This window comes from Fontibacillus phaseoli, assembly GCF_003337355.1.
In the GTDB taxonomy this organism is placed as follows: Bacteria; Bacillota; Bacilli; order Paenibacillales; family Paenibacillaceae; genus Fontibacillus; species Fontibacillus phaseoli.
The window spans coordinates 1-51,008 of sequence record NZ_QPJW01000020.1; the positions used below are offsets into that span (position 1 = coordinate 1).

Below are 51,008 nucleotides of genomic sequence, written 5' to 3' on the forward strand. Positions count from 1 at the left end.
CAGATTTGTGGTCAGGCTAGCGTCTTTAGGCGCAGTTTGGCAACAGGGGGTTATACCCCAAGAGCAAACCACCCGTTGGACGGGTGGTCATGATTTTCGAGGAGGTGTAGATAGGTGCAACGTTATATATGGGCTGGAATCAAAGAGTTAGTTAAACTCTTCTTACATTTTAACTGAATCTTTTCCAGGCCTGTTGATTAACCAGTATTGATACAGTAACAGAACCCACCCAGCAGGCAAATGGTGCAAACCTAGAAGGCGAGTAAAATCGGCAAACGTGAGATCGCTAAAGGCAGGGACTCGGATATATCTCATCGTAAACGCTTTTAGCAGCAGATAGACTAATAAAGCGATAAATAGTTGGCTGTATACGGCATTGGGCGTTGTACCAAATAAAGCAGGAAATTTCAAATGCTGTTTAATCCACCGGAAAAACACTTCAATATGCCAGCGGAGCTTGTAGATTTCGGCGATTTTCTCAGCAGAAATCCGCTTCAAACTTGTCGCTAAAGTAATCGGATTTCCTGCCGAATCCCGAAATTTTACAACCCGATTCCGAAGCCTAGAACGATTGACTCCCGTGCCTAGTTGGCAAATGACGCCCTGCTCAATAAAAGAGTCCTCTGGTCTTTGGCGGCGGGAAGGGAGTGGTTCATGAAGAACCACTTCATCCTTTAACCGAATTACAAAATCTCTCTTTTGTTCTACGTAGTTGTCGAATCGAGTGCACTTTGCATAAGCTCGGTCAGCGGCATTAATATAAGCAGCGTCGAAAAGCTCATTACTGCTGCCAATATCGTGGTGATTTCATACCGGCTCAACTACACGGTTAGGCTGTCCCCCTTATATACTAATAAGAGCGCATTGTAACCTTTAAAATACAACATACTGAATGACTGTAAATAGTTAGGATTAGGAGGATTAGGTACGCTAATTTAAGAATTGGGGTTCTCTTAACATACTATGTTTAGATTCGATGTGAAAAACGGCATTCTGGATTTGATTAGTATTAATAATTTGCAATGGGGGGACGTTCATGAGCCAAGAAAAAACAGACAAATGCATTTCTAGAAGCACGGCCGCCTTAAGGCAAGCCTTGTTGGATCTGATGTCGATTAAAGCCTTTCATGCCATTTCGGTCAAGGAAATCGTCGAGATGGCGGGATATAACCGGGGAACGTTTTACGCCCACTATGAAAGTAAAGAAATGCTGTTGGACGACGTTTTTTCGAAATTGATCGATGAATTGAAGCAGTCCTTCCGCGCGCCGTACGAGGAAGCGGAAATATTCCGGATCGACGAATTGCCTGCAAACTCGGTGAAAATATTTGAACATTTCTTTCGGAATTCTTCCGTGTATACGATCCTGTTTAAAAGCGAGGTATTGCCTCCGTTTAAGGAGAAGATATTCGCCTCGCTAATGCAGATCGCCGCGGAGGACTTGGACTATACCCATGATTCGATTAACAGGGAATTCCTTTTGATTTATTCGATGAATGCCCTGCTAGGCCTTGTCTTCCACTGGATCGAGAGTGGATTTCATTATTCGCCGGATTATATGCAGGATCAGTTGGTCCGAATGATTAATTGGAAGCCGACTTCAACCAAAATCAATAGAAGATAACGAAGAGTCGGCCGCATTTTGTACGTTAATGAACATTTATTGAACGATTAATGATTGTAGTGCAGTTGGAGTTTATCTATACTGATGGTGCATAGCGCAATAATATTATTCACAGTCTAACCTATGGATTGTGAATATTTTGGGAGGCATTTGAAAATGAAACTTCAAAACCAAGTAGCGGTAGTAACCGGTGCTGCATCAGGAATGGGTAAACAAATTGCTCTGCTTTTTGCAAAAGAAGGAGCGAAAGTGGCGGTTTCGGATTTGAATCTGGAAGGAGCCCAGGCTACGGTAGAAGAAATCAAATCCCAGGGCGGTACGGCGTTTGCCATTAAGACAAACGTTGCCGTTGAAGAAGACATTCAAAATTTGATCGATACGACAGTACAAAATTATGGTACGGTGGACATTCTCGTCAACAACGCAGGAATTATGGACGGTATGGAGCCGGCCGGTGAAATTAACGATGATAAATGGGAAAGAGTTTTTGCCATTAACACAACTAGTGTGATGCGTTCTACCCGTAAAGTGCTGCCGATCTTCCTTGAGAAGAAAAAAGGGGTCATCGTCAACGTGGCTTCGGCGGGCGGACTTAATGGCGCTCGTGCAGGCGCAACTTATACGGCATCAAAACATGCCGTTGTCGGTTTCACCAAAAACACAGGTTATATGTATGCTACCGAAGGCATTCGTTGCAATGCGATCGCTCCGGGCGGCGTAGAAACGAACATCGGGGCTTCCATGAACGGGATCAGCCAGTTCGGCTTTGGTAAACAGCAGCTCGGTATGGCGATTAACCCGCGTGTGGGCAAGCCCGAAGAGATTGCCAAAGTGGCCTTGTTCCTTGCGTCGGACGACTCAAGTTTCGTGAACGGAACCGTGATTACGGCCGATGCCGGTTGGACAGCGTATTAATAAACGATTAGCAACGATAAACTAAACATGTTTAAGCGCGCCTCACTGTACAAGGGGACGCGCTTTTTTAAAATAAAGACCGCGAACTCCCATAACGGGCGTTCGCGGTCTTTATTTATGAGAGAAGAATTAACTGATGTTCGGCGTGGATTCCCTGATGACCGGTTTGGTATAAATATGGGAAACCTGATAAGGCTGAGCCGGATCGCCGATGCGGGAGAGAAGCATTTCCGCGGCTTTGACTCCCATTTCATTGCTGTAGATATGAACCGTCGTCAAATGAGGTTCCACGATGACGGATTCCGGACTATTGTCAAACCCGCAAATCACGAGATCCTGCGGAATCGATAGGTTACGGCTCTTCAGCGATTTCATTACGCTCACGGCAATGTAATCGTTCGCGCAGACAAAAACGGAAGGAAGGTCGCGTATCCCGTTCAACCGTTCATCTATCCATCCCGGCTCGGAGGAGAACAGACGGTCGTCGTCCACGATGCAGCGGGAGAGGTCGAGTTCGATTCCGGCTTCGGTCAGCGCCCGGTTGAAGCCCACCCATCTCTCGTTAAAGCTCCGGCAGTGGTTGTAATCGCCTATAAATCCGAAACTGCTGTAACCGCCATCAATTAATTTCTTGGTGAGGTGGTAGATGCTGTGTTCATTCTCCATCAGCAAGATGTCGGCTTGGAACTCCGGATAACAGATGTAAGCGGAGCAATCGATGAATATGGTCGGTATGCCGAGGCTCGTGATGAGCTTACTGTATCCCAGATCAAAAAGCTCGATGCAAATAATGCCGTCCACATTGGATTCGTCGAAGTTGTTCGGCAATAACAAGCTTTTCTGCTCGATGTCCCTCACGATGTGAATGGATAAATTGTAGCCTTCCGCACTGATCCTTTTCTCCAAGCCGCTGATCAGCAAGGATCCGAAATGGGAAGTGTTGGGCAAATTCTCCGTCAGCAGGGCGATGTTTCCCGAGCTTCTGGACAAAATGCTATCGTTCTCCATAAATGCGAATTGCTTATATTTTAACTCGATCGCTTTCTTAATCACCTTATTCCGTGTCTCATCGGGAATGCTTTCGCTTCCGTTGAGCGCTTTGGAGGCAGTGTTTCGGGAGATACCCAATGCATCGGCGATGTCCTGGATCGTTACTTTTTCCTTCGCCATAATTTCACCTCAACTATCCTGTTCTTTATCTGTCTCCACGCAGGTGGGTAATTGTCTAATTTTGTCTCTCTCAAATGTATAATAGTTTACGCAAGATAGCAACAAAAATTTTACAAATGCACAATTTAGTTTGCATTCTTAGTTTGAGAGGTTTACAAAGATAAACTATTTGCTTAAGAGAATAGCCCAAAATTTATTTTAAAATCAAATAAAATAACCTGTTTATCAGCTGATTAAACTTTATAAAGGGATCTAACATTGATTTTGTAAATATTTTCACCTTATTTTGCGCTAAAAATATTGTCAAATGCACATTATAATTTTTACATATTGTATTGACGTATGAGAAGCAGTTTGATAAATTGTAAATGCAACAGGGAGGCTCTATCCATGAAAACTGAATATTGAAAGCCTTTGCTATTGTCAAATGTAAACTTTCAGGAAGAATGGAGGCAAAGAAATTGCAAAATTCAATGAAGGCAGATCACGGAAGCGCGGCGATGGGAAGCTCGGGCAGACCAGGACCCTTTGAATATTTGAAGAAACATTACTTTCTTTATCTAATGCTGGCTCCGGCCCTGATCCTGACCCTGATCTTCAAATACGGTCCCATGTATGGAGCCGTGATCGCGTTCAAGGATTTCAGTCCCATTAAGGGCATCCTCGGAAGCGAGTGGGTAGGATTCAAGCATTTCTACAAGTTTCTGTCGTCCCCCAATTTTGAAGTGATTTTTATGAATACGCTTAAATTAAGCCTGTATGGGCTGCTTCTCAGCTTTCCCATTCCGATTCTGCTGGCGCTGATGCTGAATCAGGTACGCAGGGCGGGCGTGAAGAAGAACATTCAATTATTTTTGTACGCCCCTAACTTTATTTCCGTCGTTGTTGTTGTAGGCATGTTGTTTATCTTCTTGTCGCCGACGGGACCGATCAATCAGTTGGTCGTATGGATGACGGGCGAGCCGCTCATGTTCATGTCAAGGCCGGAATATTTCCGCTGGATCTATATTCTATCCGATATTTGGACGGGAGCGGGTTGGTCCTCCATTATTTATGTTGCTGCGCTGGCGAACGTGGATCCGGAACTTCATAACGCGGCGAGCCTCGACGGGGCTAACTTGTTCCAGCGGATTCGTAACATCGATCTTCCGACCATCCGGCCGATTATGGCGATCGTGTTTATTCTCGCGGCCGGCGGGATTATGTCAATCGGCTTCGAGAAGGCGTACCTGATGCAAACGGCCATGAACCTGCCTACCTCGGAAATCATTCCGACTTATGTTTATAAAATCGGTCTGCAGTCAGGCGATTACGCATACTCCGCCGCCGTCGGGTTATTCAACGCGGTGATCAACGTCATCCTGCTGGTTACGGTGAATTTTATCGTCAAAAAACTGAACGAGGGCGAAGGTCTCTACTGAAGAAAGGAGCAAACTGTAATGCCCATCAAACATTCCGGCCTGGATCGTTTCCTGCTTGCCTTAAACGCCATCCTGCTAACCTTGGCCTTACTTCTTGTGGTCTTGCCGCTGCTTTACGTTGTCGTTGCCTCATTTATGGATCCTTCCGTCCTGCTCAGCCGGGGTTTGTCGTTTCGCATCTCCGACTGGACTTTGGGCGGTTACCAAAAGATTCTTTCCAATCCGGCCATGGTTCGAGGCTTTGGCAATGCGGTGCTGTATTCCGTCTCCTTTGCCTTGATTACGGTAACAGTATCCGTTTTTGCGGGGTATGCCTTGTCGGATGCCCGGTTAAAAGGCCGCGGATTATTCATGACTTTGTTTCTGATCACCTTGTTCTTTGGTGGGGGACTCGTCCCTACGTATCTCCTGGTCAAGAACCTCGGCCTGATCGATACGATCTGGGCGGTAATCCTTCCCGGCGCGGTGAATGTATGGAACATCATTTTGTCACGCACCTTTTTCAAAGGGGTGCCCCATGAACTGAAAGAAGCAGCCAATGTGGATGGGGCTTCCGAGATGAAGACTTTCTTCCAGATCGTACTGCCGCTTTCCAAACCGATTATTTTCGTCCTTGCGCTTTACGCTTTTGTCGGGCAGTGGAACTCTTACTTCGATGCCATGATTTATCTGGACAATCCGAATCTGCACCCGCTGCAGCTCGTTCTTCGCTCCATTCTGATTCAGAACCAGGTGGACCCGGGCATGATCAGCGATCAGCTGGCGATGGCGGAGATGAAGCGCTTGTCCGAGATTATTAAATACGCGGCCATCGTCATATCGAGCCTTCCGCTCGTCGTGATGTATCCGTTCTTCCAGAAGTATTTCGAGAAAGGTGTCATGGTCGGCTCCTTGAAATAGAAGTCGGCTGCACATAGATAATTTGATGAAGCACATGAATGGGAGGTCACTAAAAATGATGAAAAAGAACAAACAACAACCGGGATTCGCATTCAAGGCCGTATCCGCTTCCGTAATTGCATCCATGCTGCTGCTTTCCGCTTGCGGTAACGGGGGCGGCGGCGGGGCCGCCAGCAAGGAACAAGACCCGAACGGGAAGGTTACGCTGAACTTTATGACGCAAAGCTCCCCGCTTGCACCGGCAGACCCTAACGAGAAGCTGATCAATAAACGGCTGGAGGAAAAAACAAACGTTCATATTAATTGGAAAAATTTCACCAAGGATGTGTTCGTGGAAAAAAGAAACCTCGCGATGGCGAGCGGCGACCTGCCCGATGCTATTTTTGATGCCGGATACAGTGATTATGAACTGTTGAAGCTGGCCAAGGACGGATCGATCATTCCGCTGAACGACCTGATCGACCAGTATATGCCGAATTTGAATAAGGTGCTGGAAGAAGCGCCGGAATACAAAGCTATGATAACGGCGCCGGACGGCAACATTTACGCGTTTCCTTGGATCGAGGAACTCGGAAGCGGCAAAGAGCGCATCCAGGCCGTGGACGCCGTACCTTGGATCAATGTGGAGTGGCTAAAGAACCTCGGACTCGAAATGCCGAAAACGACGGAAGAACTGAAAAAAGTGCTGATCGCTTTTAAAACCCAGGATCCGAACGGAAACGGGCAGGCGGACGAAATCCCGCTGTCCTTTATCAATAAGCCGGGCGCCGAGGATCTCGTCTTCCTTTTCGCCTCGTTCGGCCTTGGGGAAAACCCGGATCACGCGGTAGTCACGAATGACGGGAAAGTTGTATTTACCCCTGCAGAAGAAGGATATAAGAATGCGGTGAAATACATTAACGAGCTTTATAAGGAAGGACTTATCGATATTGAAGCTTATACGCAGGACTGGAGCACCTACCTGGCTAAAGGGAAGGACCACAAATACGGCCTTTACTTCTCCTGGGATAAGGGCAATATCTCCGGTGCCGATGACAGCTACGATGTCATGCCTCCTGTAGCCGGTCCCGATGGCGAAATCAATGTTACCCGGACGAACGCCCTCGGTTTCTATCGCGGGAAAATGGTAGTTACCAGCTCCAATAAAAACTTGGAAACTACGGCAAAATGGGTCGATCAAATGTATTTCCCGATCCAATCGGTTCAAAACAACTGGGGAACCTACGGGGACGAGACGCAGCAAAATATCTTCGAGTACGACGAGGCGAATAATGCGCTGAAGCATTTGCCGCTGAACGGAACCGCGCCCGTGGAATTAAGGGACAAGACGAGCGTGGGCGGTCCGCTCGCGATTCTAGACAGCTATTACGGCAAATACACCACATTGCCGGATGATGCCAAAGAAAAAATGCGGATCGTTAAGGAAATTATGGCTCCAAAAATGAAAGCCGAAAATGTGATGCCAAGCGTGTTTAATTCCATCGAAGATTTGGATCGCTTGACGACCATCGAAACGGATCTGTTCGCTTATGTGTTGAGAATGCGTACCGAATGGTACCAAAACGGCAAGATCGATCAACAGTGGGATGCATATCTGAAAGAATTGGACCGGTTAGGCCTGCAGGAATGGCTTCAAATTAAACAATCCGGTTACGACAGAGCCGCAAAATAATACCTTACTATTTATGAGGGAGGCCGCGTAGCTGACAGCGAAGAGATGTTTATACGCGGGCCTCTTTCTAAATAGATATAGAAAAGAAGAGAAGGAGAGGGACATTATTTCTACTATGACCAAGCAAAATTACAGAGGACTCTATCATTTTTCGCCAAAAGAGAAATGGATGAACGATCCCAACGGGATGGTCTATTTCAAGGGAGAGTACCATCTTTTTTTTCAGCATCATCCTAAAGGCTTGACCTGGGGAACGATGCACTGGGGGCATGCCGTCACTAAAGACCTGGTCACCTGGGAGGAGCTGGAGATTGCACTCGCGCCGGATGAGTTCGGCACGATCTTCTCGGGCAGCGCGGTAGTGGATTGGCACAACACAACCGGATTTTTTGAGGAGGAGCCAGGGCTTGTGGCTATCTTTACGCATCATCTTGAAGTGCCGGGCAGTCCCCTGGTTGAGACTCAAAGCCTTGCGTACAGCAAGGATCGGGGAAGAACCTGGACGAAGCACGAAGGGAATCCGGTGCTCAAGCACGATTCCTATCTCGATTTTCGCGATCCTAAAGTGTTCTGGCATTACGAGACCGAACGTTGGATCATGATACTGGCTTGCGGCCAGACGGTATGCCTGTATCATTCTCCCGATTTGAAATCCTGGACGTTCGGAAGCGAATTCGGAGCCGGAATCGGTTTCCATGGCGGAGTGTGGGAGTGTCCGGATTTATTCCCGCTGAATGTGGATGGGGACGCCTCCCGGCAAAAATGGATCCTGCTGGTCAGCATTGGCGATGACCCGGCTTATGCAGAAGGTTCGCGTACGCAGTATTTTACCGGGAATTTCGACGGCCTTACATTTACTCCCGATCAAGAATCAAATACGGTACGCTGGCTGGATCATGGCCGGGATAACTATGCGGGCGTAAGCTGGTCCGACATTCCGCGCGAAGACGGCAGACGCCTCTTCATCGGTTGGATGAGCAACTGGAAGTATGCCAACCTGACTCCGGCGGAGGGCTTTCGCGGGGCGATGACCCTGCCGAGGGAATTGAAGCTTCAAACGGGAAAAGATGGCGGCATTACTTTGGTGCAAAAGCCTGTTCAGGAATTGGAAAGCGCCCGCGTGCCGGTATTGGCGCTCGCGAATGTGACTGGAGCTGAAGCGGTACAAGCGCTGGGCTCTTTGCAACTGGATAGCTACGAATTGAATGTTGTGATTCCGTCCGGCTCATCCCTTGCATTTAAAGTGAGAACAGCGGGACTTGAAGAGACCGTGGTCGGCGTGAACGGAGTTCGGGGAGAATTGTATGTGGACCGGACGAAATCGGGGCTTCACGATTTTCATGAGCAGTTTCGGGGCGTGCATACGGCCAAGCTGCAATCCCCGGGCGAGAGTATCGATCTTCATATTTATGTGGACCGTTCGTCCGTCGAAGTGTTTGCGAACGGGGGCCAGGCGGTCATTACCGATCTGATTTATCCGGATGCCGAGTCCAAAGGGATTTCTTTGGCCGCCGATGATGATGGGCTCGTACTGGCTTCGCTAACGGTGTATGCATTATCGCCATCTGCCAAGGCTTTGGACTGAGTAATCGGGGAGGGATACGAATCATGCGTATTGGCGCTATCGAAGCGGGCGGAACCAAATTTGTATGCGGCATCGGGAATGAACGCGGGGAAATAGAGGATGTCATCAGCTTTCCGACGGATCGCCCCGAGGTCACGCTCGGCAAAGTCATTTCTTATTTTAAAGACAAGCAAGTGGAGGCGATCGGAATCGGCTCTTTCGGTCCTATCGATCTCACTCCGGAGAGTCCCACCTACGGTTACGTAACGACGACGCCGAAGCCGGGCTGGGGAAATTATGATTTCCTGGGTACGTTGCGGCGGGAGTTCCCGGTTCCCTATGGCTGGGACACCGATGTGAACGCGGCAGCCTTTGGAGAGGCAACCTGGGGTGCAGCCAAAGGACTCGATAGCTGCCTGTATTACACCGTGGGAACCGGGGTCGGAATTGGCGTCTATTCGGAAGGCCGGCTCGTCCATGGACTGGTTCACCCGGAAGGCGGCCATGTACTGACAAGGCGGCATCCGGACGACGATTTTGCAGGCATATGCCCTTATCATGGCGACTGCCTTGAAGGGATGGCTGCAGGGCCGGCGATCGAAGCCCGGTGGAAAATGAAGGGCCATGAACTTCCGCCTCACCATCCCGCATGGGAGATCGAAGCTTTTTATATTGCCCAGTCGATTACCGGAGCGATTCTCCTGAATTCGCCGAAAAGGGTCATTCTCGGCGGAGGGGTCATGCAGCAGTCCCAGTTGTTCCCGCTGATCAGGAATTCGGTGAAGACCAATTTAAACGGATATGTGAGCGCCGGCGAAATTTTGGACCATATGGACGAATACATTGTCCCGCCGGGACTTGGACAGCAAGCGGGGCTATGCGGCGCTTTGGCGTTGGGGCTCTCGGCCTTAAAGGATCAGGCTTTATAAAAAGGTTAACATGTATTACTGAAAAAGGAACGAGGGGCAATCGTGCATGCATTGCCCCTCGTTTCCTACTTGAAGTTAGTGAACGGATTATCTCATTTCGGACCGGAAAGGAAAGGGCGCATAATGAAACATTCCAAATCTATGAGGTCTATTCTTTTAAGCTCCGCACTTCTATTTTCCTCATTAACGCTATTGGCCGGATATCCGGGCGTTGGACGTGTTGCGGCTGCGGACCAAGCGGTAAGCGAATCGGCAAAGGAGGACCCCGCCATTTTTGAAAGCGCAACCAATTTTGATTCCAATTTATCGGGCTGGCATTTGAAAGGGAAAGGCAAGCTTGAGGAGACGGAACTCGGCCTTCTTTTGTCCTCTGAGCCTAGGGAGAACGTCATGGCCATCTCCGAGACGAAAGCGGACAATTTTATCTATGAAGCGGATGTTATGGTGAAGGACTCGGAAGCGGACGCTACGCTGATTTTCCGTTCCAACGAAGACGGCTGGTCATCTTATATGCTGCAAATTGTACCGAATGCGGGGCTTATACGGTTAAGGGATGCAAACGGCGCCGGCAAGTTGAAGGAAGAACGTCAGGTGACTCTTGCGGAAGGGGAAATTTATCATCTGAAAGTAAAAGCTGAAGGGACCCATATTAAAGTGTATTGGGGAGATCGCTACCAACCGATCATGGATGTCCATGACGGTGCCTATTCTTCCGGGTTTCTCGGGCTGAACGTGTGGGACGGCTCCGCGCTGTTTCAAAATGTGAAGGTCAGCGAACTGAAAGGCAACTTGGGAGCGGCGGTTTACAGCAGGGGAGCTTGGCAGCCCGACCTCCTGGGAGAACGAGGGACCGGAACGGGAGCGGTGCAAACCCGGGCGCTTCGCATCTATCGGGAGCAGCAGCAGGATTTAGTACTGGAAGGAAACCTTTCTTTTGGTACGGAGCAGGCAGAAGGGGCTTTGCTATTCAGAGCGAATGAAAGCGGAACGGAAGGATATGAGGTAGCTCTACAGAAAGACGGCAGTGAGGTCAGGGCACAGTTGAGAAAAGCGGACGGCACCGTCATCAAGACTTCGGGACGGACTTATCTCTCGCAACCTTCTTCCAGACACCATCTTGAAATCCGCGCCGTAGGCAGCGGGATCCAAGTCTATGTGGACGGTTACGCCGAGGCAGCCATTGAAGCATCCGATAACAGCTATGCTGGCGGCCACGCCGGGTTTTCCGCATCCGCGGGAACGTCGTACTTTCAAGATGTGTATTTAACCGCAGCATCTGATTATTATTCGGAAAAATATCGTCCCGCTTACCATTACTCGCCTGCGCGCGGGTCCGCGAGCGATCCGAACGGACTGGTATTTTATGAAGGCGAATACCACCTGTTCCATCAGGACGGAGGAACCTGGGCTCATGCGGTAAGCAGTGATCTTGTGCATTGGAAACCGCTCCCGATTGCCCTTCCATGGAACGATCATGGACATGTATGGTCGGGCTCGGCCGTCGCCGATCTCAATAATGACTCCGGGTTGTTCACGAACTCCGGGGGTAAGGGATTGGTCGCCTACTATACATCCTTTAATCCGGACGGTCCCAACGGCAACCAGCGGATTGGCCTTGCCTACAGTACGGATAATGGCCGTACCTGGGAGTATTCCAAGGAACATCCGATTGTGATTGAGAACCCGGGCAAACAAGGAGAAGATCCCGGCGGCTGGGATTTCCGCGACCCGAAGGTCGTAAGAGACGAAGAACGCAACTGCTGGGTAATGGTCGTATCCGGAGGGGATCATATCCGGTTCTTTACCTCCAGCAACCTGATCGACTGGACACTGACGGATAATTTCGGGTATGGAGACTATGTTCGCGGCGGGGTATGGGAATGCCCGGATTTATTCCAACTGAAGGTGGACGGCAAGGGAGAAACGAAATGGGTGCTGATGATCAGTACCGGGGCAAATCCTAACACGCAAGGCTCGGCAGCGGAGTATTTTCTCGGCGAGCTTACCCCGGAAGGTAAATTTATCAATGATAACCCGGCCGGCAAGGTGTTGACCACCGATTACGGAAAAGAATTTTATGCTTCCATGTCGTTTTCGAATTTGCCTGATCATCGCAGGGTGATGCTGGCCTGGATGACGAACTGGGATTATCCTTTTGCTTTCCCGACTCAAGGCTGGAAGGGCGAATTGACCGTTCCGAGGGAAGTGACGCTGAAACGAAGTGATGAGGGAATCGTTTTGGCGCAGGCGCCGGTTGAAGAACTGAAATCGTTACGGAGCGAACTTTACTCGGTTGCCAATAAAGTAGTGAATCCCAACGGAACAAACTTGTTGAAAGGCTTGTCTTCCGGCGCTTATGAAATCGAAGCGGAAATCGAAGTTCCTGGAAGCAGCAAAGCCACGGAATTCGGGTTCCATGTCCGCGAGGGAGCCGGAAAGAAAACGGTAGTGGGATACAAAGTGGCGGAAGAGAAAATATACGTGGATCGTTCGGCTTCCGGGGTCACCGATTTCTCCGGTCTGTTCTCCACGCTTCATGAAGCGCCAATGCAGCCTCGGAACGGGACTGTGAAACTGCATATTTTTGTAGACGAATCCTCGGTTGAAGTGTTCGGCAATGACGGCAGCGTGGTATTCTCGGAAGTGATTTTTCCGGATCACGCCGGTCGGGAGATGAGCTTCTACGTAAACGGAGGTAAGGTAAATGTAGCCTCGATGAAGGTACATGCCCTCGATAATATCTGGAACGAAGCAGCAGATTCATCAGCCAAAATCATGATGGATACCGGTGATCGCGAAATGGGCCGGGGCGATGAGTTGACGCTTTATGCTTCGGTGGCGAACGGGAAAGGGAACGGAGCGGAGCCGCTCAAATGGAAAACCAGCGATTCGTCAGTCGTTAAGATCCTATCTTCGGATAAAACAAAGACTGTCATTCAAGCGGCCGACAAGGGCGAAGCGGTCATCACCGCGTCAAGTCCCAACGGGAAGACGTCGGCCAACGTCCTGGTCAAAGTGTTTGACGGTAAGTTTCATACTAATCTGACGGGCTGGTCGCCGGACGTATCCTCCTCCAAATGGGTTTCGGCGGAGCAGGGAATCCGCGGGGGTTATGAGAGCGATGCAGCCTATATGGCCCGGGAAACGGCGGGCGACTTCATTTATGAAGCGGATATGACGCTGGCCGAAACCGGCGGGGCGGGCTCCATTTTGTTCCGGGCCAGCCCGGATGGCCGCAACGGGTATTATTTTAACATCGATCCGAATATGAAGGCATTCCGGTTGTTCTATAAAGCCGATGGAGGGGTTGCGGAAAGACAGGTGCTTGCGAAAGTGCCTACCTTCGTGCAGCCCGGGAAAACTTACAGGGTCAAAATTGAAGCGGAAGGACCGAAAATCCGGGTCACCGTGGATGGCGAGGAAATCATGGATTTGACGGACGGTACATTTGCGGAGGGACATTTTGGTATTCATGTATTTGGCGGTCAGGCCTATTTCCAGAATGTAAACGCAAGCCGGATGCAGGCAGCAAAGCTGCAAAAGGCAAGTTTCGTTAATGTGGGGACGGGGAAATCGTTGTATGCTTCCAAATCGCAAAACGGCGAGCCGGTCACCGTCATGGATGCCGGGGTGGGTGAAACGGATCATCGGACTTGGATTTTGATGCCGACGGGGGATGAACAAGGCTCCTATTCGATTCGCACCCCAGGGGGCAAGGCGCTTGATTTGGATTCCGGCCAGAACAAAATCCAGCTATACAATTACCTCGGGTTTAACAATCAACGCTGGTTAATAAACAAGAACGCAGACGGCACGGTAAACATCACCTCGGTTCATCATCACAAAGCACTGGAGGTTTCGGAGGACGGGGCCCGGTTACTCTTGAATGACCCGGAACCCGATTTTGACCGGCAAAAGTGGAGAATGGAAGAAATAAAATAAAAGTTAAGCGAGGCCTCCGGTTTTCACGGAGGCCTCGCTTTTGTTCATATTCTGCAAGCTATTTCAGATACGGACCGTTTTCGCCGATCTTACCCGGAGCCGGGTTGCCCGGCAGATCCAGCACGTAGACACGAAGGTTGCCTATACCGGACAAGGAAACGGATAAGTTGCCGTTCGTCACGGTTTTCACGTCGCCTGTAATGGCGTCTTTATAGGTGCCGTTCGGAATGCCCGTGAAAGTCGCGGATTCGCTGATCGCTACAAGCGCGAAGCTGTCGACGCCTTCGGCGGCATTCGTGTATCTGCGTTTGAAGGCCATTTTTCCCGTAATGCCTTCGGTTGAATACTGGCCTTTCTGCAATGCAGGAATCTGCCTGCGGATTTGGTTTAACCGCTGCAAATGCTTGACCAGCGGTTTTTGCAGTGTATCGGCGACCTTGCCGGAAGCGGAAGCCACCTTGCCGAAGTCGCTAGCAACCACGGTTCCTTCGATTTCGTCGCCGAAATAGGCACGGCGCGTTTCTTCGAGCGGGCAGGTCGGCCCGCAGTCGATTCGTTCACCGGCCTGGAATTCGATTTCATCGCCGTACATGATGGTCGGAATGCCCCGGAACGTCCACATCAAGCTCATGTTTTCCGCCCAGGCGCCGGTTCCGCCATTGTATGCCGTGGTTGATTTGTTCGGGCCGAAGTCGTGACTGCTGACATATGTCACGTTATAGGTGGCGTCATTGGTGGAATCGTCCGAATCTTTGCCGTTATGGAAGGCATTGACCGCTTCGCTGAAATTCATGTGCATCCGCATGTCGATGATGTTCATGCCCGAGAATTTGCTATGATCGGGAGTGTGATATGCGTTTCCGCGAAGGAAAGCATTGTCCGAGGTAGGCTGATTGCCCGTCCCAAGCTGATTTTCGTAATTGTATTGCTCTAAAGCCGCTACTTCGTCGTCGGCGCTATATTCTTTGCGCTCCTTCCAGGTGAAGAACTGGGCGGAATGGTTGACCGAGCCGCGATTCCACTTGTCGTTAACAAACGCCCCGACCTCGCCGAACATAAAGAAGTCTTCTCCCTTCTCGCCGAATTTCGCCACGGAGTGTTCCTCGGCGGCTGGAAGGAAGTGGCGGTTCCACGTTATTCGGGGTATGTGAACCGCAGTATCGATCCGGAAACCGTCCACGCCCATATCGATAAAGTTATTATAAGCTTCAATCAAATAATCTTGTACAGGCTTGCTTTCCGTGTTGAAATCGGCCAGATCCTCGTGGAGCCAGCAACTGCGGGAATCTTCGCCTTCCCAGTTGCCAATCCAGCATGGATGGTAGTATTCGGTAGGGAACATGCCGGAAGTCGGATTAGGCCATTGGCAATTGTAAATACGATAACCTTCCTTGCTATAGTACTGTGTCGGTACTCCCCAGTTCCGGCAGGTGTTGCCGGCAGGCTCCGTCGTAGACCACATATCGCCGTTATAGGCCTTGGCGGAAACATCATTCGGATAAAGCCCGTCATATTCCAGCCCGGGGATATTCTCGTCGTAGTACCAGCTCCACTGTGCATCGCGGATGCCGAAAACCGTTGGTGTGAACAATCCTTTCGCTCCCCAGCGGCTGGAGTGATTGTAAACGACGTCCTGAATAATTTTGATCCCTTTGTTATGGGCTTCGTTGATCAACTCCTGATAACTCGCACCGCTCGACTCCAGACGGGGATCCACGCGGTAGAAGTCGTATCCGTGATAACCATGGAAATCATAATCCGAACGGTTTAGCACGACCGGCGTAATCCAGATCGCCGAGAATCCAAGGGCCTTGATATAATCGAGCTTCTCCATCAATCCCTTGAAATCGCCGCGGAACATAGGGTCATTGTTGGCCGCATTTCCCGAATCCACATTATATTGCCCGCCGCGGTTATTCGAGGAGTCTCCGTCGTAAAAACGTGCTGTCATGACGAAGTAAATGGAATCTTCGCGGACATCGCCACCAAGCGGCTTTCCGCCGACCGGAGGAAGAGGAGCATCGCCCGTCTTGGCCGTGACCGGTTCGCTGGCAGCCGACATGTTGGAGGGAACCGCCTTGTCAAAAGCTTTTACCGTATAAGTGTACGTCGTTTGCGCTTCAAGTTTCGTTTCCTTGAAATCGGTCCGGGTAGTCGTGTATATCTTTTGACCTTGGGTTCCGCCTGTGCGCGTGATTTCATATCCGGCTACGCCTCTTCCGTTCTCATTGTCGGTTGAAGCGCTCCAGGTCAAGGTAATGCCAAGGTCTTTGGCAACTGCACTTAAATTTTCCGGCACCGAAGGAGGCAACTTGTCTTCGGGCAAAGGGGTGCACGGGCTGATCGCATTGGAGGTGACCACGCCGTCCTTGACAGTTGTAATTCCCGTGCCGATAACATAATTCTGGCCGTTGTTATTGTCCCAAAGTGAGCCGTTGTTAAATGTGGCTTTCATGCTGGTTGCTTCCCCAAGGTCGATCGTGATTTTGGTCCAATCGCTGCAGGCTTCTTCCGCCATTTTTACTCCGGGAGGAGTCGTCCATGCGGCTCCGGCGGGGGAGTAATGAATGTTGACTTGCGACCAGGCGCGCGTCTTGGTGTAGTAATAGACGATAGCCTGGTTCCCGGCGCCCGGTGCTGAAGTCGTCACGATAAGAGGTGCGGATGGAGAGGATTTATTCCCCGCTTTGTCCTTGGCCAGTACCGTAAAAGAATAAGCGGTAGACGCCGCCAAACCTTCAAATGTATAGGATGCCGCTGTTACATTGGCATCCACCAGGGTACCGTCCCGGTAGACCTCGTATCCCTGAAGTCCGCTTCCGCCTTCATTATCCAGACTTTCGGTCCACGTTATCGTTACTGTCGTGGAGGTTTTGCCCGTTACGGCCAAATTAGCCGGCACGGCGGGAGGGGTGATGTCCGTTGAACCGTCGGAAGGAGCACCCGGGGTGATTACTCCCGCGGAGTAAGTCCAGGTTCCGGGAGGGAAAAAGTAATTTTTGCCGTTATTGCTGTCCCATTGGCCGCTTCCGTTGTTGAAGCAGGCCTCAAGCTGGGCCGCCGTTCCGAGATCGATGATCGATTTGGCGTATCCCGACATTTCGGCATTCTGCATTTTGATGCCGGGGAGGGCCGTCCAATTGCCGCCTGCAGGCCGGTAATGGATGTAGGGTGTGGTATAGCCCATCTTGTAGTAAATGGTTGCTTTGTTTGTGCTCCCCGCCGAATTGGTAGTCACCGATAAAGCGTTGCTGGCGTCGGACACGTTCCCCGCTTTGTCTTTCGCTTTAACCGTATAGACATATTCCGTCTCGGGGCTGAGCGCGGTGTCCGTAAAGGTGGCAGCAGCCGTCTCTGAGCCGACTTGCGACCCGTTCCGGTAGACCAGGTATCCGGACAAGCCGCTTCCGCCGGCATTATCCGAGCCGGGCGCCCAAGATAGCGTCACGGCGGTGTCCGTCTTGGTTGTGCTTATCAAGCCGGATGGTGCATCCGGGGAGATCGTATCTGCGGCATTGGGATCGCTATCGCTCCAATTACTCCCGTCATACCATCCCTCCTTGTCCCTAAGCATACCGGGCTGGCCGCCCGCCGGTGTCTGATTGCCGTTGCCGTCTTTGAAAATCACTCTCGCACCGGCGGCTCCCTCGATGGCGTAAACATACCAGTCGCCTTGCTCCGCGTCCATGGACGGAGATGATTGCCAGGTGGGCTCGGCAACGCTTGGACTGGTCTGATAATAATAAAGTTGGGGAGTCCCCCAGCCTCCTGGTTTTTTGAAATGTATTTTTAAGCTTGCCGGCGCCGACGCTTCATCCGATACGGTAGCCGATGGATCGGCTGGATCGGCGAAGGAGGGGGTGAATGTCGATAAAACAAGAATGAATGCCATGAATACTCCGAACCATGCATTTTTCAGTTTCATTGCACGTCATCACTCCTCTTATTGGGTTTAATTACATATAATGCGCTTTCAAAAATAGTTTTGTTTGAATCCTTGGCCCTCCTTTCAGAATATGGGTGTTTTGCGGGGGAGATCCTTGTTTGTTCTCGCCAAGGCCTGACTGCTTGTTTGGATATTTGAGCGATTACGGCTCGTCTGTCTGCGGGTTGTTTTTTCGGGAAGGTAGGCGCATTAGGTGTTGAACACCCGTTTAAGGATCCATCGTTGTAAGGCAGCCAATAACCGTAGCGATTCATAAATTGCAGTTCAAACCATAAAGCAAACGTTTGCGCAAAAGGGAGGACGAGACTCATGTTGGAGTAGATTTAGATTAGAGGAAATGTAGTTAAGCTTATGTGTATGTTATACTGCAAATTTTAATTAGTCAACCCGCAAATTGGAGAATAATCCCAAAACGTGGTTTGGAAAAGTCTTGCCCATTTTTGCGGGGAACTGACATAATAGGGGGTAACAGAAGCAACTCAAACTGCATGAGGAGGCGCAAAAATGATTATTAGTCAGCTCCTGCCCGGCGGGAAAGAAGGTACGTTACAATGGCACGGACTGCCCGGATGAAAGTATCGCGAAATGGGTTGCCGGGAAAAAGGCGATTACCGTCTGCCCGGAACTTTTAGGAGGTCTTGCTACGCCGCGGGAACCGGCCGAGATTGTCGGCGGAACCGGGGAGGATGTGCTCCCGGGAAAAGCGAAAATCGTGAATCGATCAGGCCAGGATGTCAGTCATCAGTTCATCAAAGGGGCTTATGAGGCCCTGAAAATCCGGACTAAAGCTATCGATATGCGTATCAACGAAAATAGAATCTGAAAATGGAGCGTGCTTTTTTGCGGACTTTATTCATCTCGGTTTTAGTTACATTCACTTTAATAGTCACTTCTTGTTCCGGGGCTCCGGGCAAAGAGGAGGGTCTTCAAAGTGAAGACTTGTCGGCGATTTCGACTGGAATTACCGCGGCCGATTGGGAGGAACAGGTCGGTTATGACCGCTTGCGGGTTTTTGTGGGCAGTATTCTAAAAGACTGGCGCGGCCAAGGGATTGAAGTTGAAACTTTTTTTGAAAACGATGAGGTGGAGGCCGAGTTTTGGACCGAAATGGTTCTGATTTATTTCTCGGAGGAAGAGGGTAGAGATTCCACGCTTCTGGATGCCATGAAGTGGATTAGGGACAATCAAGATTTAATCAAGGAGCAGGGCGTTGCCGCTTCTGCGGAATTCTCAGCGAGCTTGGACCCCGCTCAATCTTTGCCTAGTGACAAACAACCGCAAAACAATGGAAACACCCAACTCGTCGAGGCTATAAATAATGGAGATACGATGGCTGTCGAACAGTTGCTTTCGCAAGGAGCCGATCCGAATACGGTGGATGAATACGGAAATTCCTTACTGACGCTGGCGGTCAATCGCGGCGATTATGCATCCGACGTGCCGGACCCCGAACTGATGAAGGCTGGCCGAAAAAAAGCGCTTGAGCTAGTTAAATTGCTTCTTGTCGGGGGAGCCGATCCGAATGCGCAGACATCCGGCCAGCCGGTCCTTATCTCTGCGGGAATATTCCTGCCGGAAGCCTGTGTACCACTTCTCGAAGCGGGAGCAGAAGCTAATGCAAAGGACGGGCTGGGAAACACCGTTCTTTATTTCCTTCTTGATGATGAAGAGGTATTTGCGGCATTGCTGAAATACGGAGCAAATCCCGACCTGGAAAATAACGATGGCAAAACGGTTTACGATGAGGTCCGGAAGCAAAACGCCACTGCGATTGCAAAATTGCTAAATATGCCCCTTAAAGAACAAACGGTCACTCCTGCGAGTCCGCATGTCGCCTCGATTTTTGAAAAAGTGCATGAGGGGATAAATCAAAATGAGGCGATCACCTTATTCGGCCCGAACCCCGTCAAGGGCGAGGATGAGATGGACGGCTCTGAAATTTGGGAATACATAGACGCGATAATAAGGATACAAACGTCCTGCCGGGGAGTTTGGGACCATCGATGTGGAAGGGATACAATCGGGAAACGTGAACATGCAGTTGTTCATTCATTGGAATGAGAATCAAACCGCCTGGTATTGTACCGTCTATGCTCTAGGTTCGGATAAAAAAGTGTATGTTTACTATATCAATCCGGGTGATCCAAAGACGGTAGGACAACCTTTGTAAGATCTGTCATACCCGACACGGGCGCGGCGGATTTTCTATCTTCGGTGACTAACGGATCAGTAGTAAAGCTATGATCACGGTTGCAAAAACCGTAATACCCGTTCCCGGGATCGGCATGCCTTTAGCAGACCATGCGGCGATCTCCTTTTTTTAATTGCAAAAAACCCGGGAATCTTCCTTCCCGGGTTATCTTCCAACATGGCTAGCGGTGCTCGATCAGATCGATGGCGCCGAGCACGATATGGGCCAGGCCAAATCCTAGAGCCCCGGTTGCAGCAAGTTTGTACTTGCTTCCAAGCAGTGATGCGGCAGAAGCGGACACTACGGCTCCAAGAACGGTAGGAATCAAACCTTCACGCATGCGAAACACCCCTTTGGACTGGTATGGAAAGACATCATTATTCTGGGAAAAAGGAACGCGAATTATTCATCCCTGATATAAACCTTATGCCATAAAAACAGCTCCCGCCAAACCGATTAAAGCGAAGGACTTCATAACTCCATTTGAGGCCAGCCCCGCTGTTAATCCAAGCGCAATAATAATAAACAACAAAACGCCAACAATCCCGTTCCGGTAATAACCAGATTCAATCCTTTGGCTTCAAGGGTAAAAAGAGGTCAAAACAGTTAGCCAAGGAGTGAGACCTAGATGACACGGAGAAAGACGTCCCAGCAGATACAGCAGTTGGTGTTTGTGGGGCCTTCGACGATATTTTTCGTATTGATCGTAGCGGTCCCGTTTTTTCTGGGCTTATATTATGCATTTACGGACTGGAACGGGATATCCAGGCAAGCGGATGGAGTCGGTTTACGGAACTTTATTCATGTGTTTACCAAAGACCCTGCCTTTTTGAATTCGTTCTGGTTCACGGCAAAATTTACGGTACTGGGCGTGTTGCTCACGAATATGGTGGGCTTTGCGCTGGCCTATTTTTTAACAAAGCGTTTGTATACGCGTAACGTGATGAGAACGGTCTATTTTATGCCGCATGTAATCGGGGGATTGTTGCTCGGTTTCATCTGGCAGTTTATTTTTGTTCGCGGCTTCGCGTCGATTGGCGGAGCAACCGGGCTGCCCTTTTTTAAATTGCCTTGGCTTGGTACCGAAGCGACCTCCTTCTGGGCGATCGTTATTGTCTTTGTATGGCAAAACGCGGGATATCTCATGGTTATTTATATTTCTGCAATCAATAATGTACCCAAAAATTTGATTGAAGCCGCCAAAGTCGACGGCGCCGGACGCCGGCAGGTGTTAAGAAACGTCATCTTCCCGCTGGTCATGCCCGCGGTAACGGTTTGCTTGTTCCTGGCCATATCCTGGTCATTCAAACTGTTTGATTTGAACCTGTCCCTGACCAAGGGAGGACCGTTCAAATCGACGGAATCGGTGGCGCTGAACATTTACAATGAAGCCTTCAACATCAGCCGGTTCGGTATGGGCTCGGCAAAGGCGATCATTTTCTTCATTATCGTCGCGCTGATTTCGATCCTTCAGGTTCGGGCGACCAAGAGCAGGGAGGTTGAATTGTGATGGAGACAGCCAAACGTTATCGCGGCGGATTGATCTTAATCGAGGCGGTATTGATCCTCGGCGGATTAGTGTTCCTGGTTCCTTTTTATTTCCTGATCGTCAACTCCCTGAAAAGCTTTGGCGAAATCCTGACCGATTCGGCCGGATGGCCAAGCATTTTCCAATGGGGAAACTATGTGGAAGCCTGGGAGAAGACTTCATTTCCGAAAGCGTTCGGCAATTCGCTGCTCGTCACCGTGGCCAGTAACTTGCTGCTGGTGTTGATGTGCTCGATGGCCGCGTACCGGATGGCCCGCAAGCCGACTCGGTATAACCGGTTCTTGTACGCGGCGTTTGTCGCCGCGATGGTCATTCCTTTTCAGGCGATCATGATTCCGTTGGTGAAAGTATCCAGTCTGTTGGGCATCATGAATTCGACCTGGGGCCTGGTGATCTGTTATCTGGGCTTTGGTGCTCCACTAACGGTGTTCATGCTGCATGGATTCGTCAAATCGGTTCCCGTGGATATTGAGGAAGCGGGCCGGGTCGACGGCTGCTCACCATACGGCATCTTTTTCCGGATCATTCTGCCGCTGATGCAGCCGATCGCAGTAACCGTTATTATTTTGAATACGCTATGGATTTGGAATGATTACCTGATGCCGTCGCTGATTTTGCAAAAGCCGGAGCTGTATACGATTCCGATTGAAACGTTTGCTTTTTTCGGTCAGTATACGAAGCAATGGAACCTGGCGCTGCCGGCCCTGGTGCTTGGCATTACGCCGGTCTTGATCTTTTTCCTGGCCATGCAAAAATACATTATCGAAGGCATCGCGCAGGGCTCGGTGAAGGGATAAGGATACTGCACATTAGAGCGCCTACAGCTTGATAGATAAGCAAGAAAGGCAAAGGAGGGTGACGAGAAATGAAACTGGGCAAACAGGCATTGCTCCTGCTGGTGATGGCGCTGCTGGTTGCCGGTTGCGGCAAAAGCGGGCCGGAGATGGACGGGAAGCGCAAAGTGCTGCACATTTTTCAATTCAAGGTGGAGATTGCCGAAGCGATGGAAGGTCTGAAAGCGGAGTTTGAAAAAGAACACCCGAACATCAAGCTGGATATCCAGACCGTGGGCGGGGGCAGCGATTACGGCGCTTCCTTGCGATCAAAATTCGCTTCCGGCGAAGAACCGGATATTTTCAATATCGGCGGGTATACGGAGATGGAGATGTGGCAGGAGTATCTGGAGGATCTGTCGGATGAGCCTTGGGTAAAGGATGTCAAGGAAATCGCCAAGGAACCGATGATGAAAGACGGCAAGCTTTACGGCCAGCCCATGAATCTTGAAGGGTATGGTTTTATATATAATAAGGATTTATTTTCCAAAGCGGGGATCAAAGAAAAGCCGGTAACCCTCAGCGGATTGAGAGAAGCTGCGGAGAAGCTGAAGGAGGCGGGCATTACGCCGTTCTCCAATGGGTACCAGGAGTGGTTTGTGCTCGGCAACCATAACGTGAATGCGGCCTTTGCGAATCAGGAGGATCCGGCAGGTTTCATACGGGGATTGAGCGATGGCAAATACAAGTTTGGAGAGGATCCGGTGTTCAAGGTGTGGACGGAATTGCTTGACCTGACGCTGGAATACGGCAATGACAATCCGTTAACCACCGACTACAATACCCAGGTGACGATGTTTGCGGAAGGAAAAACGGCCATGCTGCAGCAAGGGAACTGGACCCAGGTACAATTGGACGGGATCAACCCCGATCTCAACCTGGGCATCCTGCCGATGCCGGTCGACGATTCGGCGGAGGATAACGACAAACTGTTTGTCGGCGTGCCGAACAACTGGGTCATTTACAAAGACTCTCCGGTCAAAGAAGAGGCAAAGGAGTTCCTCAATTGGCTGGTCACTTCCGATACGGGCAAAAAATATATCACCAAGGAATTCAAATTCATTCCCGCGTTCGATAGCATACAGGGGAGCGAAGAAGATCTGGGGGCGCTTGGGATGGAAGTACTGAACTATACGGACGCCGGCAAAGCGCTGACTTGGAACTGGTTCCGGTTTCCAAACGGGATGGCGCCGGAAATCGCCAGCAGCATTCAGGCTTATATCGGCGGGAAAATCGATAAGCAGAAAATGCTGGAGCAATTTCAGCTTAACTGGGATAACCTTAGCGTAGAGTAAGCGTAAAAGGCCGGAAAATGGACGCAAGCGTCAAACGGGTGGTTTCATCCGCGTGACGCTTGCTTTTTGTTTCTTTGTATATTCCCTTGAGGGATTAATATTGCAACCCGTCCTTCATGTACACGTTGAAGGTGCAACGATATGGTTCCTGCCTAGACTACAACCGCAACTATTTAACGGTTTCCAAAACAACAAAAGCCCTACCTCTCATTTGTCCTTGCGGCTCCGATGACCGCGCCAGTGTGAATCAGACCTACACGAAATTTCTTACTCTTTGGGTCAATCAAATAAGGAATTTTATACCGATTAGGTATTAGGAGAGTTATAATCTTTTGAGGAACTGCTATAGGGGTTTAACAATCTAATGTGTAATTTTACTGCAAATTTCATGAAAAGTCAAATAAATGTTTCTCCTGAAGGATGCAACGCGAAAAAACCTCCACTTCCTTAGAAGCGGAGGTGCGTAAGCGAATTAAGATAATAGCCGATGATCAGTTAGCAAACGTATAGTCGTCGTTTGTTTTTTTCAGCAATTCCTTGAATCCGGAAGTGGCATACAGCTTCTTGTCCTTGGTAATGAACAGGACTTCCGTATTTGGGGTGTTCTCGGCAAACTTCAATCCTTCTTCGATACCCATGATCAGCAGGGAAGTATCCATGGTGTCCGCATCGGTGGAGCGATCCGTAACAATCGTTACGCTGCTGATGTTATTATCGACCGGGTATCCGGACCGCGGGTCGATGATATGCTGGTACAGCTTCCCGTCTTCAATAAAAAAACGTTCGTAAATGCCGGCCGTGACCACGGTTTTGTCTTTCACGCGTACCCATCCGATCGGATTGCCGCGTTCCTGGTCGGGATCCTGAATGCCGACATTCCAAGTCTTGCCGCCCGGCTTGCTGCCCATGGCGAAAATATTGCCCCCGAGGTCGATAATGGCGCTGTGAAAGTCCTGCTCGGCTAAATAATCATAGATGGCGTCGGCGGCATAGCCTTTACCGTAAGAGCCAAGATCGATTTCCATACCCTTGACTTGCAGATAAATTTCGTGTTTCTCCGGGTTCAATTCAATTTTGCGGTAGTCCGTCAATTGCTGTGCGGCAGCAATTTCCTTGGCCGGCGGCACGTGCGCACCCTCATGGCCAATGTTCCAAAGGCTGACGAGCGGTCCGATGGACGGATCAAGCAGACCGTTAGTTTCCTTGGCGTAATCGACGGCCAGTGAGACGAGCTCAAACGTGTCCGGAGACACCTTAACAGGGGCGATGCCGGCCTGTGCGTTTACTTTGTGGATTTCGCTGTCCGGGTTCGTGCGGCTGATCTTGTTATCGATATTTTTCATCAGCGCTTCCACTTCTTCGAAGTTTTTGGTAGTAGCCCGGTTATCGTAGATTTTGACATTCACGACGGTATCGAATATAAAAAATGTCTGGGACAAGGGTTCCACAGCTTGATTTTGGGACGACTGGACATTAGCGTCTTGCGCGTCCGCAGAGTTGTCGCCTACTTCGGTGCCCCTGTCGGAATCGGAACGCTGATTAGCGCTCTGCGCGTCCGCAAAGTTGTCGCTGCCGGAGCAACCGCCTAGAAGTGCCGCGAGTATGGAACATGTCACCAGCAGCATTGCCGATTTGTTTTTTCTCATATGCGTAGCCTCATTTCTCCCTGTCATTTCGTCCTTGATTTTAGCAGAAATAATTCGGCTCTAAAAGTACTTTTATTCACAAAGTAATAATTATTCCATTTAACCTTCTCTTAAGTGAGGATTTTGTGAAATGGCTCTGCGAATGAGATAAATGTCACACGGGAGTGAGGAATGTTACAGGTATAATGAGTTCATCTAAGATTTATATAATTAAAAAATAAGGGAGTTAACCATGAAACGCGGAGATATTCTACTGATCGGGTTAATTGTAGTCATTGCTGCAGTATTTTTGGTCCCCAGGTGGCTTGATGGGGAATCAAGTGAAAAATATCACAACGGGCCTAGAATAGCCAAAATCACGGTGGATGGCAAACCATTCCGTACGGTGGAGTTGACAGGCGAAGAGCAGACCATTGAAATCAAAACGGAGTTTGGATATAACCTGCTAAAGGTTCACGATTACGGCATCGAAATGATCGACGCCGATTGCCCCGACAAAGTGTGTCTAACGTTCGGATTCATAGAGCGGAACGGCGGGACGATCGTGTGCTTGCCGCATAAGCTGCTCGTAGAAATAGAAGGAGCATCCGGAGAAGGAGATGATCTCGATGCCGTCGTTAAATGAACAATCCAACCTGGCCTTAAAAAGAACGGTTATCGTAGCTATATTCGCCGCGGTTGCGGTGGTACTCAGCCTAGTTGAGTCCGCGATTCCCTTGAATATGAGCGTACCGGGCGCCAAGCTGGGCCTGGCTAATATTATGGTACTGACCTGCTTGTATTTTCTCCGGGCGAGAGATGCCTTCATGATGGTACTTCTCAAAACCTTGCTTTCCGCATTCATATTCGGTACTTTTTCAAGTTTTCTGTTCAGCATTATGGGGGCGTTGTTCAGTTTTGCTGCGATGTGGTTCTTGCTGGTTGTCGGCCGGAAGCGGCTAAGCGTCATCGGTATCAGCATTATCGGGGGGATCGCCCATAATATTGGGCAGCTTACAGCCGCTTCCCTGTATTTCAACACCACTAAAATCTTCTACTACTTGCCTATGCTGCTCATTATGGGGGTACTGACCGGGATTGCTGTCGGGATTGCCGTCAAGTATCTGATTCCTTCGCTATCCAAGCTGTCGTTGTTCGAGGGATTCCTGGCAGAAACGGCCTAGACTTATCGAAGTAGCGGCTGTGAAGAAAGGGGAAAAAGAGTATGGAAGGGACCGGGCTCGCTTTCGAATTGCAGCATGTGTCTTTTGCTTACGGGCCGGAACATCCGGTACTCAATGATGTAACGTTCAGCATCCGGCAGGGAAGCTGGGTGTCGTTGGTGGGGCCCAACGGTTGCGGAAAATCGACGCTCGCCAAACTTCTCGGCGGACTCCTCGCCGTAAACGGCGGAACTATTATAGTAGAAGGAACTCCGCTGCTGAAGGAAACCGTTCAGCAAATCCGGCCCCGGATCGGGATGGTATTTCAAAACCCGGATAACCAGTTTATCGGGGCAACCGTGGAGGAAGATATCGCCTTCGGCCTGGAGGGCCGCTGTTTACCGCGCGAAGAAATGGTGGACCGGGTTAAGCGTTATGCGGAAAAGCTGGAAATCGGCCACCTGCTGTCCAAACATCCCGCGGAATTGTCGGGAGGTCAGAAGCAGCGGGTTGCGGTAGCGGCTATTTTGGCGATGGAACCCGGGATCGTCATCTTTGACGAATCATCATCCATGCTGGACGAGAAAGCCCGTGGAGAACTGCTCGATATCGTGAGCGAGATGAAGCAAAGCGGAAAATACACGATTATCTCCATTACGCATGATGCGGAGGAGATTATGGCTTCGGACCGGGCGATCGTGCTCCGGGATGGGGGAATAGCGGCTGACTTGAAGCCGTGGGATTTATTTCAAAACGGGGAGCTGCTGGACTCCTGCCGCCTGATTGCTCCTTACCGGGTCCGGTTAGCCTTGGAACTCGGCAAGCAAGGCATTCAAGTGCCGCTTGACCGCTCCGGAGAGGAGGTGGCGGATGCGTTATGGCAATATGTTTCGAGCAAGTAAGCTACGCTTATGACGAGCGCAGTCTTTGGCGCCACAGTGCGCTGGAGGAGGTCAACTTGGAGCTGGGCAAGGGCGCATTTGCGGCAATTGCCGGATCGACAGGTTCCGGGAAGTCCACTTTGCTGCAGCATTTTAACGGCATTTTGAAGCCGACCAGCGGAAAAGTAAGGGTGCTTGATTTCACGTTGGAAGCCGGCGCAAAACAGCCGCCGTTACGTGAACTTCGGCGGCGCGTGGGCCTGGTATTCCAGTTTCCCGAGCAGCAGCTATTTGAAGATACGGTGGAGAAGGATTTATGTTTCGGGCCGCTAAATTTCGGGATGACCCCGGCGGAAGCAAAGGATCGGGCCAGCAAGGCGCTTGAGATGGTCGGGCTGGACGATTCGTTTTTGCCGCGCAATCCGTTTCATTTAAGCGGAGGTCAAATGCGCAAAGTAGCCATAGCCTCGGTTTTGGCGATGAACCCGGACGTGATCGCGCTCGATGAGCCGACCGCGACGCTGGATCCGCAAAGCCGGGCCGAATTGGCCGTGCTGTTATCCCGGCTGCAGCGGGAACAAGGCAAGACGGTAATCGTCGTCACCCACCGCATGGAAGAGATGCTTCCCTATGTAAATACTTGGATTCTAATGAAGGACGGAGCCAAAGTATTCCAGGGTCCTGCTGCCGGGCTGGTACGTGAGGCGGGCAGGCTTGAAAAGGAATTCGGGCTTGCGGTTCCGGCCTGTATTACGACCTGGAACGAAATCGCGGCACGGTTTGGCCTGGAAGCTGAGGAACCGTGCCTGACGCCCGAGACTTTGGCCGGGCGGGTAGCAGGGCTGCTGGATGAACGTAAGCAAGGCATCAAGAGGGATGGGAGCGGATAACGATGCGGAACAAATTGCTGTTCGGACGGAGCATCGATACCGGTTCATGGGTCCACAGCGTGGACCCGCGTGCCAAGCTGACCGGCATGGTCCTCTATCTGGTTGCCATTGTAATCGTTGGCTCCTGGCTGGCGTTGAGCATCGCCGCCGCTTTCTCGCTGGCGTATATGGCTGCGACCAAAATTCCTCTCAAGTATTATGCCAAGGCGGCCAAGCCGCTTTGGGTGCTGATGGTGTTTATTTTTGTGGTCCAATGCCTGACGGTGAAACAGGGGAACGTGCTCTGGCATGTGGGCTCCTGGGGTCTCTATACCGGAGGTTTAAGCAGCGGGTTGATTGCCGCCTCGAGGATGGCGCTGCTGGTTTCTTTTACAGCGATCCTGACGTTTACTACGACACCGGGATTGCTTAACCAGGGCCTCGCCGGAGTGCTAGCGCCGCTTCGAAAGATCGGAATTTCAGCGCAGCGCCTGACGCTCATGATGAGCATCGCGCTGCGGTTTATCCCGACGATTTTGGATGAAACCCACAAAATATTAAAAGCCCAGGCCGCGCGTGGAGCGGATCTCAAAGAGATGCCTTGGAAGGAAAAGGGGAAAATGCTCGTTTCGTTGCTGGTTCCGGTTACGGTCAGTGCCTTCCGCCGCGCGGAAGAACTCGTTCTGTCCATGGAGTCCCGCGGCTATATCATAGGCGCCCCGCGTTCGGAGTATCACTTGCTGGGCTGGAGGCTTCGGGATACCTGGTTTGTATTGTCCTATGTCGTACTTGTTGCGGTTGTGCTGATGCTTAGATTGAACTGGAGTTAAAGATGCGAGGCGACTTTTTTACACAGGTATATTTCACTGCCAACGCAGTTTCATCGTAATCCAAGTTCAATCATTTTAAGCAAATTTATATAGACCGCTTATAAAGCGGGAAAATGGAGGAGGGGAACACTGTGGCACGCTATTTTAACGGAAAAGAAGTCGAGCTGCTTGCACCGGTGGGAACGTTTGAGATTTTTAAAGAGGTAATCAAGGCGAACTGTGATGCCGTTTATTTCGGCGGACCTAGCCTGAATATGCGGCTTATGCGCAAGGGGTACAATTTTACGCTGGAAGAGATTACTGAGGCGGTAAAAATTGCTCATTCCCTGGGAAAAAAAGCTTACGTAACGGTTAACAACCTGTTAAATGAAGGAGAAATCGAGGAGGCGGCAACTTATCTCCGGTTTCTCGAAGAGGCGGCACCCGACGCGATCATCGTGCAGGATTTTGCTGTGCTCGCTTTGATCAAACAGCTGGATTTGAAGATTCCGGTGCACTCCTCGGTCATGATGAATGTACATAACGTGGAGATGGTCAAGGCGCTTCAAGAGATGGGGGTAACCCGCGTCGTGACATCCCGGGAAATGGATTTGCACACAACCCGCTATTTGCAGGCCGCTACCGGAATGGAACTGGAGTATTTTATCCATGGCGATATGTGCTCGGTTCACGGGGCGAACTGCTACTTCAGTTCCCTTGTGTTCGGGATGAGCAGCAACCGTGGGAAATGCCTGAAACCGTGCCGCTGGGATTACCGCATCAAGAAAGACGGCAATGTCTATCCTTCCGAATACCCGCTGGCCGTAAAAGATATGTTCATGTACGAGCATATCCCGGAATTGATTCATGGTGGGATCACGTCCTTTAAAATTGAAGGGCGCATGCGGGACAAGGAATTCGTCGTCATGCTGGTGAATGCTTACGGCGATGCGATCGACCGCTATATCAACGATCCTGCCGGTTTTGAACGCAGCAAGGACACGGAATTGCTTTATCAGAACCGCAAGCGCGATTTTTCAACGGCATATGCTTTTGGGCGTCCGGGTCTGTCGAACATCAACAAACGGTACGAGGGAACCGGCAAATTTTACAGCACGGGCAAAGTGTTCAGCACTCCGACCGAAGAGCGGGAACTGGGCGTGAAACGGCTTGATGAAATCCAGGGGGAATTGTCCGGCGCCGGGAACAAGAATGCGGTGGCCGTACCCGAAATCTCGGTACATGTGAATAACTTGAAGCAAGCCAAGGCCGCGCTGGAAGCTGGTGCCGACCATATCTATTTGTCGGGCGATGTCTTTGAGCCGGATCGTCCTTTTACCAAGGCTGAGATTTTGGAACTCGCGGCGGTCAAAGGCACGGCAAAGCTCTACGTGTGCGTGCCGCGGATGATGACGGAGCTGCAATTCGATATCTATGATGCGCTGTTGTCCGGGGAACGTCTGCCAATCGACGGTGTGATGGTGACCGATTTGGGCGCCGTACGCAAATTCGCGGGTAAAGGCTATCCGCTGGTGGGCGATTTCAATCTGAACGTTTATAATCGGCTGTCCGCCGGTTTCTATAAGGAGCTTGGCTTGGAGCGTATGACGGCATCGCTGGAGCTGCCGCTGCTGGACTTTACGGCATTGCTTGCGAATTCGCCAAGTCCGCTGGAAGCGATTGTCCACGGGTCACCGGCGCTGATGTACATGGAGCACGACCTGCATGAAAATGCGGAGGTCTTTGAGCCGATTGGTGAAGAGGACAATCATTTCGTAGACAACAGCGTGCTTGTGCTGATGACGGATAAAGGCGAAAATCCGGTTTACCGGGACGCCTACGGACGCAACCATTTAACTTTGGCTAAAGAGCTTTGCCTTCTGCCGCTCGTGAAAGAGTTGAAGGAAGCCGGATTGTCCGTCTTCCGGATTGAAGGGGCGACCTACAAGCCGGAACAACTCCGTCAGATCGTCGCCACCTATAAAACCGCGCTAAACGAGCCGGAGACAGCGGTTGAGCTGTTCGCAGGCCTGGCGCCGGTATATGCCGGTTACACGCTGGGTGCGCTGCAGTTTGACGGCGGCGCAGCGGCGGGTGTCGGCGGTGCCGGTGCCGGTAGCGCAGAGGAGGACGCCGCTACAGGCGAGCCCGCCGACAAGGACTCAAGCCTGCAAGCGCCCGTGAGCACGGGCGTGTAGGCCGGGTTAAGACGTTGGAGAAGTCTAAGGGGCTTCGGAAAACGAGGCTGAGGCGCTGGGGAAGCAGATGAGCTTTAGCAAACGAGGCTGGAGTCGCATTGGAAGAGTCGGTTTGAGGCCTTTGATTGGCTTGATAGCCTATGTGGGGCGACGAGGCGAGATAGCCTTGCCGCCTGACGCAAAAATAACTGGAAAATCTCCAGTTATTTTTGCAATAATTTATCGTTTTGTATATTTAACCGTAAAACATCCAGTTAATTTGTGCAGTTACAGCAGGATTCGCAGAATTAGGGATAGTTAGCTGGAGGTATTCCAGTTAATGTGAAAATCAGGTCCTACCGAAGAGAATTAACTGTAGGAAATCCAGTTATTTTTAATATGTTGAAGAGGACAATTGAACAAAGCCATGAGAGGGGCGGTAAAAATGGAAAACTATATCGGACCGGAGGGCGTGCTGGCCAAGCGTCGGCAATACTTCTACCCGTGTACCAGTCATTTCTACCGGAATCCGCCGCAGTTGGTCAAAGGCGAGATGCAATATTTGTACGGGCATGACGGTACTTGTTACACGGACTTTTTCGCCGGGGTTTCCGTGGTTGCCAGCGGGCACTGCAATCCGGAAATCGTGGAGCGGACGGTTGAGCAACTAAAAACGCTGCAACATACTTGCACGATTTATTTGACCCAGCCGAATGTCGATCTGGCGGAACGGCTGGCGGGGGTCATGCCCGGCGGCCTTAGCCGGACATTCTTTGTAAACAGCGGCTCGGAGGCCAACGAAGGCGCGCTGCTGCTCGCCCGGCTTCATACCGGGCGGAAGGGCTTCCTCGCGCTGGAGCAGGGCCTGCACGGCCGCACGTACTTGACGATGAGCGTCACGGGCCTGCGGATGTGGCGCTCCGATCCGCAGCTTGCGGAGCCGGGCAAGGATGCGGAGGACGTGACGTTCATTCCGCAGCCTTATGAACGCGGAATGAGCGGGGATGAAGCGGCACGCCGCTCCATCGATGCCCTGAAGGCGGTGCTGGCGGAGAAGGGCGGCGAGATCGCTGCCATGATCGCGGAGCCGATCCAGGGCAACGGGGGCATGATCGTGCCGCCGGATTGGTATTTCCCTGAAGTGAAGGCGCTGCTGGAGCAGTACGGAGTGCTGCTCATCGCCGATGAAATTCAGACCGGCTTCGGCCGCACCGGCCGCATGTTCGCCATGGACCGTTGGGGCGTCACGCCCGACATCCTGACCATGGCGAAAGCCCTCGGGAGCGGCGTGCCCGTGGCCGCGTTCGCCTCGACGGACGATATTGCCGCCAGCTTCACGAGGCCTTCGGCCTCCACGTTCGGCGGCAATCCGGTCTCGTCCGTCACCGCGCTTGCGGTGCTCGATTACATCGAAGCCCACCGCCTGCCCGAGCGTGCTGAGCACCTTGGCGGCCTGCTGCTCGCCGGGCTTCAAGCCCTCGCCGCCCGCTATCCGCAGCTTGTCTCTGACGTGCGCGGCGCCGGCCTGATGATCGGCGCGGAGCTATACGCGGACGATAGCGAACGCGGGGCCCGTCTGGTCGACGACGTGCTCGAGGAGATGAAGGACCGCGGATTCATCATCGGTAAAAACGGCGTGGGCCGCAACGTATTGGCTTTTCAACCTCCGCTTGTCATTACGGAGGAGGATATTGCCGAAATGCTTGCCGCCCTCGATCAGGCGTTGAATTCCGTGCATGAAGCCATAGGGGGGAACGAACATGGAGTACGCGCGTAAGGTCGGTGCCAAGATCAGGATGTACAGCGAACTGGTGATGTTCTCGCATACGTTATTTTCGCTGCCCTTTGCGGTAATCTCGATGATCTGGGCCGCAGAGGGGTTCCCGTCCTGGCGGGTGATGCTGTGGGGGCTGATCGCGCTTATCGGCGCACGCAACGGGGCAAACGCATTTAACCGCGTGGTGGACCGCACTTTTGATGCACAAAACCCGCGAACGGCACATCGTCATCTTCCGCGGATGCTGCTCGGCGAGAAAGAAGTGCTCCTGTTCGTAGTCGTTAACTATGCGATTTTCATCTTTGCGGCAGCGATGCTGAATCCGCTGTGCTTTATTTTATCGCCGGTGGCTATCTTCCTGATCTCATCTTACTCCTATACGAAGCGATTCACTTATATGAGCCATTTATATCTGGGATTCACTATAGCATCGGCGCCGATAGGAGCCTGGTTCGCCGTTACCGGCCAGTTTGCCTTCACGCCTTTCATTCTCGGCACGATCGTGATGCTGTGGATTGCGGGTTTCGATATCATTTACGGGTCCCAGGACATTGAGTTCGACAAGAATCATGGACTATGGTCCGTTCCCAGCATTTTCGGCTTAAAAAACGGTCTTCGGATCGCCGCAGGTCTTCATTTGATTATGGTGCTGCTGCTGATCACGCTGATCCCGATCCGTCACCTGGGCTGGTTATACATTGCCGGGATCGCCATTTCCATTTTGCTGCTGATGATGGAGCACAAAATGATCAAGCCGTCGAATCGAAAAGTAATGAGCGTGGCTTCCTACAATTTAAATCAGGTAATCAGCATGGTGATCTTGTTTTTCACCCTTGGCGATTTCTTTCTGACCTAAAAGTTACCGATCAAAAGCGCGGCAGTCCGGAGACGAAACCTGTTCTCTGTCGACAGCCGTGCTTTTTTAGTTTCATCCGAATCTAACGGACATAGGGGACGTTAACTCTGACAATTTACCGGTTTTTTGAATTTAACGGACACCATAGACCTTAATAGGTCAGGTTCGCTTCGATTCGCGTCATATTTAGAAAAATAAGGTCCACCATGTCCGTTAGGATCGCGAAACTACCGATTCTTTGCAAATAACGTCTCCAGTGTCCGTTAGAAGTAATCGGATGCCTGTTGGGAATTGGCGGTTCGCTCGAAATATTCCCGTGAGGAAACTTTGCGGTGTTTTGCTGGACTGAGCCAGGGCTTGAGGGCACGATATTTTAGGCGGAATGAAAGTTGGGGTTGCTGTAGGTAAATCTATACCAAGAATGTCTAGGGAACGAAGGAAGGTTGGTGGAATGTAGGGAGTTTGTATATTCGGTGTACGGAGGGTAGACGCAGTAAAAAGCAGAAGACAAATAATCGCCCCACCCGTTCAAGGAGCGGGGAGGGCGATTCGGTTCAGGCTGCGGAACAGCAAGGCAACGATCGGCAGGCTTCGCCAGGCCGCTTAGTTGTCGCGGCCGCCGAAATAGTTCAGCAGCGCCTGCAGATCGCGGTGCGCGGGATAGCGGCTTAACCGGGAAATGATGTCCTGGGCTTCGTCCAGATAACGGGCGCTCAGATTTTCGCTTTCTTTGAGTGCGCCGGATTGCTGGATGGCCGCGATGACTTCATCCGTAATCGCGGGAGGCGTATCAGCCGTAATGGCCCGGATGGAAGGGGCCAGTCTTTCGTTCCGTAAAGCATAAAGGACAGGGAGGGTGACCTGCCCCTTACGCAGGTCGCTGCCGGCGGGTTTGCCGAGCTTCTCCGCGGACTGGGTGAAGTCAAGGATGTCGTCGCGGATTTGGAACGCAATGCCAAGCTTTTCTCCAAAGGAGTAAAGCAGATCCGCCACGCTCTCATCCGCTCCTGCGGATTGGGCGCCGATCTTTAAGCAGGTGGCCATCAACTGGGCTGTTTTATTTTTGGACTTCTCCAGGTATCCCTCCAGGGTGACCTCATAATCGAAGAGATGGGACAACTGTTGGTATTCCCCTAAACAAAGCTGCGTAGTTGCGAGGGAAGAAAGATCGTATACGTATCGCTCTCTGTCTGCGGAATAAGCTGAGATCAGTTCGATAACCCTGGCGGACATATAATTGCCGACATGTAAGGCACCATTCACGCCAAGCTTGATGTGGAGGGCTTTCTGCCCGCGGCGGACCGGAGAGTCGTCGATAATGTCATCATGAATCAGGGAGGCGGCATGGATGAATTCCGCAGCGGCAGCGAGTCGCCATGTTTTGCGTTCATCGGGAGACGGGCCGAAGCGGCTGCCGACGATGACCATAAGGGGCCGGACTCTCTTGCCTCCGGAACGGACCAGGTCGAGTATGCTCTTGACGAGCTCGGAAGAACGGGGAACATCCTTGTCATACTTAACCATGTTTTCGATTTCCCGGTCGACGGACCGGAGCGAGATACCTAGTGCATCGTCCAGCTTGATCTTCATGGAAATACCCTCCTTGTTCATGTTGATGGCTTGCAGCAGGCAGGGGCGGTTTCCGTTTCATGGCGGGTTTGATAAGTGCAGCTATCATTTATGAAAAAGTGAAAAGATCACAAATGACAACGAATGGATTTACGCGAATTTACAAGGTCTGACGCCATGTGAACGAATGTAGTTTTATATAGCCCGGCTCTGCCGGGAAGGATTGTTTTCAAGCTGCAAAAACAATTCCCAGCCTTTGAGCAAGCGTTCGTCTTCCGATTTACCGCTGGCCCGTTTGATTTGAATCTGCTTGATGACGGGAGCCAAATGGATGAGAAGATCGATCTCTTGCCATCCCAGACAAAGTTGGAGATAAAAGCTGTATAAATAGTCGCCGTCCAGCACCTTGCGGGTAAGAACTTCTCCGCTGTCGGATGATTCACAGTCACCGTGGCGCTGAAGGGCGAGCTTGATTGCGATGTAAATGGACAAGAGGCGCAGCCGGCGGATCGCTGGCATGTCGTATTGCTCCAATAGAAAGATAAAAGGCCGTACATCCTGATCGGAAATCGTTACCCGAATGCCGGTTTCGGGGGATAGCTCGCTTTGCAACAAGTGACAGGCGTCTTGGATGAGCTCATAGTTCATAAGGGCACACTCCTCGGCTGAAATGCCGCGATAGTTAAAATCTTAGGTAATATAGTAAAAATTAGAGTAATGCGCGGCTACGCACATTACTCTGTTTGCAATCAGTTACAATACTTAATGTTTCGTCTATAACGCTATTCGGTGTATAAATACCATCTTCGCACAAGCGGGATTCTCTTCCATTGTTTCTTGAGCCAAGGCAGAACATAATAGTCGAGGCCGAACGCGCTGCCCGAACCGCCAATTAATGCGACGCCTGCGGTCATGTACCAGATCATTTCCGTCGAAGCCATGCTGGACGACCAGATCATGATGCCTAGCGCCACGGTGGCTGCGGAAGCTACGGCTGTGAACAGTCCGACGATAATCATGATGCCGAGGGCGATTTCCATGAAGACCATGAAGAACTGGAACACGGTGGCCAAAGCTGTAAATCCGCCGTCCGAGGAATAGAAGAAGATATCCATAAACCAGTTGACGATGCTCTTAACGAATCCTGGCACCGGTAAAGCAGTAACCGCTGTAGAAGCACTTTCTACGGCCGAAGCTGCGGTTTGCGCATCTACGGCTTGCGTTACGTTCGTAGCTGCTTCACTGGCTGCGGAGACAGCGTCACCCGCATTCGGATTAGCCGGAATCAGGAAGATATTCGATGGATCCTTGAAGATCTTCGGCAGTTTATCCAGACCTTCTTCCAGCCATTTGTATCCGACGAAGACGCGGAGCGGAAGGAGCCAGAAGTTAGGAGAACGTTTGGCGAAATGTCCGCCGACAAAGCTTCTCCGGTTGTTTACATGGAAGAATTCGTGCATCATGTAAGTCCAGACTTTGGCGAAGCCTGCTACCGTAAACAGGTAGTACATATTAATCAAGTGCTTGGAGAACATCGCCATAAAACCGGTGAGCATGAACATCTTGTTCGGCAGACCCACGTTGGCGACGCCGTACCGGCTGCCGATACATACCATCGTACCGTGGAAGCCCGGTTTGTAGGATTTCTTAGGTTTGTTATGAATATCGGCATGAATGTTATGAGCAATCAATGGGCCGGCTTGTTCGGCGTTTTCTACCATTTGCGGTACAGGACGAGTTTCGCCCTCCGGAATGAAGAAAATGTTGTCGCCTACGATGTAAACATTTTCGTGATCGACGCTTTGCAGCTTGTCGTTCGTAACGATCCGTTTACGGCCTTCTTGTTTCACATCCAGCTTGCCTACCAGTTCGGAACCTTCAACGCCTGCGGTCCATACTACGGTATCCGCTTCGAGTTCTTTGTCCCCGAGTACGACGCCGGTAGGGGTTACGCCGGTAATTTTGGCGCTGGTGATGATTTCGACATTCATTTTGTGAAGACGTTTTGCTGCTTTTTCAATCAGTTTGTCAGGCAAGATCGGCAAAATTTTCGGTGCCATATCTGCCACGACGAGACGAACCTCACTAGGATCAATGAAGAATTCCTTGCAGAGTTCGTCGCGGAACTCCGCCATTTCGCCGACCAGTTCGACACCGGTAAAACCGGCCCCTACGACGACGAAGGACAACATCTTCCGGCGTTTGGCCGGATTGGTCTCTTTCGCTGCCAGCCCGAACTTGTTACGGATCTGTTCTTTCAGGCGAACGGCATCTTCATAGGACCAAAGGGTCAGGGAATGCTCCTCGGCGCCCGGAATGCCAAAGAAGGTTGGCTTACAACCGGTACCGATGACCAGGTAATCGTACTTATAAGTGTTTTTCTCGGAACGAAGTTGTTTGGAAGCGAAATCGATTTGATCGATCGAGTCCAATACGACATCTACTTTTTGACCGGCGAATATCTTCTTTAATTCGATCTTGATGGAATCTTCCGGTGCGCGGTTGGCTGCGACTTCGTGAAGCTCAGTCAAAAGAGTGTGGTAAGGATTGCGGTCAATCAGCGTGATTTCTACGTCTTTATCTTTTTTGAACAGTTTGGCCAGGTGCTTGGAAGTAACGACACCGCCATAACCGCCGCCTAGGACGACTATCTTTTTCAAGAGACTCACCTTCTTGTAATAGGGTGTAATCATGAAGCAATGATGTTAAATTATTTCGCTTGTTCGAGAGCCTTGGTTACCAGATCAAAGTAGGATTTCAAGCTGATCGTTACGCCCGAAATAGCGTCTGTCTTACCTTCTTCATTGAAAGTGAGCGAAGCAGGGTCTTGTTTTTCAACCAGATAGGTCTCGGCAGTGGCTGCTTCTTCATGCCATTCGGCTAACGATCCGCCATTGGCTTTCATGCCGTATTTGCCGTCGATGGAGTTTTGTTTCTTGTCTTCGCCGGCTTCGTTCACGCCGCTGAAGTTAACTTTAACGATTTTGCCTGCTGCGATGACTACGTCCGCAGTTTCTTTCCAGCCGGAATGCTCGTCGAATTTGTCGCCTTCGGCATGATAAGTTCCGTCTTTATAAGTTCCAGCTTCAACCGGACCAGCAGTCAACGCTTTGTCGGCCAAGTCGAAGAATTCATTCACGTGCACGGAAACACCGCTGATTGCATCGGTCTTGCCTTCTTCGTTCAGTGTGATGTCTTTCGGGTCTTGTTTCTCAATCAGGTATTGCTCTGTTTTTTCGGCTTGCTCATGCCATTCGGAAGAAGCGCCGCCGGCTTTCATGCCGTATTTTCCTTCTTTGGAATAAGTCACTTTGTCTACGCCAACGGTAGCATTGATTCCGTTCCATTTAGCTTCCGTGATTTTGCCTCCGGAAACCGTCAGAGTAACATAATATTGCCATCCTGTTTTTGCGTCCGGTTCGCCTTGAGCATAGTAAACGCCGTCTTGATACTTGCCTTCTTCTGCCGGTTTATTCGTGCTGCTGTTAGCACTGTTGTTTGCACTGTTCTCAGCAGGGGTGTTAGCCGGTGCAGCGTTATTTCCATCCTTGTCGGAACCGCAGCCAGCAAGCAAACCTATCAGTAATGCACTGCACAGTAGAATAGATGCCTTTTTCATGATAGATGACCTCCAGATAAGTAATAAAATATATATATTAAAATGTGAAGACATTTTAATAACGAAAAGAGGGAAAGATGGCGCCATTACGGGTTTTTCAAGACTTGAGAGGAGTCCGAAAACCTTTGTTCGATGGAATTTTAGCATATATGCATATGGGTTAATGTGAAAAATATCACTTAGTGTGTGACATAAAACAACCCCGATAAGCCCGGCAGGCAAAGCACTGCGCGAAATATCGGGGTTGGAAGCGGTACCTTAATTTATAATAATTTTTTTTAAAATTTTTAATTTATTTTTTAGAGGGAAATTTAGGACTTTCCGGTGTGCCGGGTATTAACTCTACATCGGGAACTACTGGGGCATTAGCAGAATCATGGAAGCTGAAAATAGTCTTGATTTTCTCCCGCTGGGCTTTGGGGCCGAGAATATAGAGTGTATCTCCTTCTTCAATTATAGTGTTGCCGCGGGGAGTGACGATCTGCTCGCCGCGGATGACCGCAGTGACCAGGACCTCTTTGGGAAGATCCAACTCTTGCAATTCTTTGCCGATGATTTTCATTCCCGCATGGATATGAAGATGGTTGATTTCCGATTTGGTCTTGCCCAGCGCCACAAGTTCCAGCAGGGAATGAGACTGAGTCCCGCTTTCTCCCGCTAATCCGAGCTTTTCGGCCAGAGGTGAAATGGTAGCCCCCTGGATGATGGCCGAGGTGAGGATGACGAAGAAGACCACATTAAAGAACAGGGGTCCGTTGGGGAGCCCGCTCATCAATGGATAGGTTGCGAGTACGATCGGGACGGCGCCGCGAAGTCCGGCCCAGGAAATTAACGTTTTTTCTTTAAATGAAAATTTTGCGAATAGCAGGCTCACATAAACCCCGATGGGGCGCGCCACCAGCATTAGCACCATGGACAAGGCAACCCCCGGAAGCATAATCCCCGGCAATTCGGCCGGAAATACGAGCAGACCGAGCAGGGTAAACATCGTGATCTGCATAATCCAGCCGAATCCCTTGTTAAATTGCAGGATCGACTGGCGATAGGTCAGATCTGAATTTCCTAACACCAGTGCCATCACATATACCGCTAGCAATCCGCTACCGTGGATAACCGCGGTGACGCCGTAAGTCAGAATGGCAAAAGCAACGGCAATAACCGGGTAAAGCCCGGAAGAATCAAAATTAATATTATTGATAACCTTGACGGCGAGCCACCCGAAAACCAGTCCAAACAGTAGTCCAAGGCCCATTTCCAGAAAAAACGAGAGAATGAGCAACAGCAGATCGTGATCGGAGTGCCCGATCCATTCAATTAAAGATACTGTGAGGAAAACCGCCATGGGGTCATTGCTGCCCGACTCGGCCTCCAGCGTGGATGTAATGCGTTCCTTGATATTTTTGCCGCCAAGAACGGAAAAAACCGCAGCGGCGTCGGTGGAACCGACAATCGCTCCGAAGAGAAGACCCTCCTCCAACGAAACTCCCAAAATGTATACGGCACTGATGCCAATGACCGCCGTTGTTAGCACGACGCCGAGTGTAGCCAATGATAACGCGCTTGAAATAACCGGTTTGATCGTGTTGTATTTAGTCTGCATTCCGCCTTCAAAAAGAATAACGATCAAAGCAAAGGTCCCTACCAATTGAGTGATAAAGAAATTGTCAAAATAAATAAATCGGCTGAGCAGCATGCCGACCGCGATAAAAAAAACCAGCGCAGGCAATCCGAAGCGGCTGGAGAATTTGGTGGCGAATACGCCGATCAGGAGTAAGCTGGCCAGCAGGATAATGATCGAGTCGGTGAGTGTTGTTAAGTCCATAGCTTTCCCCCTATTCAAATTTTATTCTTATGAATTATTATACAAATTATTGGAGCTTGCCAACAAATCGAGGACTGTAAAATTTTCCTGATTCTGCCGATAATGAAGTAAGGTGCGGTTTGTTCTACAAAACGCGAGATGGAAGGAATGACTATTCCCTTGACGGTATACAAGACATTTATTTCTCGCTTGAAGCTAAATTATGCAGCGGGGACGCTGCTTGCGGTTATCGCGCTAGGGAGCCTGATGATCTTCGCTCCGCTGGATCTTCCCAGGGAACAATACGTATGGCTTATCGGTGTGCTCGTTCTGTCGCTTTGCATAATGTTTACGCTGGAATGGATCGTTTTTTCATTACAGATCCGGCCGATCAGAAATTGCTTCTTGGCCGAGGTCGACAATTTCTCTACCCTGCAGAATGTATACATAAGGACGCATAGATTACCCGCTTTGGCCGTAAAGCGCATCCTGGGCCCGCATTTATTCGGTTTGCTGCTGCCTGCGACGATTCTGTCTATATGGCTCATTTATATTGGGAAATTGTCCATTCCCTACTATTATGTACTGCTTGCTTCCTTGGGAGTGGTATTGGTTGCAGGCATGCACGCCTTGATCGAATTTTATATGACCTCCTGCACCATCCGGCCCATTCTGCTCGAACTGAGCGGCTGGTCACTGCGTCTGTTCGGTAAAGAATTGACCCTTGGAGGAAGGGTTTTGATTTCGATCCGCCGCAAGCTGAAATGGAGTTTTTTTCTGATCGGGGCTTTCCCGCTTTTGCTCTACAGCTTGGCCGTTCAGTTTAGAATGGACGATTGGAGCGCCGCCGGTACTTGGCAGTGGGCCGTCTTAATCCTTCTGATAGGTTTAGGTTTTTCCTTTATCGGCTCATGGCTGCTTACCCGGGAAACCGTACTGCCGATCCAGCATCTTTACGAAAAGATGGCCGAAGTAAAAGTAGGTTATCTGCGAAATGGTGCCAGCGATTTATTCTCCGATGAATTTTCGCGGCTGGTTTCGGGATTCAATCACATGCTTCGCGGCATTAAAATACAGGCGGAGCGTAACAATCAACTGCTGGAGAGTTATTTCGCAACGTTAGCGGCGGCGTTGGACGCCCGTGATCCTTATACGGCTGGTCATTCTTTGAGGGTAGCGGAATATGCGGTCGGCATAGGCTTGCTGGCCAAGCTTCCGGAAGAGGAGATCCATGATTTGAGAAAATCGGCGCTTCTGCATGATATCGGCAAGATCGGAATCCGGGATGCGGTATTGCTAAAAGAAGGCCGTCTGACCGAAGAGGAATGGGAGCAGATCAAACAACATCCGGTGCTCGGCGAGGCCATTCTGAAACAGATTGAACCGGCTGATGCCATGGCCCCTTTCTTGCCGGGCGTGCGGTCTCATCACGAACGCTATGACGGAAAAGGATATCCGGACGGATTGCAGGGCGAAGATATTCCGCTGTTCGGACGGATTATCGCTGTGGCGGACGCCTTTGACGCCATGACTTCGGACCGGCCATACCGGAAGGGGCTGGATGAGCAACAGGCGATATCGATTTTGGAGGAAGGGCGAGGAACCCAGTGGGATCCTCATATTGCGCAGTTATTTGTTGATTCTTATTGGGAAAATAGAGAAAAAAAACAAGCTCCGTAATCTTACGGGGCTTGTTTTGTTAATCGGAGCTTTCCATACGCCGGCACATAATCTAAGGGAAGTACGATCCCCCAGTCGGACGGCTTGCGGTTCAAATCAGGCGCCGAAGGGTATTTACAACTTATACGGAAAAGTTTTTGCTGCTCAAACAGCCTTTGAGATAATTTTGTGAAAAAAGGAGTTGGCCAGAGATGGATCACAACGTATTTAAAGGAAAATGGAACCAGGTTAAAGGGGAAGCGAAGAAGCAATGGGGCAAGTTAACGGACGACGATTTGGACGTCATCGATGGTGAAAAGGACAAATTGGTAGGCAAGCTGCAGGAACGTTACGGACACACCAAGGATGCCGCTGAGCGTGAGTATAATGATTGGGCCCGTAGCCGCGAATAACCAACATCTTCTTGTCTTAACACAATGGAGGCGGAAGCGACATGTATGTTTCCCGCATAGTAACCGGAAGGATCATCGAAATGCGGGGAGATAGTGTGGTAACGGTCCAAGGAGATACGGTTGCCACCTACAATCTCCGCTACTACACGCTCAGGGACCCGGAACTTGAACTTGAGTTCCTTGCGGAAACCGAGCTCAGTCCCGAACCGGGGAGATTCGTGAACCGTTGGAAACACTGGAGGCAGAGAAATAGTGGCATTGCGGATCTTCCTTGGTCGTTATTTTGGAAAAAAGACGCGAATCGCATCTGATTTGCGTCTTTTTTTGCGAAAAAATGAAATTTCCCAAAAAAATGCAAATCGGCTCATTTTCGGGAACTCCGCTTGTGTTAGAATGAGAATAGACTAGGAAGCATGACTGACCTACGGGAGTGAGCATATGGGCTTTGGCAAGATGTTTTTGCTCAATTTGGGATTGTTGATCACCGTTGCCTATTTGGCCAATGTAATATATAAATATGCTTTTACCAAAATATCTTTCAGAATGAACTATATTTTATCGGTAGTTCTGTTCATTTTCGCCGGATGGATCTGCATGAAGTTCGGATTTCAGTTAAGCGACAACGTTATTTTTGATCTGCGAATCGTGCCTCTGATTATCGCATCGGCCGTTTATGCCCAGCCGTTCACGCTCTTGATCATCGGGGTTGGCATCGGTCTGGCAAGATTGACCCTTGGCGTGAATGATGCCGCTATTGCCGGACTAATCAATTTATCGATATTGGGAGTCGTATGCGCCGGTCTGAATATCTGGATGAGACGAAGCAAATACCGGCTTGCGGTAAAAGGGCTTATAACGATTGCTATTGTGAATGTAATTAACACGATTAACATCTCGGTGTTCGGGGTGATTCCGGTAAAAACATACATGCTGGAGATCATGCCGATCACGCTGCCGCTGACCTTGGTGCTTAGCGCGGCGTTTGCGCTGATTCTGTGGGACTTCCAGCTCGAACGGAGACAGACGCTGGAGCTTAAACATGCCAATGAATTGCTGCGGAAGCAGACGGAGGAACTTCGAACGGCAAAAATCGTGCTGGAAGAGCGGGCCAGGCAGCTTGCTCAGGCATCGCAGTATAAGTCGGAATTTTTGGCAAATATGTCGCATGAGTTAAGGACGCCGTTAAACAGCATCATCAATCTGGCTCAGATCATATCGGAAAACGAGTCCGGGGACGGAGAAGAAGCCGATGAGGATACGCCGAATTACGGGATGATCATTTATAAGTCGGGACAAGATCTGCTTGGGTTAATCAATGACGTTTTGGATTTCTCCAAGGTTGAAGCGGGTAAGCTGGAAGTCATCCAGGAAGAGGTCGTCATTGCGGAAATGGCGCAAATAATGGAAATGCATTTTGAGCACGCGGCAAACCAGAAAGAAATCAATTTTGAAATCCGGATTGAGAGCGGGTTGCCATGCACGATTCTTTCCGATGCCCAGCGGATCGGACAAATCTTGCGTAATTTGTTGTCCAATGCGTTTAAGTTTACTCACCGCGGACAAATCAAGCTGGAAATCCGGAAAGCGGGGTTTGAGGATATGCAGCGGGGAGAATGGATTATCTTTGCCGTGACGGACACCGGAATCGGGATACCCGAGGATAAGCACACGACGATTTTTGAGGCTTTCCGTCAGGCCGATGGCTCCATCAGCCGGAAATACGGGGGGACGGGTCTTGGACTGCCGATCAGCAGAGACCTGGCCCGCTTGCTTGGCGGCTTCATCCGGCTTCAGAGCAAGGAGGGGCTGGGGAGTACCTTCTCTTTGTATTTGCCGTTGACTCCGGATCTAAGAGGGAATGAACCGCCGGCGCCGGTCCGGGAAAAAGCGATGCGGTTGCTTTAGGCGGGCGTTACTAGCTACAATATAAAGAAACTCTAAAAAACGAGGGATAGCGATGACGAAACAAGTTATATCTACAACGGCTGCACCGGGTGCAATCGGACCTTATTCACAGGCCGTACAAGTCGGCGAGCATGTATTTACTTCCGGACAGCTTGGCCTCATTCCCGAAACCGGGGAACTGGCCAAAGGAATACAGGAGCAGACGACTCAAGCGCTGCGCAATGTGAGTGCCATCCTGGAAGCGGCAGGAACCGGGCTGGACAAAGTCGTAAAAACCACGGTGTTTCTGCAGGATATGAACGATTTTGCCAAAGTGAATGAAATTTACGGCAGCTTTTTTGCCGAACCTTATCCGGCTCGCAGCGCGGTGCAGGTGGCCCGTTTGCCCAAGGACGGCCTGGTGGAGATTGAAGTTATCGCTTTGAAGTAGTGCGGGAACCGAACTTGAAACTCACCCCGAAAAACAAAAATGGAGTGCAAACGTTACGGTTTGTACTCCATTTTTGTTTTAAGACCCAAGGTATATATAAATACATTAAAGCTTTTATAAGTTCGGCTAATCCCGGTCTCTCGCACTGATAAAAAGCAGGCCGAGGGCAAATACCAGCAGGATGGCCGCGGCTAAACCCGCGGTAAAAAATAACCCCTGTTCCTCGCGATGCTTGAATGCAATGGCGGCATATCCCCAAGCCACGGGGAGCGGATGGGCGCCGTCCCGCGTCACGCTACCGATGAGAATAACGGCGAGTGTGCCGATGAAGAGTAACGTAATAGCCATTGCGGGTTTCGGAAGATTGATCGAAAGACCGGAGTGCTCTATAACGACTTGCAGGTTAACCAGGGTGGCGATGCAGGTCCAGCCTGAATATAAACTGAACGGCAACCGGAGAAACCAGGTTTCTCCCCGGGTCGGGTGTTCAATTTTGCGTGTAAGGCGGTATGTTGCGGCAACCGTGATTAGCAGCAATACCATTGCAATAAATGACAGGATAAGATATTCATAATGCCAAAGCACCAGCCAGCCCATATTAAACAGACAGGACAGGATAAACCAAAGCGTGAAGGACTTCATCCAACGTTCTCCGTTGTCTCTTTGGCGGAAGAGATAGACTATGCAGCATCCGATCAGAACATAAATGACATTCCAAATCAAAAAGGCGTAACCGGCGGGAGTCAGCAGGGAAAAGTAACGCTGTGACAGTTCTCCCGTGTCGGCCCTGCCCAAAGGGAGTGTTTCCGCAACAATATTCATGGCTATAACGGCCAGAAAGAACAGACAGTTCAACCATTGTAAAGCTCTAGTTTTGAACATGGAAGTTATCTCCTCCGAACAGTTATAAGACGGTTGTTCGCGTTTACTATATGAATATACCCATTATTGAAGAAAAAATTTCCACACGGCGGAAAAAGAGCCGACTAGAAATGAGTTGCGGTTTTATATAGGGGCGGTTTCGTATAAGATAGAATTAATGTGTTTTTTTCGGCCGATGGCCAAGAATCAGGAAATGACGGGAGATCACCATGAATCAACGCCTTTATGGAATTTGGCTCGGAGATGTGATGTTTTGTTTCTCCGGTGAAATATCTGAAACCAAAGTGGACGCATGGACGGCGGCGGTTCGGCCGCTTGAACCATCGACTGGAGTTCGCCCGTTTCAGCATGCCGCGCTGCGGCTTGCCGAAGTCAGGTATCCGGTTTCCCCGGTGCGTAGAATGGCGGGAAGCGGTGAGCGCAAGGGATTGCTCGGAAGAACGCTCGAGGGTCTTGCTTTGCCGGTTAAAGAAACCTGGGCGCTATTGTTGGATTGGGATGAAAGTTATTATCTAACCCGTGACATACAGCCAGGCCCTGAGCTGGGATATTGGAGTACAGCGGCCCGGTTCGCCCTGGATTTGTTGCTGAGGGGTAAAATTGTGCCGGGGATGAAAAAGGGATCGGGAATCCATGGGCGGCGGCGCGGTTCGCAGGCATCCATTGGCGCGGTATGGGGACCGCTTCTGGATGAGACAAACGATGAAGAACGGTTTCGCCAACTGGCAGCTTCCATGCCGCCTTTAGCCTTGGCCGCAGTGCAGCCTTTGGCGGGTTTGGACAACGGTTCTCTTGCGGATCGCGGCCTTTCCTTACTGCACTCTTTTTTGACCGCGATGATAGATTTTGAGGTCCGCAAGGCGGTAGGCGAGCTGGGACGGAAGCTGAACCCGGTGCGTGCCGATTATCGCAGAGGTTACTCTCCGTTATCCGAGCTGTGGTGGAATAGCTTGCTTAACGCAGGAACACCACCGGAAATTCAAGGCAGTACGGCAGAGATTGAACAGTTGGCGGAGGAGATCGCGGCTGCCGGAGGGGAACGGCCGCACGTGTCTGATGAAGTTACGGAAGGGAGAGAATCCGGTTCGCTGCGGCTGTGTCTGAGAATCGAACCGTTGAAGGAAACAGACGGTCAGGTACGGGAAAATAATCTCATGTGGCGGTTGTCCTTATGGGGCGAAGGTGCCGAAGATCCCTCCGTTCTGCTCCCGGCGGGATTGATCTGGAGCTACCCAGGTATGGATATGGATATTCGCGGGCGCAAGTATCGGAATGTACGCCAAAGTCTGTTGCTTCGCCTGAAGAAAGCGGCGGAATTATCGGCCGAGATTGCTTCCATGATGGAAACGGCACGGCCTGAAGAGGTGAACCTTTGCCCGGAAGAAATGTATGAATTCCTCAGCCGATCCGTGGTTATGCTCCGTAAACACGGAGTGACCGTGCAGATGCCTTCCCGTTGGACGCGCGGAGGCCGGCGTTCGGCCGGCGTCAAAATCAAAGCGTCAGGCTGGGAGGAGCCGCACGGGGATGCAGCGACGGAAGCGGGACTGGGCGTTCAGCAACTGGTGGCCTTTGATGCTGCGGCGGTCCTGAACGGGGAAGAAGTGAGCCTGGAGGAGTTGGCTCGCCTGGCAGCTTCCAAATCGCCGCTGGTCTTTTTCCGCGGAGAGTGGATCGAGATTGATGCCAAAGAGCTTCGCCAGGTATTGAAATTTATGAAGCGGCAAGAGAACGGCACGATGACGTTCCGCGAGCTGATGTATTTGGCGTCCGGAGCCGATCAGGATAACCGATTCGACGGATTGCTTGTGGAACGCGTGGAAACGGAAGGGATGCTGGCCGTTTTGCTGGCCGGAGAAAATCTGCGGGGTACTTTATCGCGGCGCGTGCCCAAGTCGCTGAACGGAACGCTTCGCCCGTACCAGGAAAGAGGATTTCAATGGCTTTCGTCCATGCGGCAACTTGGCTTTGGAGCGTTGCTTGCGGATGATATGGGGCTCGGCAAGACGGTGCAGGTCATTACGGAGCTGCTGGACGGACTTGAAGTATCTCCGGGTACGAACCTGATCGTTTGTCCCACCTCGCTTCTCGGCAATTGGCAGCGTGAGTTGGACCGGTTTGCTCCTGAAATGCAACTGTACGTCCATCATGGGGGCGACCGTCTGCATGGGGAACGGCTTATTCAGGAGTGCCGGAAGAGAGATGTGGTACTGACAACGTATCAACTGGCCGGACGGGACGGAAAAGAGCTCCGCGATCTGGAATGGAAAACCATCGTGCTTGATGAGGCGCAGTATATAAAGAATTTCGGCACGAAACAGGCCCAAAGCGTGATGAAGCTGAGCGCGCCCCAGCGGATCGCGATGACGGGCACGCCGGTGGAGAACCGGCTGAGCGAACTGTGGTCGATTTTTCAGTTTTTAAACCCCGGTTATTTGGGTACCAGCGCTTCATTTCGCTCCAGGTATACCGGGTCCGGAGAGAGTCAGAACGCTGAACTCGGCAGACTGCGGAAGCTGGTTGCCCCGTTTCTTCTCCGGCGTTTAAAGAGCGACCCGGATATCCGCAAAGATTTGCCGGAAAAAATCGAGATCAAGTCGTACTGTACGCTGACTGCCCAGCAGGCCAGAATGTATGAGACGGTAACGGCGGATTTGATGTCGAGAATCGGGCAAAGCGGTGGTATCGCCCGCAAGGGTCTGGTATTGTCTTCGCTTACGCGGCTTAAGCAGATTTGCGACCACCCGCAGTTGGCGGGCGGAAGGGCTGTGTCCGGTGCAGAGGCCGGAATGGAACGTTCGGGGAAGATGGAACGGCTGACGGATCTGCTGGATCTCATTATGGATAACGGGGAAGCCGCGCTTATTTTTACGCAGTATGTACAAATGGGGGAGATACTTCGTGAGCAGCTTGCCCGGCGTTACGGGGCAGCTCCGTTTTTTCTGCACGGCGGCGTTGTAAAACAGGATCGTGACGAGATGGTCACGGCCTTTCAGGAAGGCTCGGGAGCCCCTGTGTTCGTCCTTTCGCTCAAAGCGGGCGGCGTGGGGCTGAACCTGACGCGGGCGAACCACGTCATTCATTACGACCGGTGGTGGAATCCGGCGGTTGAGAACCAGGCCACGGACCGGGTGTTCCGGATTGGGCAGCAAAAAAATGTGGAGGTCCACAAGCTGATCTGCCAGGGAACGCTGGAAGAGAAGATCGATGAGTTAATCGAACGCAAAAAATTGCTCTCCGAGCAAGTAGTCGGTTCGGGCGAGCAATGGTTGACGGAAATGTCCGATGATGAACTGCGCAGCCTGATTTCGCTGCAGTCAGAAAGCATCATGGAGGAGGATGCGAAATGAGCCGGAGGCTTGATATTCCGCGGAATATTCATATGGAGCGGGTGCCGGAAGGGTTGAGGATCGACATTCCGGCTGAAGAAGAGACGGCAGCCCAAGGCGGGAGAGGGCGGGGACGGCCGCGCAAAAACACTGGCGGCGCCGCTCGGGCCGAGGCGCTGAAAGACGCAGCCGACAGTGGAGCCGTTGGCGTAGGGGCGCCGGTCTTTAGTGTCCTGCTGCCCCGCGAACTTTCCGGCGGCCCGGAGAGCCGGGGACTGCTGCAACGCCTGGAAAGCCGGCCGCTCGTGTTGGCCGGGCTGCTCGAAGAAGGGGCGGCGGCGCTGGGCGCTCTTCTGCCTGAGCAGCCGCCTTGGCGACGGCTTCAGGACTTAGGCGCCGCGGGCGAAGAAGCAGAGGGAGGCGGGGGCAGGACTCACGGCGCCGCAGAATCCGCGGCGCGGCCGGTATGCTCCTGCGGCGCATACGGCTGCGGCCATGCCGAGCTCGCCATGGCCTACGGCGACGCCGCCTGGGCGTCCGACGCCGGCCTGCGGCTGGCGCTGCTCGGCTGGACGCCGGAAGCGCTGGCGGCCGCCGTGCTGGACCGGTGGGCAGCGCTGCAGCCGCTGCCCGACCCAGAGGAGGCCCTCCGCCAGGTGGCGGGAGGGCCGGAGGCACCGCCGCGCGGAGCCGCGGGCGAGGGGCCGAACATCGCGGAGTGGCTCGCGGAGATGGCCGGGCAGGGGCGGTTGCACTTGCCCGGGCCGCAGTTCCACGATGTAAAGGCGGACCTGCAGCATCTGCAGCGTGCCCGCCGATCCAGCGTGGAACAAGGCCGCGAGCCGGGCCCCGATTCGGCCCCGTGGGCAGCGTTGCTCCCCGGCGTCTCCGGGGCGGCCAGAGGATTGTCCCTGGTCGCCGCCCGGGTCATGGAGCGTGCGGCCGAGCTCGCCGCCGCAGGGCGCAAGAAGCCGCGTTGAGCAAGGCTTTTCAACAGCCGCAGGCTAAACCAAGGGCTGTCCCCGCTTATCGATATATAGCGGGGACAGCCCTTCTTTCATTAAATTTATGGTCACGAAAATATAACTGTATTTTCTGCATCAATTTTTTTACTATTTGCTCTGAAGGAGAATATAAATGGAAAACATACAGTTAATTTTCCCGTATACGTATGATTGGGACAAATATGATGAATTTACGGCCGGGCCCCCGAATATTGGACACTTTAGGATCAAACCTTAGTTAGACGGAGTTATACGGCAATTTTAAACGCATTTACTTCGTTTCTCTCCA

At 51.2% G+C, this 51,008-nt stretch carries 38 protein-coding genes and 1 pseudogene; 28 read left to right on the forward strand and 11 right to left on the reverse strand.

Translation table 11 applies throughout. The features are described 5' to 3' along the window. Window positions 1-162: 162 nt before the first annotated feature. Window positions 163-795 carry a transposase gene (locus DFP94_RS24365; RefSeq protein ID WP_114499069.1) on the reverse strand — a complete coding sequence of 211 codons (633 nt, stop codon included), beginning with the start codon at window positions 793-795 and terminating at the stop codon, window positions 163-165. A gap of 241 nt (window positions 796-1,036) precedes the next feature. Here DFP94_RS24365 and DFP94_RS24370 point away from each other — a divergent pair, with 241 nt between their 5' ends. Both DFP94_RS24370 and DFP94_RS24375 read left to right on the forward strand, forming a co-directional pair. Next, window positions 1,037-1,624 (forward strand): TetR/AcrR family transcriptional regulator, encoded by a 588-nt coding sequence (locus DFP94_RS24370; RefSeq protein WP_114499070.1) that lies wholly within the window; start codon window positions 1,037-1,039, stop codon window positions 1,622-1,624. 156 nt (window positions 1,625-1,780) lie between these two features. Beyond that, on the forward strand, window positions 1,781-2,539 hold the full coding sequence (locus DFP94_RS24375) for an SDR family oxidoreductase (protein ID WP_114499071.1): 759 nt from the start codon (window positions 1,781-1,783) through the stop codon (window positions 2,537-2,539). A gap of 129 nt (window positions 2,540-2,668) precedes the next feature. Here the strand turns inward: DFP94_RS24375 and DFP94_RS24380 are convergent, their stop codons facing one another. Continuing rightward, window positions 2,669-3,709 carry a LacI family DNA-binding transcriptional regulator gene (locus DFP94_RS24380; protein WP_114499072.1) on the reverse strand — a complete coding sequence of 347 codons (1,041 nt, stop codon included), beginning with the start codon at window positions 3,707-3,709 and terminating at the stop codon, window positions 2,669-2,671. A 500-nt stretch (window positions 3,710-4,209) separates the two neighbouring features. Between DFP94_RS24380 and DFP94_RS24385 the strand changes: the two genes are divergently transcribed. The 6 genes from DFP94_RS24385 to DFP94_RS24410 all read left to right on the forward strand — a co-directional run bounded on the left by DFP94_RS24385 (window position 4,210) and on the right by DFP94_RS24410 (window position 14,137). Continuing rightward, window positions 4,210-5,130 (forward strand): ABC transporter permease, encoded by a 921-nt coding sequence (locus tag DFP94_RS24385; RefSeq protein WP_245955086.1) that lies wholly within the window; start codon window positions 4,210-4,212, stop codon window positions 5,128-5,130. Window positions 5,131-5,148: 18 nt separating this feature from the next. After that, window positions 5,149-6,030: a carbohydrate ABC transporter permease gene (locus tag DFP94_RS24390; RefSeq protein WP_114499073.1), complete on the forward strand. Its 882-nt coding sequence runs from the start codon at window positions 5,149-5,151 to the stop codon at window positions 6,028-6,030. A 58-nt stretch (window positions 6,031-6,088) separates the two neighbouring features. Then, the gene (locus tag DFP94_RS24395; protein ID WP_114499105.1) at window positions 6,089-7,702 is read left to right on the forward strand and encodes an ABC transporter substrate-binding protein; all 1,614 of its coding nucleotides are present in this window, start codon (window positions 6,089-6,091) and stop codon (window positions 7,700-7,702) included. Between the two features lie 106 nt (window positions 7,703-7,808). After that, entirely contained in the window at window positions 7,809-9,287 is a 1,479-nt protein-coding gene (locus tag DFP94_RS24400) for a glycoside hydrolase family 32 protein (RefSeq protein ID WP_114499074.1), read from the forward strand. Window positions 9,288-9,310: 23 nt separating this feature from the next. Beyond that, window positions 9,311-10,195, forward strand: coding sequence for an ROK family protein (locus tag DFP94_RS24405; RefSeq protein WP_114499075.1), 885 nt, complete (start codon window positions 9,311-9,313; stop codon window positions 10,193-10,195). Between the two features lie 123 nt (window positions 10,196-10,318). Beyond that, the gene (locus DFP94_RS24410) at window positions 10,319-14,137 is read left to right on the forward strand and encodes a GH32 C-terminal domain-containing protein (protein WP_114499076.1); all 3,819 of its coding nucleotides are present in this window, start codon (window positions 10,319-10,321) and stop codon (window positions 14,135-14,137) included. A 58-nt stretch (window positions 14,138-14,195) separates the two neighbouring features. Here the strand turns inward: DFP94_RS24410 and DFP94_RS24415 are convergent, their stop codons facing one another. After that, complete coding sequence (locus DFP94_RS24415; protein WP_114499077.1) at window positions 14,196-18,062, reverse strand: carbohydrate binding domain-containing protein; 3,867 nt, start codon at window positions 18,060-18,062, stop codon at window positions 14,196-14,198. 529 nt (window positions 18,063-18,591) lie between these two features. On the opposite strand from DFP94_RS24415, the pseudogene DFP94_RS24420 reads away from it, so the two are divergent. Continuing rightward, window positions 18,592-18,888, forward strand: a pseudogene (locus tag DFP94_RS24420) (2-thiouracil desulfurase family protein); the annotation flags it as partial. Between the two features lie 35 nt (window positions 18,889-18,923). Next, complete coding sequence (locus DFP94_RS24425; protein ID WP_181873280.1) at window positions 18,924-20,144, forward strand: ankyrin repeat domain-containing protein; 1,221 nt, start codon at window positions 18,924-18,926, stop codon at window positions 20,142-20,144. A 311-nt stretch (window positions 20,145-20,455) separates the two neighbouring features. Here the strand turns inward: DFP94_RS24425 and DFP94_RS24430 are convergent, their stop codons facing one another. Further along, window positions 20,456-20,614 (reverse strand): asparagine synthase, encoded by a 159-nt coding sequence (locus tag DFP94_RS24430; protein WP_114499079.1) that lies wholly within the window; start codon window positions 20,612-20,614, stop codon window positions 20,456-20,458. 288 nt (window positions 20,615-20,902) lie between these two features. Here DFP94_RS24430 and DFP94_RS24435 point away from each other — a divergent pair, with 288 nt between their 5' ends. From DFP94_RS24435 to DFP94_RS24445, 3 genes are all read left to right on the forward strand, one after another. Then, window positions 20,903-21,784, forward strand: coding sequence for a carbohydrate ABC transporter permease (locus DFP94_RS24435; RefSeq protein WP_114499080.1), 882 nt, complete (start codon window positions 20,903-20,905; stop codon window positions 21,782-21,784). After that, window positions 21,784-22,620: a carbohydrate ABC transporter permease gene (locus tag DFP94_RS24440; protein ID WP_114499081.1), complete on the forward strand. Its 837-nt coding sequence runs from the start codon at window positions 21,784-21,786 to the stop codon at window positions 22,618-22,620. The genes DFP94_RS24435 and DFP94_RS24440 overlap by 1 nt, the downstream gene beginning before the upstream one ends. A gap of 68 nt (window positions 22,621-22,688) precedes the next feature. Then, the gene (locus tag DFP94_RS24445) at window positions 22,689-23,951 is read left to right on the forward strand and encodes an ABC transporter substrate-binding protein (protein ID WP_114499082.1); all 1,263 of its coding nucleotides are present in this window, start codon (window positions 22,689-22,691) and stop codon (window positions 23,949-23,951) included. Window positions 23,952-24,442: 491 nt separating this feature from the next. On the opposite strand, the gene DFP94_RS24450 is transcribed toward DFP94_RS24445, so the two are convergent. Next, window positions 24,443-25,597 (reverse strand): FAD:protein FMN transferase, encoded by a 1,155-nt coding sequence (locus DFP94_RS24450; protein ID WP_245955083.1) that lies wholly within the window; start codon window positions 25,595-25,597, stop codon window positions 24,443-24,445. 232 nt (window positions 25,598-25,829) lie between these two features. On the opposite strand from DFP94_RS24450, the gene DFP94_RS24455 reads away from it, so the two are divergent. From DFP94_RS24455 to DFP94_RS24490, 8 genes are all read left to right on the forward strand, one after another. After that, complete coding sequence (locus tag DFP94_RS24455) at window positions 25,830-26,222, forward strand: NusG domain II-containing protein (protein WP_114499083.1); 393 nt, start codon at window positions 25,830-25,832, stop codon at window positions 26,220-26,222. Then, window positions 26,206-26,760, forward strand: a complete 555-nt coding sequence (locus DFP94_RS24460; RefSeq protein ID WP_114499084.1) for a Gx transporter family protein — start codon at window positions 26,206-26,208, stop codon at window positions 26,758-26,760. The genes DFP94_RS24455 and DFP94_RS24460 overlap by 17 nt, the downstream gene beginning before the upstream one ends. A 41-nt stretch (window positions 26,761-26,801) precedes the next feature. Next, window positions 26,802-27,641, forward strand: a complete 840-nt coding sequence (locus DFP94_RS24465) for an ATP-binding cassette domain-containing protein (protein WP_114499085.1) — start codon at window positions 26,802-26,804, stop codon at window positions 27,639-27,641. Then, entirely contained in the window at window positions 27,617-28,510 is an 894-nt protein-coding gene (locus DFP94_RS24470; RefSeq protein ID WP_114499086.1) for an energy-coupling factor transporter ATPase, read from the forward strand. Before DFP94_RS24465 ends, DFP94_RS24470 begins: the two co-directional genes overlap by 25 nt. 2 nt (window positions 28,511-28,512) lie before the next feature. Next, window positions 28,513-29,319 (forward strand): energy-coupling factor transporter transmembrane component T family protein, encoded by an 807-nt coding sequence (locus DFP94_RS24475; protein WP_114499087.1) that lies wholly within the window; start codon window positions 28,513-28,515, stop codon window positions 29,317-29,319. A 131-nt stretch (window positions 29,320-29,450) separates the two neighbouring features. Beyond that, window positions 29,451-31,496 (forward strand): peptidase U32 family protein, encoded by a 2,046-nt coding sequence (locus DFP94_RS24480; protein WP_114499088.1) that lies wholly within the window; start codon window positions 29,451-29,453, stop codon window positions 31,494-31,496. 424 nt (window positions 31,497-31,920) lie between these two features. Continuing rightward, window positions 31,921-33,252 carry an aspartate aminotransferase family protein gene (locus DFP94_RS24485; RefSeq protein WP_114499089.1) on the forward strand — a complete coding sequence of 444 codons (1,332 nt, stop codon included), beginning with the start codon at window positions 31,921-31,923 and terminating at the stop codon, window positions 33,250-33,252. Further along, a complete protein-coding gene (locus DFP94_RS24490; RefSeq protein WP_114499090.1) occupies window positions 33,236-34,108 on the forward strand; it encodes a UbiA-like polyprenyltransferase in 873 nt (290 codons plus the stop codon). The genes DFP94_RS24485 and DFP94_RS24490 overlap by 17 nt, the downstream gene beginning before the upstream one ends. Window positions 34,109-34,711: 603 nt before the next feature. Here DFP94_RS24490 and DFP94_RS24495 read toward each other — a convergent pair. The 5 genes from DFP94_RS24495 to DFP94_RS24515 all read right to left on the reverse strand — a co-directional run bounded on the left by DFP94_RS24495 (window position 34,712) and on the right by DFP94_RS24515 (window position 41,118). After that, window positions 34,712-35,698 carry a polyprenyl synthetase family protein gene (locus tag DFP94_RS24495; protein ID WP_114499091.1) on the reverse strand — a complete coding sequence of 329 codons (987 nt, stop codon included), beginning with the start codon at window positions 35,696-35,698 and terminating at the stop codon, window positions 34,712-34,714. Between the two features lie 174 nt (window positions 35,699-35,872). Beyond that, on the reverse strand, window positions 35,873-36,325 hold the full coding sequence (locus DFP94_RS24500) for a hypothetical protein (protein ID WP_114499092.1): 453 nt from the start codon (window positions 36,323-36,325) through the stop codon (window positions 35,873-35,875). A 134-nt stretch (window positions 36,326-36,459) separates the two neighbouring features. Beyond that, entirely contained in the window at window positions 36,460-38,337 is a 1,878-nt protein-coding gene (locus DFP94_RS24505) for an NAD(P)/FAD-dependent oxidoreductase (RefSeq protein WP_114499093.1), read from the reverse strand. Window positions 38,338-38,387: 50 nt separating this feature from the next. Continuing rightward, window positions 38,388-39,296: an FMN-binding protein gene (locus tag DFP94_RS24510; RefSeq protein ID WP_114499094.1), complete on the reverse strand. Its 909-nt coding sequence runs from the start codon at window positions 39,294-39,296 to the stop codon at window positions 38,388-38,390. Window positions 39,297-39,588: 292 nt separating this feature from the next. Further along, on the reverse strand, window positions 39,589-41,118 hold the full coding sequence (locus DFP94_RS24515; RefSeq protein WP_114499095.1) for a potassium/proton antiporter: 1,530 nt from the start codon (window positions 41,116-41,118) through the stop codon (window positions 39,589-39,591). A 147-nt stretch (window positions 41,119-41,265) separates the two neighbouring features. On the opposite strand from DFP94_RS24515, the gene DFP94_RS24520 reads away from it, so the two are divergent. From DFP94_RS24520 to DFP94_RS24540, 5 genes are all read left to right on the forward strand, one after another. Next, complete coding sequence (locus DFP94_RS24520; RefSeq protein WP_245955084.1) at window positions 41,266-42,777, forward strand: HD-GYP domain-containing protein; 1,512 nt, start codon at window positions 41,266-41,268, stop codon at window positions 42,775-42,777. Window positions 42,778-42,968: 191 nt separating this feature from the next. Continuing rightward, a complete protein-coding gene (locus DFP94_RS24525) occupies window positions 42,969-43,169 on the forward strand; it encodes a CsbD family protein (protein ID WP_114499097.1) in 201 nt (66 codons plus the stop codon). A 41-nt stretch (window positions 43,170-43,210) separates the two neighbouring features. Continuing rightward, entirely contained in the window at window positions 43,211-43,480 is a 270-nt protein-coding gene (locus DFP94_RS24530) for a hypothetical protein (RefSeq protein ID WP_114499098.1), read from the forward strand. A gap of 127 nt (window positions 43,481-43,607) precedes the next feature. After that, on the forward strand, window positions 43,608-45,074 hold the full coding sequence (locus tag DFP94_RS24535) for an ATP-binding protein (protein WP_114499099.1): 1,467 nt from the start codon (window positions 43,608-43,610) through the stop codon (window positions 45,072-45,074). A 52-nt stretch (window positions 45,075-45,126) separates the two neighbouring features. Further along, entirely contained in the window at window positions 45,127-45,504 is a 378-nt protein-coding gene (locus tag DFP94_RS24540; RefSeq protein WP_114499100.1) for a RidA family protein, read from the forward strand. A gap of 126 nt (window positions 45,505-45,630) precedes the next feature. Here DFP94_RS24540 and DFP94_RS24545 read toward each other — a convergent pair whose 3' ends face one another. After that, window positions 45,631-46,386 carry a TspO/MBR family protein gene (locus DFP94_RS24545; RefSeq protein ID WP_114499101.1) on the reverse strand — a complete coding sequence of 252 codons (756 nt, stop codon included), beginning with the start codon at window positions 46,384-46,386 and terminating at the stop codon, window positions 45,631-45,633. Window positions 46,387-46,595: 209 nt separating this feature from the next. Here DFP94_RS24545 and DFP94_RS24550 point away from each other — a divergent pair, with 209 nt between their 5' ends. Next, window positions 46,596-49,736: a DEAD/DEAH box helicase gene (locus DFP94_RS24550; protein WP_114499102.1), complete on the forward strand. Its 3,141-nt coding sequence runs from the start codon at window positions 46,596-46,598 to the stop codon at window positions 49,734-49,736. Next, on the forward strand, window positions 49,733-50,695 hold the full coding sequence (locus DFP94_RS24555; RefSeq protein ID WP_114499103.1) for a hypothetical protein: 963 nt from the start codon (window positions 49,733-49,735) through the stop codon (window positions 50,693-50,695). Before DFP94_RS24550 ends, DFP94_RS24555 begins: the two co-directional genes overlap by 4 nt. Window positions 50,696-51,008: the final 313 nt, after the last annotated feature.

Coding starts and splice junctions, on each gene's coding strand:
- DFP94_RS24490 (WP_114499090.1), top strand. CDS start 33,236: ATGGAGTACGCGCGTAAGGTCGGTGCCAAGATCAGGATGTACAGCGAA.
- DFP94_RS24370 (WP_114499070.1), top strand. CDS start 1,037: ATGAGCCAAGAAAAAACAGACAAATGCATTTCTAGAAGCACGGCCGCC.
- DFP94_RS24435 (WP_114499080.1), top strand. CDS start 20,903: ATGACACGGAGAAAGACGTCCCAGCAGATACAGCAGTTGGTGTTTGTG.
- DFP94_RS24415 (WP_114499077.1), bottom strand. CDS start 18,062: ATGAAACTGAAAAATGCATGGTTCGGAGTATTCATGGCATTCATTCTT.
- DFP94_RS24500 (WP_114499092.1), bottom strand. CDS start 36,325: ATGAACTATGAGCTCATCCAAGACGCCTGTCACTTGTTGCAAAGCGAG.
- DFP94_RS24430 (WP_114499079.1), bottom strand. CDS start 20,614: ATGCGTGAAGGTTTGATTCCTACCGTTCTTGGAGCCGTAGTGTCCGCT.
- DFP94_RS24470 (WP_114499086.1), top strand. CDS start 27,617: ATGGCAATATGTTTCGAGCAAGTAAGCTACGCTTATGACGAGCGCAGT.
- DFP94_RS24450 (WP_245955083.1), bottom strand. CDS start 25,597: ATGAGAAAAAACAAATCGGCAATGCTGCTGGTGACATGTTCCATACTC.
- DFP94_RS24405 (WP_114499075.1), top strand. CDS start 9,311: ATGCGTATTGGCGCTATCGAAGCGGGCGGAACCAAATTTGTATGCGGC.
- DFP94_RS24515 (WP_114499095.1), bottom strand. CDS start 41,118: ATGGACTTAACAACACTCACCGACTCGATCATTATCCTGCTGGCCAGC.
- DFP94_RS24485 (WP_114499089.1), top strand. CDS start 31,921: ATGGAAAACTATATCGGACCGGAGGGCGTGCTGGCCAAGCGTCGGCAA.
- DFP94_RS24390 (WP_114499073.1), top strand. CDS start 5,149: ATGCCCATCAAACATTCCGGCCTGGATCGTTTCCTGCTTGCCTTAAAC.
- DFP94_RS24375 (WP_114499071.1), top strand. CDS start 1,781: ATGAAACTTCAAAACCAAGTAGCGGTAGTAACCGGTGCTGCATCAGGA.
- DFP94_RS24555 (WP_114499103.1), top strand. CDS start 49,733: ATGAGCCGGAGGCTTGATATTCCGCGGAATATTCATATGGAGCGGGTG.
- DFP94_RS24550 (WP_114499102.1), top strand. CDS start 46,596: ATGAATCAACGCCTTTATGGAATTTGGCTCGGAGATGTGATGTTTTGT.
- DFP94_RS24440 (WP_114499081.1), top strand. CDS start 21,784: ATGGAGACAGCCAAACGTTATCGCGGCGGATTGATCTTAATCGAGGCG.
- DFP94_RS24545 (WP_114499101.1), bottom strand. CDS start 46,386: ATGTTCAAAACTAGAGCTTTACAATGGTTGAACTGTCTGTTCTTTCTG.
- DFP94_RS24525 (WP_114499097.1), top strand. CDS start 42,969: ATGGATCACAACGTATTTAAAGGAAAATGGAACCAGGTTAAAGGGGAA.
- DFP94_RS24475 (WP_114499087.1), top strand. CDS start 28,513: ATGCGGAACAAATTGCTGTTCGGACGGAGCATCGATACCGGTTCATGG.
- DFP94_RS24520 (WP_245955084.1), top strand. CDS start 41,266: ATGACTATTCCCTTGACGGTATACAAGACATTTATTTCTCGCTTGAAG.
- DFP94_RS24395 (WP_114499105.1), top strand. CDS start 6,089: ATGAAAAAGAACAAACAACAACCGGGATTCGCATTCAAGGCCGTATCC.
- DFP94_RS24465 (WP_114499085.1), top strand. CDS start 26,802: ATGGAAGGGACCGGGCTCGCTTTCGAATTGCAGCATGTGTCTTTTGCT.
- DFP94_RS24540 (WP_114499100.1), top strand. CDS start 45,127: ATGACGAAACAAGTTATATCTACAACGGCTGCACCGGGTGCAATCGGA.
- DFP94_RS24455 (WP_114499083.1), top strand. CDS start 25,830: ATGAAACGCGGAGATATTCTACTGATCGGGTTAATTGTAGTCATTGCT.
- DFP94_RS24385 (WP_245955086.1), top strand. CDS start 4,210: ATGGGAAGCTCGGGCAGACCAGGACCCTTTGAATATTTGAAGAAACAT.
- DFP94_RS24510 (WP_114499094.1), bottom strand. CDS start 39,296: ATGAAAAAGGCATCTATTCTACTGTGCAGTGCATTACTGATAGGTTTG.
- DFP94_RS24460 (WP_114499084.1), top strand. CDS start 26,206: ATGCCGTCGTTAAATGAACAATCCAACCTGGCCTTAAAAAGAACGGTT.
- DFP94_RS24410 (WP_114499076.1), top strand. CDS start 10,319: ATGAAACATTCCAAATCTATGAGGTCTATTCTTTTAAGCTCCGCACTT.
- DFP94_RS24445 (WP_114499082.1), top strand. CDS start 22,689: ATGAAACTGGGCAAACAGGCATTGCTCCTGCTGGTGATGGCGCTGCTG.
- DFP94_RS24495 (WP_114499091.1), bottom strand. CDS start 35,698: ATGAAGATCAAGCTGGACGATGCACTAGGTATCTCGCTCCGGTCCGTC.
- DFP94_RS24530 (WP_114499098.1), top strand. CDS start 43,211: ATGTATGTTTCCCGCATAGTAACCGGAAGGATCATCGAAATGCGGGGA.
- DFP94_RS24380 (WP_114499072.1), bottom strand. CDS start 3,709: ATGGCGAAGGAAAAAGTAACGATCCAGGACATCGCCGATGCATTGGGT.
- DFP94_RS24535 (WP_114499099.1), top strand. CDS start 43,608: ATGGGCTTTGGCAAGATGTTTTTGCTCAATTTGGGATTGTTGATCACC.